Consider the following 57,671-nt stretch of genomic DNA (forward strand, 5'->3'; position numbering starts at 1 on the left):
CTCAAAGACTCATTAACGAGTATTAAAGACTCATCAGCCAGTAGAATGTGTTATATCATTTCACTTTAATAATGATACAAATACGCGGGGTAGGGGTTTAGCAGTGCTAAACCCCTACGAAAAATTTATGTCTACAGGATTTTCGTGAATTGGTATTAGCAACAGCGTAACGCACCATCTTTATTTGTGACAGTGCGTTAGACCTTCCTTAATTACGAATTATTATCAGTGTTGATGTACTCGCTCAAGTAGCCACAGTGAAGAGACAGTGCCTACAAAATGAGCTACGATTCCATTAAAGTTTGCTACCGCCACAAACACATCAAGCGCTCGAATAATTTTATAAGGGTCAGTGATTGCTACTCCTGGAGGTTGGGAGATAGATTTTGCTACCAGTACTCCTAATGTTGAACCACCACCCAAAATAGTTAATAATATACCCACCAAACCTACGATCACTCCTAGCCGAATAGCACTAACTGTATCTACCTTACTAGGATGAAGTGCCGGATTAGGATTTGCTAAACGCTTGCCTATCCGCGTGTAACGAAAATCCCAATAGACACTAAATAATAGCGCCACAATTCCACACGCGGCCCAAAATATACCTACCCCAAGACCTGCATTCTGTTGTTCGGTAAAACCACGACCAGTTGCAGCAAACAACAAAGCTATGCCACAAACTACGGCCAGTCCCAATTGTATCCAAAAGGCAATCCAGCCTGTGAAGTGAATAGTATTAGCAATTCCTTTAATTTCGGGTGCTGGCGATCGCACTTCTGATTCGGTTTGCATATTACTTTTTATCTAATTACCATATCCCTATTCACTAAGCATATTTCTACTACTACGCCTCATACCCCCATCTCCAGACAGAAACATCACAAAATCTGGGGGAATACAATCGCAACTAATAGGCCTGGGAACTCTCAAAGCGGCATTAATTTTTTATGGCTAAACAGCGGCAAAATATTAACCAAATTGCTCAACAAACCTTTGGCTACGATCACTTGCGTCCCGGACAGGAAGAAGTTATCAAAGCAATTCTTGAAGGATACGATACTTTAGCCGTAATGCCTACGGGTTCAGGTAAATCTGCAATCTACCAAATTGCTGCTTTGCTAATTCCCGGTGTCACAATAGTTATCTCCCCTCTACTGGCCCTGCAAAGTGACCAAGTAGAAAGTATTGCCGAACAGGATATCGCCGCAGCCGCAGCCGTCAACTCTACTATTTCCAATTCTCAACGCCAAGAAGTCTTTACTGATTTAGAACACCAACAGCTAGAATTTCTCTTTCTTTCTCCAGAACAATTCAATAATGAGGAAGTCCTAGCAAAACTGATAGATGCTAAACCTTCTTTATTTGTAGTTGATGAAGCTCACTGTATTAGTGAGTGGGGGCATGATTTCCGTCCCGACTACCTACGATTGGGTGCAGTCATTGCAGCACTTGGTCATCCCACTGTTTTAGCACTAACCGCCACCGCTTCTCCTTTAATTCGGGATGAGATTGTTGAACGCTTGGGGATGCGAGAAGCGCAGATATTTGTACGTGGTTTTGACAGACCAAATATTTGGCTGGGTGTTGAAAGATTCCACGAGGAAACCGAAAAACTTAAGGCTTTGCTCAAGTATGTTAGCGCCACCAAAAAACCAGGAATTATTTACGCAGCCACCCGAAAGCATACAGAAAAACTGGCGGCAATTTTGCGGAAGAAAGGTATAAAAGCTTTGCCCTACCATGCTGGCATGAAAACAGGAGAACGAGAGCAAGTACAAGCTGCATTCATGGCAGATCAAGCAGAAGTAATTGTAGCTACTTGCGCTTTTGGTATGGGTGTAGATAAACCAAATGTGCGCTTTGTTTTTCACTACGACATCAGCGATTCTCTGGACTCCTATTACCAAGAAATTGGGCGTTCTGGGCGAGATGGCGAGGAAGCACAAGCAATTTTGTTTTACCGTCCCGACGATTTGCAAATCCGCCGCTTTTTAGCTAGTGGCGGCAAAATAGATGTTGATGAAGTGTTGCAGGTAGTGGAAGCAGTACAACAAGCTGATGAACCAATTGATGTAGAAGATTTACAAGCAGCAACAGATTTATCCCAAAGCAAAGTCACAAAAGCTATCAGTCGCTTAGAAGAAGTAGACGCTGTGGAAGTTTTACCAACAGGTGAGGTAACAAAAAGCGAGGCAGAAGTTGACCAAACTACTTCAGTACAAGCAGCCACCTTAGCACATCAGCGCCGGCAACAATTCATGCGATCGCGTCTAGAAATGATGCGAAACTATGCAGAATTGCGTGATTGTCGTCGTGAGTATTTACTAAACTATTTTGGCGAACCCCTAGCTCAAAAATGCGGATTTTGTGACAACTGCCAAGCGGGAATCACCATTGAGGAAGATACATTTCAACCATTCCCCATCAATAGCTGTGTAATTCATACTCACTTTGGTAAAGGGCAAGTAATGCGCTATGAAGCAGACAAAATGGTGGTTTTATTTGAAAAAGTCGGCTACAAAACCCTCGCCATTGAACTAGTGCAGAGACTGTTAAAGCAGCTTTGAAAATAAAGGGGCTGGGGACTGGGGACAAGGGGACTGGGGACTGGGGACTAGGGACAAGGGGACTAGGGACAAGGGGACTGGGGACTGGGGACTGGGGAAGAAATGATGAGTGAGCATTAACTCTTAGCCTTTGGCTATTGCCCAATGCCCCTTACTGTAATATCCCCACCTGATAGCAAGTGATCAAACTCAGGGATGATGAGAAAACAGCGCCAAATTGCCAATATTGCAGTACATAGCTTGGTATTTAGATAATTGCTAGCGATCGCAAAGGATAAGGCGGCATGATTAAATCTTGGTTGGTAATTGGGGGTGTAGCTTTCGTAGTTGCCTTAGCAGCTAACTTAATTACACCCAGCGATCGTAAGTGGTTTGAGCGATTGCGAAGACCCAGATGGCTAATTTTTGAACCAGCAATTCCCATCATCTGGACTGTAATCTTTATTTGTGGTGCTTGGTCAGCTTATATTATTTGGGAAAGCAGCCCTGGAACTACTAATACTTGGTTGCTCATGGGTTTATACTTACTTCTAGAAATTGTGACTATTGCTTACACGCCTGTCATGTTCCGGCTTCGCAGTCTCAAGGTTGGTACGATTATTGGTGGCACAGGCTTTATTGTCGGTCTTTTACTAACACTTGCAGTCTTACGTACCTCTGCTTGGGCAGCATTATTATTAGTGCCTTATTTACTATGGAGTCCAATTGGTACTTATACCACTTGGGAGATGCTTAAGCTCAATCCTCAAGACGCTTAATTAACCAGAGATTCTCACCAGCGACTGATTAAACTTATACCTTAAATTGCCAAACTTGCATTGTACAAGCCTTCTTAAGGGTGAACAGCATGATTCAATCTTGGATGGTGATTGGGGCTGTAACATTCATAATCGCATTGGGAAGCTTTTTCATCACACCTCGTGATGTCAAATGGTTCGCATTGTTAAGCCGCCCCCGATGGCTAATTTTTGAGCCATTAATTCCCGTAATTTGGACTGTAATTTTTATTTGCGGTGCTGCTTCAGCTAATATTGTCTGGGAAAAAAACCCAGGAAGCATTATTACTTGGCTGCTAATGGGATTGTACATTTTAGTAGAAATTATCACCGTCGCCTACATACCTTTAATGCTGAGGTTACGCAGTCTCAAAGCAGGAGAGGTAGTTGGGCTAGTCGGGATAATTTTCGGTGCTATTCTCACTGTTTGTGTTGCACCAATTTCTGGTTGGGCAGCACTTTTGCTCGTTCCTTATTTAGTTTGGTATCCTGTTGGAACCTACACAACTGACGAGTTGAGACAACTAAATCCTGAAGATGCGTAGCATCGCACCTATAACAAACGTCCATAGCGGGCTGTGAAAGAATTATCTGGATGAGATTGATTATTCAACCAAGCCCACATTTGATCGCCATAGGAAAAATGCCACCATTCTCTGGGATTACGTTGAAATCCCGCTTTTAACATAACATCTTGTAATAACTGACGCTGGCTGTGATACTGTTTTGCCTCTGGGTACTCACTATTGGCATAGTAATCGGGAAGCGATCGCTCTGACAATTCATCAATCGGCGAACCCATATTTACGATTTGCCCTGTATCATCTACCAGCGTCACATCTACTGCTGCACCCGTACTATGGGGAGGGGGAGTTTTTTCATCCAAGCTGGGTACAGCCCAAATTTGATAAACCAACTCCCAAATTTCTTGGCGTTGGTTGGGTGATAACTCCGCCTCAATTAAACTCCTCTGCTGTAGCGCCTCTGCAAAGCTGTAATCTACCATAAACTGCTGCACAGCTACTGGGCGATAGGCATCAAAGATTTGAATGTACCAGTTAGGGTGCAATAGTTGCAGATAATTTTGTGCTGCGATCAAACGGTCAATCACACTTTGCCGCAGATAATAAGGAGAGTGTTCACCATAAGGCGCACCGAGTTTTTCATAAGGATGGGGAGATTCCACCGCAAATAGTTTTAAAGGAATCTCCACCAAGGGTTCACCACACTCGACAATCGGTATTTGATGATAAGGTCTCATCTTCTAGTTTTAAAATGGGAATTGGGAATTGGGAATTGGGAATTGGGCATCGGGCATTGGGCATTAAATATTGATTTTCATGCCTTAGTTGTGGGATTTTCCTGTGGGGGGCTGTCTTGAAAATAAGGCAGAGGCCAGAAGGAATAAAAATTTTAACGCGATCGTTTTGTAATTTATTACATGAGTTCTAACTTGAAAATACTACTTCGACCAATATTGATGTAGATAATTAAATGCCCCATGCCCATTTAATTTATGACTGCTACTTATCCGTTACTTTGTCTACAACCTCTGGTACTGGATCATAACCACCTGGATGAAATGGATGACAGCGCAAGATGCGTCGAATCCCCATCCAGCCACCACGCCAAGGGCCAAATCTTTCAACTGCTTGCAAGGTATACATCGAACAAGTTGGTTGAAAACGACAAGTTGGCGGAAACAACGGCGAAATAAACATTCGGTAGCCCCGAATCAGCCAAATCAATAATAATTTCATAGCAGTAACCCAAATCTAATAAAGTAGTAACAAAGACTCAAATTTCCTAGTGGCATCTTTATTAAGTAAATTTCCCGGTTTAGAGTCAATTCCCCCTTTATGGCTAAAAATTGCCATCGTTGCGATTTGGGTATTACTCATTCTGATCATCGCATGGGGGATTAATCGCTTTGCCAAGAATGACCCAGAAGTTGTACGAAAGGTAGTTCATATTGGCACTGGTAATGTAATATTGCTCGCCTGGTGGCTGGATATTCCTGCAAGCGTAGGCATTACAGCCTCAATTTTAGCGAGCGCTGTAACCTTATTGTCTTACCGCCTACCAATTCTCCCTGGAATTAATAGTGTTGGCCGTCAAAGTTTGGGAACCTTTTTTTACTCTGTCAGTTTCGGCATTTTAGTTGCCTACTTTTGGTATGTGCAACAACCCCAGTACGCAGCGCTAGGAATTTTAGTGATGACATGGGGAGATGGACTAGCCGCTTTGATTGGGCAACGCTTTGGTAAGCATAAGTATAAAGTCTTCGGGGGGCAAAAAAGCTGGGAAGGCTCCTTGACGATGGCCCTTGCTAGTTATCTCGCCAGTAGTTTAGTTTTACTCGGTGTGCAAGGGAATATTTGGCAAACTTGGGTAATATCATTGCTAGTTGCATTGGTGGCTACGGGTTTAGAAGCCTTTTCGTTTTTAGGAATTGATAATCTCACAGTTCCTTTAGGTAGCGCAGCCCTGGCATATACACTAATTCAGCTACTTTGATGTAACTCAATGAATTGACAATAGTAAAAATTAAAAATTAGCAATAATTACAATCTCAACTCCCAATAAATTTTAAGAACATTAATAGTTTATTAGTTAAGTTTTTTAAACACAAAGCTCAACTTCTACCAATCCAATATACATAGGCAAAATTAAAAGTTGCTTTTAAGCAATGCTGCCAACCTACTACCGAAACAGGCTTTAGCACAGCTTCAAAAATAAACGGTATTAGCCAATACTTTTAGCTAAAAATACTGCATTGGTAAGATAAGCATAATCTTTTTACCATCTCTTTAGATGAGTATTAGATAAGAGATAAAGCTAATCTCTAGTCTCAGTTAGCTGAAAAAAAGAAATCTGCACCTGTTATAGTGTTGCAATTTCAAAAAAAGTTGTGATTTTGGAATCTAAAATTAGCCCACGGAAGGAATCTTCTTCATTTGGGACTATTTATATTGATTGTACTTTTTCCGTAAAAATAACCACAGAATTACAACCAAATAGAGATTATAAAATAGCTAAGTTTAACACTAAAGAGAGAGTAGATAAAGGCGCAAATGAATTTATATATAAAACAAATACAATAATTTACTGTTAAAAAATTAAGTTTTTTAAATGACTTTTTTTAATTATTCAAATCCGCCTCTGCGTCGCAAGCAGCCATCTGTAGAAATTCAAGAACTAGAAGGAATTTGGTACATTAACTGGCAAGTTGGTAAACTTAAACTTTATTCAACTTTTTATACCTGTATAGATCAAGCTTGTATATTTTGGAGTTTGCTCCTAATTACAATATTTTGGACTGCTCAATTTTTCCCGATAAGTTGGAGTTTACAAGCTACTTGGTGGTCAATCCTTAGCTGTATTGGCATCATAGCAATGGTTAATTGGACTAGTTACTGGGTAAAGTCTAAACAAGTTAGCTGGGTCTTATATTGTTGGGTACTGCTGATGCTTTGCGGCCTAATATTAACTGACTTAGGCATTTTTCTTGGTTGGCCTTTGATACTGCTGAATTTATGTGCATTGTGGTTAGGATTAAGCACAATCGGATACATTTGTACTGGTTTAGCAGTGCGATCGCGTGCCCTAATCTTCGCTGGTATACTTCATCTACTGTTAATTTTCTTACTACCTTATATTGCAGCTTGGCAGTTTCTCACCACTGGCGCATTCATGGCTTTATGCTTATTAATGTTGGCTGAATTTCAGTGGGACGGCTTATAAATCTTATAAATATAGAATAGAAAATTTCCTACTCAAACCTTTATTTAATCTACTAAAAATTAAAATAATTAAATTTTCCGTCAATACTACTTGAGAGATAAATAAAACGCCTAAATCTTACAAAAATTATCCCCATAGGTAGAGGATACCATAAAAAAATTGTCCAACTGTTAACAGTATACTAACAGCCTATTTTTCAGTAAAATCAAGATACTAAGATTAATCTTACAAATTTTATAAGTATCAAAAAATGAGATTTAGGGACTGGGCGACTAGAGTAATGCTAATTTTTCTGATGTTCGCCGCTCTCATTTTGGCGCTGTTTGCAGGGAAAGCAAAAAACTTACAAAATAATACAACAGCATCAAATCCAGAGATGACAAATTGGATTCAATATCCAAACATGGAACTCCAATCAGTAGAAAAGCCGGAGAGCAAATCTCAGGATATGCTTAAATCTCAAACTAAAACGAATCGGGTTGCAGCAAAATACATTACCACTCAAGCTTTTGCAAGCTATAAGCCTAAATATGAAATTGCACAGATACACCCAAGCAATTATGGAGAGCGGTATCCCAAAGACATTAATGGCGTACCTGTAAATAATGAACCAATTATCGTACTCCATGAAACCGGCAATTCTGCATCAAGCGCACTCCATTTTTTTCAAACACCCCATGATAATGAAAATATTCAAGCAAGTTATCATTCCTTAATTAAGCTAGATGGAACTGTGGTCTATTTAATTCCGCCAGACAAGCGAGCCTTTGGTGCAGGTAACTCAGTGTTTGATGGCCCCAACGGGCTGGAAACCGTAAAAACTAATCCTAATTTGCCACCGTCTGTAAATAACTTTGCTTACCACGTTTCTTTAGAAACACCACCAGACGCTTGGGGCAATAATAATAATCAACAAACTCACAGCGGCTATACAGAAGCTCAATATGATTCTCTTGCTTGGTTAATTGCTCAAAGTCAAGTTCCAGAAGATAGAATTACTACTCATCAAGCAGTAGATCGCTCTGGTCAAAAAGTTGATCCAATAAATTTTGATTTTGACAAGTTTCTGAACTTACTTAATATTTATCGCCAATTAAGGCCAATCAGTTAGGTAAACATCAAAAAATCTCAGGTAAAGACTTAAACATTAAATAGACTTTAGGTCTTTACTTGAGATTTTAAAGAGAATTAGCTTGCCTTATTTACTAAAGCTATAGATTTTTTGAGTTTCTAAGCGATCGCATATAGAAGAAGGCAGTGTATCAGCTAAGAAAGTCTGGCGATCAAGTTGGACTTGTAAATTAGTTAGGGGGTCGCTACCAGAAGAAATCAAAAATTCTAACTTTTGGATGTAAGGCAAAGTAGCTAGCTTGTCCAAAATTTGGAAGATTGCTTCTAGGTAAGGATGACCGCTTTGTTGATACCAATCACAGGCAGCAATTTTTGCTTGATCAAAACCCAAGTGTACAGTCAAGGATGGCTTGTCAAATAAAGCGATCGCTAGCGGACGCGCTTCTTCTTGGAGCAATAAATGATGATCTTTCGCTAAATGGCGCAATTTCTCCAAGCGTTCATAGCGTTTTGTCACCAATTGCGGATCATCTTGCCAGTGAATCGCCACTGTCACCAGATAAGTCTGCAACAGCATATGGCCTAGCTTTTTCGCTTTCGTTTCCAGGTAATAGGAGTTGTGGTCATTAGCCTCAATCAATAGCGGTACGCGATCAACAACTTCCAAACCATAGCCTTTGACTCCGGCAATCTTGCGAGGATTATTAGTAATTAAGCGAATCTTTTTCATGCCCAAGTCCATGAGCATTTGCGCGCCCATACCATAATCTCGCAAGTCAGCGGGAAATCCCAAGCGCTCGTTTGCCTCGACGGTATCCAGTCCCATATCCTGCAACGAGTAAGCTTTGAGCTTATTAATCAATCCAATTCCCCGGCCTTCTTGCCGTAGGTAGACCACTACACCTTGACCAGCAGATTCAATCATTTTCAGTGCTGCTTCCAACTGCATTCGACAGTCACAGCGCAAAGAACCCAAAGCGTCGCCAGTTAAACATTCTGAATGCATCCGCACCATCACTGGCTCGTTTTTAAAACTTGCGGGATCGCCTTTGACAATGGCAACGTGTTCGGAATTATCTAAGGTGTGGCGGTAAGCGTAGATTTTGAAATGACCGAACTGGGTAGGCAGATCGGCAATAGTTTCGCGGGTAATTAAGCGATCATGTTGTAGGCGGTAACTGATTAAATCAGCAATACTAATAATTTTGAGATGGTGAAGGTGAGCATACTCAATTAGCTGAGGCAATCGCGCCATTGAACCATTGGAGTTTTGAATTTCACAAATTACCCCAGCTGGGTATAGTCCTGCTAACCGAGATAAGTCTACAGCCGCTTCTGTATGCCCTGCCCGTTTCAGTACGCCTCCCGCCTTCGCGCGAATCGGGAAAATGTGGCCAGGACGACGTAAATCTGTGGGTTTTGTAGCTGGGTTAAGAGCAACTTGGATAGTGCGAGCGCGGTCTTCTGCTGAGATCCCAGTAGTTACGCCCAAATCAGGGCCTGCGTCAATACTGACGGTGAAAGCAGTTTGGTTAGTATCTGTTATATTACTCACCATTAATGGCAAGTCTAGTTCATCTAGGCGATCGCCTGTCATCGCCAGACAAATTAGCCCTCTTGCCTCCACCGCCATGAAATTGATCATATCAGGCGTAGCAAATTGAGCAGCACAAATCAAGTCACCTTCATTCTCTCTATTTTCGTCATCTACTACTACGATGACACGACCAGCTTTCAACTCTGCTAAGGCAGCGTCAATAGAATCAAACTTAAAAGGTTGGTTTGAGACGTTAGTAACGTCTTGGGTCGATGCTGCGGGAACCTTTCCCGACCCAGACGATTTTTGAAAGGCTTTCCCTACTTGAGGAGCCACTCCAGTGCTCTGGTCGCCAGAGTTTAGGGGAGTGGCGTGCGGCTGCCGTCTAGTCTTAGGCTTTGACACAGAGAATTTCCAGCTTCCAAAAGTAAATTTTTTTAACAATTTCTTCTTTTAGATTGTAGCTCCTTTACAAGGCAGAGAAGTAGACTAGCAATGATTTGATAACATGGCGAAAATTTCTGCCTAAAATTGGGACTTAGTACTCAATTGCAGTAATAAGCCGTCAGCGAGGGTATACCGCGATCGCTCATTCCATCCCAAAGGATGAGGTATTTAGCGAAATTGGGATTTTCCCAATACCCTATTCCCAACGTTCTAAGCCGGTGGACAGCATTTTCTCCATATATTTGGAAGAAGCAAGCTCAAAAACCGACTTTTTCTGAAAGTGTAAAATCTATTTACTATTTAAGTGCGGAGTCACCTCCAGCTTAAGTTTGTGGTGATTGTGCGCTACGCGTCTGGTCGCTGATATTGTTGATAGCTAAGAACTGATTAAACAAAAGTGGATAAGGATCTCAAATCATGAGCGAATTTAGACGCGTACCCGTTGGGATTGTTGGCGCGTCAGGCTATGGCGGAGTGCAGCTAGTACGACTACTGATGGATCATCCAGAAGTCGAACTAGTTTATTTAGGCGGTGAGAGCAGTGCTGGCAAATCCTTTGGGGATCTCTACCCACATTTGGCTCATGCAGTTAAGCTGCCAATAGAGGCAGTAGAACCAGAACTCATTGCTCACCGTTGTGAAGTGGTGTTTCTCTCTTTACCAAATGGTCTGGCTTGCCAAATTACACCTAAACTCTTAGAAAAAGGATGTAAAGTACTAGATCTAAGTGCCGACTATCGATTTAGTGATTTGGCAACCTATACCACTTGGTATGGCACTGAAAGAAGCGATCAAACAACTGCTGCTACAGCAGTATACGGATTACCAGAACTTTACCGCGATCGCATTGCCGAATCACAGCTTGTTGGCTGTCCTGGTTGCTATCCTACCGCTAGCCTTCTGGCACTTTCACCACTCCTGAAGCAAGGCTTAATTGTGCCCGAAACTGCGATTATCGATGCTAAGTCTGGTACTTCCGGTGGTGGACGGCAAGCCAAAGTCAATTTTTTACTAGCTGAGGCAGATAACTCTCTGGCAGCATACGGTGTAGGACGTCACCGCCATACCCCGGAAATTGAGCAGGTTTGCAGCGATCTCGCAGGGCACGAAGTCACAATTCAATTTACACCACACTTAATCCCAATGGTGCGCGGAATTTTAGCCACTGTATATGCCACACTGCGAGATCCCGGTTTAGTGCGCGATGACCTGATCACAATTTTCACAGCCTTCTACCGTAACTCTCCTTGGGTGAAAATTTGCGATAGTGGTATTTACCCCCAAACCAAATGGGCTAGTGGCAGTAATCTTTGTTATATCGGTTTAGAAGTGGATCGGCGCACTGGTCGTGTGATTGCCATGTCAGCAATTGATAACTTAATCAAAGGACAGGCAGGCCAAGCAATTCAGTGTTTAAATCTTATGATGGGTTGGGATGAAACCTTGGGGTTGCCCAAGTTGGGATTTTATCCGTAGATCGGGATTGGGGATTAGGGATTGGGTATTGGGTATTGGGTATTGGATAAAGAAGACACGGAGCAAGAGTTAATCATGGTTCTTTCCCCTTGTCCCCTTGTCTCCCCTGCTCCCTGCACAAGCTGCTTTTTCCTAGTCCCCAGTCCCCAGTCCCTAGTCCCCAATTCCCAGTCCCTAGTCCCCAATTCCCAATCCCCAGCCTCTACTTCGGCCCTAAATTCACCGTACCAGCATAAAGGGCGCGATCGCCTAGTTCATCCTCAATTCGTAGCAAGCGATTGTATTTTGCTACTCTTTCACTACGACAGAGGGAACCTGTTTTGATTTGACCTGCACGGGTAGCTACAGCTAAATCGGCGATCGTTGTGTCCTCTGTTTCACCCGAACGATGGCTAATAACTGACCGGAAACCATTGCGAGTAGCCAAGTCAATTGTTTCCAAAGTTTCAGTCAAAGAACCAATTTGATTGAGCTTAATCAAAATGGCATTACCAGCTTTTTGCTCAATGCCTTTTTGCAAGCGGGTGGCGTTAGTGACAAACAAATCATCTCCTACCAACTGTACCCGCGAACCAATCTTCTGAGTTAGTAACTGCCAATTTTGCCAATCTTCCTCATGCAAGCCATCCTCAATTGATACAATGGGGTATTGGTCAACTAGTTGCGCTAAATAATCAATAAACTCTACAGGGGCATGGGGTTTCCCATCGTAGACGTATTGTCCATCTTTGTAAAACTCACTAGCTGCCACATCCAACGCCAAAGCCACTTGTTCCCCTGGCTTATAACCAGCCTTCTCAATGGCAGCAACCAGCAATTCCAAAGCTACCTGATTCGACTCTAGGTTAGGAGCAAAGCCGCCTTCATCGCCCACGCCAGTCAGTAAACCCTTGTCATCCAATACTTGGCTAAGGGTAGCAAACACCTCCGCACCCCAGCGCAATGCTTCTCGAAAAGAAGACGCCCCAACGGGAACAATCATAAACTCTTGAAAATCCACGTTGTTAGCTGCATGAGCACCGCCGTTAATTACGTTCATCAACGGTACTGGCAATAAATTCGCTAAAGGGCCACCCAAGTAGCGGTATAGGGGAATTCCCAAAGACTCAGCACCTGCTTTAGCTGCTGCTAGCGAAACCGCCAAAATCGCATTAGCACCCAAATTCGATTTGTTAGCAGAACCATCGAGGGCAATCATTGTGCGGTCTAGCAGTTCTTGGTTAAGGGCATCCAGGTTTAACAACTTTGGCGCTAATGCCTCTTTCACATTTTGCACCGCCTTCAGCACCCCTTTGCCCCCGTAACGGCTTTTATCCTGATCCCGAAGTTCATGCGCCTCAAAAGTGCCAGTAGACGCACCACTAGGAACCTGTGCCAGTCCCACAGCACCGTTGAGTAAATGCACTTCTGCTTCAATTGTTGGCCTGCCGCGGGAATCGAGAATTTCACGCGCAACAATTGCCTCAATAGCAGTATCTAGAATTGTACTCATGTGTTCTTTATCCTTTGTTTCCTTTGTATGAGTGCGTTCTTACGGTCGATCGCATCCAGACCAGTGGTTTAGCCCAATCGCTAGCATAGGCGTTTAGGGGACTTTGTTGGCTGAGATTAAAGAAGATTTTCAAAGATTTTAGAATTCAATTTTTAAATTCACTGTTTGATTAAACCTGTGGATAAATTTAGGATGCCTTCAATCTCCCTCCATCAGCCCCTTGTAAAATGTTGGCAGAAATAACTATTCAACAGAGCAAAAACAAAAGGTCATTATGCGCTTACTACACACGATGCTACGAGTGGGCAATCTTGAAGAGTCTCTGAAATTCTACGGTGATGTCCTGGGAATGAAATTGTTACGTCGAAAAGATTATCCAGAGGGAAAATTTACGCTAGCTTTTGTTGGCTATGGAGACGAAAGCGACAATACAGTTCTAGAACTAACCTACAACTGGGGGACAGAAAAGTATGAATTGGGTAATGCTTACGGTCACATTGCTATTGGTGTTGATGATATTTATGCAACCTGTGAAGAAATCCGAAATCGTGGCGGTAAAGTAGTGCGCGAACCAGGCCCAATGAAACACGGTTCAACGGTAATTGCTTTTGTGGAAGATCCAGATGGGTATAAAGTTGAACTTATTCAAGTAGGTACTCAAGGATCGGCTGTTAAACAGGAATCAGAAAAACTTGTGACGCAGTAAAGTTCAATAATCCCACAGGTGATCAAGTTAAGCGTGAAGCAATGCCTGCACTCCAAAATTTTTTTGAGCTATTTAATTTTAATTTCAAGCTAAGAGGCTGAGTTTGTCAGGCATTGCGATCGCTATCAAGGATCATGCTGGTGTAGTATTTGCTATTACTAGGCAAAAATCAACCAAATTCAATCATAGATAGTGGTTTATTTAGCCATATCCTTCCCAAACAAGTCTAAAAATAAAAGATTTATCAAGTAACAAATTCACCTGACATTTCCTAAGCTGGGCAATTGGTTTGATTCAATAACATTATCATCTGGCGAAGTAACCCCAGAATGCTGTTTTCGTTTTAGATTAGAAAATAGATGATGAGTCAAGCTATTAGCAATTACCGATTTTAAATTGCAACTACAGATACACGCGGATACATACCGAGAATGTTTGGATATTTATTGGGGGGGTGGAAACTAGCAACTTTGAAGTATGTAGCAGCATTTTCATTTTAGGCTAGAGCTATAAGAGTATCGCTACGCAACTTGTGCGTCTTGTGCCTTTATCCAGCCCCAATCGTCACTTCCTACAATAAAATCCCAAAATCTAAATTCCAAACTAAAAAATTCTAAAGATGCAACCTACAGATCCCAATAAATTTACTGATAAAGCCTGGGAAGCAATTGTAAAATCCCAAGATATAGTCCGTGCTTATCAACAACAGCAATTAGACGTTGAACATTTAATTATTGCTCTGTTAGAAGAACCAACTAGTCTAGCAATACGTATTCTCGCAAGAGCTGAGGTCGATCCGCTGCGCTTACAACAGCAACTAGAAGCATTTACCCAACGTCAGCCCAAAGTTGGCAAAAGCGATCAGCTCTACCTCGGTCGTAGTTTAGATGTGATGCTTGACCGCGCCGAGGAAATTAGAGTGCGGATGAAAGATTCCTACATTTCTGTAGAACATATACTCTTGGCTTTTGCCGATGATGAACGCATCGGGCGAAGGCTACTCAAGGGTTTTAACGCGGAACCCGCCAAACTAGAAGCTACGATTAAAAACGTTCGCGGTAGCCAAAAGGTTACAGATCAAAGTCCAGAGTCTCGTTATGAAGCCTTACAAAAATTTGGCAGAGACTTGACAGAACAGGCAAAAGCTGGAAAGCTCGACCCAGTAATTGGGCGTGATGACGAAATTCGTCGGGTAATCCAAGTATTATCCCGCCGTAGTAAAAATAATCCAGTATTAATTGGTGAACCTGGGGTAGGAAAAACAGCGATCGCTGAAGCTTTGGCACAACGTATGGTCAACGGGGACGTTCCTGAGTCCTTAAAAAACCGCCAGCTCATCTCTTTAGATATTGGGAGTTTAATTGCTGGAGCCAAATATCGAGGTGAATTTGAAGACCGCTTAAAAGCTGTCCTCCGGGAAGTTACGGAATCGAACGGTCAAATAGTTCTATTTATCGATGAACTGCACACCGTTGTTGGTACTGGTTCCAATCAGCAAGGGGCGATGGATGCGGGTAATTTACTTAAACCAATGCTGGCAAGAGGAGAATTGCGTTGTATTGGGGCTACTACCCTTGATGAATACCGCAAATATATCGAAAAAGATGCAGCCCTAGAACGTCGCTTTCAGCAAGTGTTTGTCGATCAGCCAAGTGTGGAAAATACTATTTCCATTCTTCGGGGATTGAAAGAACGTTATGAAGTTCATCACAACGTTAAAATTTCTGATTCCGCATTGGTAGCAGCAGCAACTCTATCAGCACGTTACATTTCTGACCGCTTCTTGCCAGATAAAGCCATTGACTTGGTGGATGAGGCAGCAGCACAGCTAAAAATGGAGATTACCTCCAAACCCGCAGAGTTGGAAACTATTGATCGCCGCCTGATGCAGCTAGAAATGGAAAAGCTGTCATTGGCGGGAGAAGACAAAGTGGCTGCGCCAACGAGAGAGCGTTTGCAGCGAATTGAAGATGAAATCGCCAATCTAACCGAAAAGCAGCAAGATTTAAATGGACAATGGCAAGGTGAAAAGCAGCTATTGGAAGCGATCAGTGCCTTAAAGAAAGAAGAAGATGCACTGCGAGTCCAAATTGAGCAAGCAGAACGAGCCTATGATTTAAATAAAGCTGCCCAGCTGAAGTATGGCAAATTGGAGGGAGTGCAGCGCGATCGCGAAGCCAAAGAAGCGGAACTTTTAGAAATTCAAAGCGCAGGTTCGACTCTACTTAGGGAACAAGTCACCGAAGCTGATATTGCCGAAATCGTCGCTAAGTGGACAGGAATCCCTGTCAATCGCCTACTAGAGTCAGAACGGCAAAAATTGCTGCAACTAGAAAGCCATTTGCATCAACGAGTCATTGGACAACAAGAAGCCGTAGCAGCCGTAGCAGCGGCAATTCGACGCGCCCGTGCTGGAATGAAAGACCCCGGCCGCCCGATTGGTTCATTTCTGTTTATGGGTCCCACAGGTGTAGGCAAAACCGAACTAGCCCGTGCTTTAGCTCAGTTTCTCTTTGATTCTGATGATGCACTAGTGCGCCTAGATATGTCCGAGTATATGGAAAAACACTCGGTTTCCCGCCTTGTAGGAGCGCCTCCAGGATATGTTGGTTATGAAGAAGGTGGTCAACTTTCCGAGGTGGTTCGCCGTCATCCCTATTCAGTCGTGCTATTGGATGAAGTAGAAAAGGCACATCCAGATGTGTTCAATATTTTATTACAAGTGTTAGATGATGGTAGAATTACTGACTCGCAAGGCAGAACAGTAGATTTCCGCAACACCGTCATAGTAATGACTAGTAACATCGGCAGTGAATATATCTTAGATGTGTCTGGCGATGATAGTAAGTATGAATTGATGCGGAGCCGGGTGACAGATGCCCTGCGATCGCACTTCCGCCCAGAATTTCTCAACCGTGTCGATGACATCATCCTCTTCCACACCCTCAGCCGTTCAGAAATGCGGCATATTATCCGCATTCAACTTAAGCGAGTAGAAAATCTTCTCAGAGAGCAAAAAATCTCTTTTGATATTTCTGCACCTGCCTGTGACTACCTTGTAGAGGCAGGCTATGATCCAGTTTATGGCGCACGCCCCTTGAAACGGGCTATACAGAGAGAAATCGAAAACCCCATTGCCACCAAGTTATTGGAGAATACCTTTATCTCTGGAGACACAATTTACATTGACAAGGGAGAAAACGGGCTGACTTTTAGCAAAAAAATGCTTGTTAAGGTATCAGCCGCGCAAAATACTGTTAAGTTGTTGGGGTCATCACCTGAGTCGTGAACTCAATACATCACCTAAACAGTGCTGAGTTAAAAGTGCTGAGTACGGAAGCACTTTTAACTCAGTACATATAGCATTTACTATATTTGGGTAATAAAGAATACAGTGAATAAAATAGCAAGAGCAAATTGACCGTCTTGGAGGCGTCAATTATGAAAATTATTCAAGCTCTTGCTCGTTATTTCCCTGATCAATGTGGCGGAATTCAAGTCAACCTGAACGAGTTAATCCCAGAACTGCGATCGCATGGCATAGAAATCAAGATAGCAGCGGCTAGTAATGGTTCACCACTCTTACCCAATCCCCAATCCCTAATCCCCATTACCCCTTATCCCCAGAGGGGGCCCCACCTTCCCCAGCCCGTTTTATTTTTTAAAGCATCTCTAAAAGTAACTGTTTAGCTGTACTACCAGCAACTTCCCAGTTAAGACGATATAAATACTCATTGAATGATGACATAGCTAATCGTTCATATTCGTGGTAGTGAGTTAAATAGTGAACTATATAATTACAATAGTCTTCAATTGGTGCATCAACAGCAAAAGTTTTCCCATTAATATCATCTTTAATTACAGTTGGTATCCCTGCTATTTTTGTTGTTAAACAAGGTACACCAAAAGCGTTTGCTTCTACCAAAACATGAGGATTAGTATCTGCTCTAGTAGGTAACATCAGAAAATGAGAATCACCTATCAATTTACGCATCCGAGATAACCCATCGGGTGTAGACTTATTAATATATCCCAATGGCTTCACAAAACTTGGTAATGGTTCTTCAGAAACAGGTTGGCATCCTATAATTGTTAATTCTGCTTCAAAACCTATTTTGTTTAATTGTTTAGTTACTGCGAGGGCAATATCTCCACCTTTTCTATGCCAAAATACACCAGAGAAAAGTAATTTGCATGTTGTTTTGACCCTTGATTTAACTAAATTTCTAATATCTGAAAATGTTCTTTCTGGCTTGATTTCTATATTGGCCCCTCTAGGTATTACACGAATTTTTGACCTATCTATTTCATAAGTTTTAACTACAGTTTCCACCGCCCATTCTGAGGTAACTATAAGTAATTTACATTTTTCCAATGCAGCTTTTTCTATTTTATAAATGTTATTTTTAGTTTCCTGGCAAAGATTACTCAGATAAGGAAAAAAATTAATTAACTCTGCTAAGGTTGTATCTATCCACAAAACTATTGGCTGCTGACATTCTAGGTAGGCAGTAGGGGTTGCTCCTTCTGGAGAAATAATAATATCGCTATCCAAATGAGCTAATTTTTGGGCTATCTGTTTGGCATAATTTTGACAAACAATTGGTTCAACCCAATTGTAGTAATCTGTTTTAAATAAGTGGTGATAAAATAACCATTTACTTCTGGTTAACCAAGTCAAATTATTTTGTAGTGGCCCTAAATAGTCAATAAAAATATCTTGATTTGTTAATGTTTTAGCAATAAAATTACTTGCGCCATAATTACCGCCATGATATCTGGGCCAACTAGCAGGATTTTGGACATCATAAGTCGTAACATAAGCAATTTTCATAAACTACATTTGCTGTGATTTTTTTTAGTACAAATATTTTCAAAGTATTGGATAGTTTTCTTGGCTAAAACTTGCCATTCTAAATTCTCTAGATTAGCTTGTAGCGATCGCTCTCCTTGAATAGCCCAATCTAAGGCTGTAGCCAAAACTTCTGTAGTCAACTCTCCAGAGTACAATTTCACCCACTCTACCCCCACCAGTTCTTGTAGTTCTTTCATTGAACCCTTATCAGGCACTAATATAGGAGAATCAAAAGACAAAGCAAGTATTGCACTACCTGAGTTCAAAATTTCTTGAAAAGGTAATACTACTAAATCAGCTGCATGGAAATATATTTGTAATTGTTCATCAGGAATAAAAGAGAAACGCAATTTTACCTTGGAATCATTACCTGCTAAGTTCGATATCTGAGTACCTAGCTCTGGAGCTTCAATTTTACCTGCTATCAACAATATCCAAGCAGCGGGATCTAACTCTCGAAAAACCTGCACTAAATGAGGAACGTTTTTGTAGTAGTCAATATATCCTAAGAATAAAAGTAAATGATAATTAGGAGGAATATCTAAATTTGATCTAGCTGCTTCACGAGTAATTTTATTAGGGTAAATCTGCCGATAATGACCATGAATAATAACGCTATGAGGAATATATTGCAAACTAGGAAAAGTTTTTTCTGCTAATTCTTTACCCATTTTGCTATGACTAATACAACCATCCACCTGCTTAATGAACTTCGACTGAAACCAATCCGCTAGTTGAGGATGTAATAGAGAATGAGGATACTCATCGTGAATAGTCCAAATAATTTTTGTCCCCCTAACCTTAGCCCAATTTATAGCTAATAATAGTGTAATTGCCCGCAAAAGAGCCACAACTGATTTAGGGTGACGCAATATAGTTTCAGTTGGCCAGTGCAAATGAAAAATATCATAGTGTTGGCGAAAAAGCTTACTAAAAGTAAATTCTTCAACTATCACGCCCTGTTCAAGTATATGTGAATACAATAGCCAGTTATAGGGATTTTTGTACTTAGTTTTAAATGCTGGCCAGGCAATAATTTTCATCAAAAATTACCTATTTAATTCAATCATTAATGATTGTGCGATACTTCTTTACGAGATACTTTACGAACTGTCGGCTTCGCTATCACTGTTTCCCCGCTACTATAAACGAGTAGGGAAATCCGCATCAGTAATATGGTGTAAACAAACCTTGATCGGGCAAACGATCGCCACTATTATGCTCTTAAAATTCCCAGTAGGCAAATTTTATTAAACTAGAGTTATGCTAGAACAAGGCACCATCAGTATTCATACCGAGAATATTTTCCCAATTATCAAGAAGTCTCTCTATTCCGATCACCAAATCTTCTTACGGGAACTGGTATCCAACGCTGTAGACGCCATCCAAAAGCTGAACATGGTATCCCGCGCAGGGGAATTTACGGGTGAGATTGGAGAACCAGAAATTCAAATTGCCATCGATAAAGATAAAAAAACCCTTTCCATTACTGACAATGGTATCGGGATGACCGCAGAGGAAGTGAAAAAATACATCAATCAGGTTGCTTTCTCTAGCGCTGAAGAATTTATTCACAAATATCAAGGCAAATCAGACCAACCAATTATCGGTCACTTTGGTCTAGGTTTCTACTCTTCCTTCATGGTGGCGCAAAAAGTCGAAATTGATACTCTCTCATATCAAGAAGGAGCGCAAGCTGTTCACTGGAGTTGTGATGGTTCTCCAGAATTCACCTTAGTAGATTCACCCCGCACAACTCGCGGTACTACCATTACCCTCACTCTGCAAGCTGAAGAAGAGGAATTTTTAGAATCAGCACGCATTAAGAATCTTGTCAAGACCTACTGCGACTTCATGCCAGTCCCCATCAAACTGGAAGGTGAAGTATTAAATAAACAAAAAGCACCTTGGCGAGAGTCTCCCAGTAACCTGAGTAAGGAAGAGTATTTAGAGTTTTATCGCTACCTGTACCCTTTTCAGGAAGAGCCGCTATTGTGGGTACATCTAAATACTGATTATCCCTTTATTATCAACGGGATTTTATATTTTCCCAAAATGAAGCCCGATGTTGATGTGACAAAAGGGCAAATCAAGCTCTTTTGCAATCAAGTTTTTGTTAGCGATAACTGCGAAGAAATTATCCCGCAATTTCTCATGCCAATGCGGGGGGTAATTGATAGCACCGATATTCCTTTGAACGTATCGCGTAGCGCATTGCAAGGCGATCGCACTGTGCGGAAAATAGGCGACTACATTGCCAAAAAAGTAGGCGATCGCCTCAAAGAACTTTACCGCGACAACCGCGAACAATACATTAGCGCCTGGAAAGACCTCGGCACTTTTATTAAATTTGGTGTTCTCAACGACGAGAAATTTAAAAAGCAAGTCGAAGATATTATCATCTTCCGCACCACTGCGAAACTTACCGAAAAACCTGCTGAGACTCCAACCGTTGAAGTACAGTCTTCAGAAGGGGATGTTTGGCAAGATGTTACTCCACCTTCACCCAGCGCTGAGGGTTCAGCACTCAGCACTCTTTACACCACGCTGAAGGAGTATTTAGAACGCAATAAAGAACGCCACGAAAACAAGGTGTTTTACTGCACCGATGAAGCAACACAAGCAACCTATGTAGAATTACATAAAAGTCAAGGCCTAGAAGTCCTATTTATGGACTCCTTCATCGATACCCATTTCATTAACTTCCTAGAGCGGGAATATAATGATGTCAAATTCACACGGGTAGATTCCGACTTGGATAATACCCTACTGGATAAAGATAAGGCTGGGGAAATTGTTGATCCTAAAACCAACAAAACCAGAAGTGAGGTTATTAAAGAGCTATTTGAGAAAGCCCTCAATAAACCTAGACTCAATATCCGCACTGAAGCTTTAAAATCTGACAATCCCCAAGGAACACCGCCAGCAATGGTGTTACTACCAGAGATTCTCCGCCGCTTGCGAGACATGAACGCCATGATGCAACAGCAGACAGCAGAGTTTCCCGAAGACCACATTTTGCTGGTAAATACTGCTCACCCCCTGATTCAAAATCTCGCCAACCTTAACCAAGGTAGTATTATTCAGGGTGATGGTCAGTCATCTACAGATCATTTAGCGACGATGATTTGCCAACACGTCTACGATTTAGCCTTAATGTCCCAAAAAGGATTTGACGCTGAAGGGATGAAATCCTTTGTTGAACGCTCAAACGAAGTACTTACTAAACTCACAGAACAAGCCAGCAAGTAAAAACATTCTGTGTACCTTTGTGCCTTCCTGCCTTCGGGTGGCGTTCGCAAGGCTCGCAAGGCTCGCAAAGCTCGCTAACGCTGCGCTAACACCAGTCGCCTGCGGAGGGAAACCCTCCCGCAGCGCCGGTTCACCGTGTGCCTCTGCGTTTAAGCAAAGCTGTACTAAGGGACTAAAATAGAAAGGTTGTATTCAAATAGTCATCTGGAGCTACTTGTTATGTCTCGTCGCTGTGAACTAACTGGTAAAAAGGCAAATAACGCCTTTGCAATTTCTCACTCTCACCGCCGTACCAAACGCCTTCAACATGCAAATCTGCAAGACAAGCGTGTTTGGTGGCCAACTGGCAATCGCTGGGTAAGACTCAAGCTGTCTACCAAAGCAATCAAAACCTTAGAAACCAAAGGTATAGAAGCAATGGCAAAAGAAGCAGGAATTAATTTGAATCATTACTAAACTAGAACTTACGCACTCAGATCCCCCAACCCCCTTCAAAAGGGGGCTTTAGACGTTCCCCCCTTTTGAAGGGGGGTTAGGGGGGATCAAGGTTTCAGGCTTGAGTGCGTAAGTCCTATAAACTTTTGAACAAGGTATAGACTAGCAAACTTAATTCCTCAGTATTAACCTGTAAGAAAATATTTGCTCCAGCAACCTCCTCATTCCGGGGAGGTTTTTAATTGTTGATGTTATTTTGTACCTAGATAGAAGGTTGGGCTGAACGAAGTGAAACCTAACAAACCCCGAAAATTTTAGGTTTCGTTCCTTAATTGAACCGTATTCATTTTTAGCCTGCGTAGGCAGGCTTTGTTTGTTGATCCTGACCCTTCTAGGGTGTAAGTGCAAAATATAAGCAAATGAAAGAAGCACATTTTTCCTTATTAGTTAATTCTATTGAGAATCTATCTAGGCGCAAAGTAACATTATTCTAAATAAGATTACTGGAGATATAAAAACTTTTTTTCTTTATTAAGTTAAAACTTTACACAATTTCAGTATTTTCCAGTTTAAAGGTAAGGTTTCAATAATGCTATAAACGAACAGTACCTATATCAATTGTTTTTCGTTGTGTAACTACTTAATTTGCCATTGAGCAAACATACAGCTGTTACATAAACATCAACCTGGACTTTGGCATTGATAGTTTGATAATTTCAGGCTATTAAGAAAACTCCAACACAAAATATATTTACATCACTTCACTGGACAGGGGAGCAGCTATGTCTAGAAGAAAACATCCAGCCAAGAAAATAACCAGAATTTCACAAAAAATCGCTCATAAATTATTACAAACCAGCGAAAAAAAGATTGTTTGGTTACTACGATCCATTTCTGGTCTCAATAGAAGACGAGAAACAACTAATGCAGGGTTTGTATTACCAACAGTAGCAATGGTATCAATAGTGGTTGTTCTCCTAACCACAGCCATTATGTTCCGGTCATTTGACCGTGCTAAAAATGCCAGCAATGTCCGTGTCAATGAAGCTGTTTTAAGTGCTGCAACTCCAGCAATTGATAGAGGTAGAGCTAAATTAAATAAGCTATTTCAAGATAAAGGATTACCACGGGCTACACCAACGGATGAAGCCTTATACAATGTTTTGACAGATAAGTTAACAGAATATACCTTTGGTGACGAAACCCCATTGGAACTAGGTTTTGATATTAATGGTAATAACAAAATTGATCCACCAGGAGAAAATACACCAATATATGAAAATGAAACTCTCAAAACTGCTTGGAAGTTTCCTGTTGATACCGATAACAACGGTAAATTTGATAGCTACACCTTGTATGGAATTTACTTTAGAACTCCTGAAGTAAGTAGTGATAATAAATATGAGCGTGCCAGAAATGCTTTAGAAGCCAGAACTCCACCAATGGTAGAAGGTACTCTAGATACAAGTTGTGGTGCAAATACGAGTGCCGTTTTAGTAGGTAATACGGGATGGGTTAAACAAAATAATGAGTTAAAGAAATCCTTTTTTGTTTATACTGCCACAGTACCAATTACATCCAAACCGCAAGATGATACCACTATAGCTACGGAAGATAAAGATAAATATGAGCAGTACAAAGGCAACAAAGGTTTTGCATCTGTAGAATATCAACAAGATCGGTTACAACTACCACCGAATAACTACGCTGTTGTTTACGAAGATGACGTAGAAATTACTCCAGGTGCAGCATTAAATCTAAATGGGGCAATTTTTACTAATAGTAACTTTCTCACTACCAATACTATCAGGTTATACCAAGTTAGTGCCTTAAAATCCTGTTTTTATGAACCTAGCAATGCAAAAATTGTAGTTGGTGGCAATTTAGCTATTGATAAATTTACATCTGGTTCTAGCAGCAATACTTCAAGCACTGAAGTCGATTTATTCCAAGGAAAGTCTACTAATCCGACTAAGACAACATGGATAAGATCAGTTACTGCAACTCCTCAAAATACAGCCTATAACAATCAAGCCTATGTGAGTCGCATAAATCGATTAGTTGCTGCTCAAATAAGCAATTCAGATACTACTGATCCATCAGAAGTAAAAGACGGTATTGAAAAGAAAAAGAAAAGTTTAGGTTTATCCAGTTTCACGACACTAGAACTTGAGAAAATTCGCCGTCAACAGCTGGAACTGTATTTTAAAAGACGCACCCGTCGTGTACCTTTTGCAGAAGTGGCTTTTAATGCTACAGATGCAAGTCCTAGCCCACTATTGCAAGGAAGTGCTGATACATTACGTGCTAATGATAAATGGATTTATCCTACAAAACCAGAAGACGGTAAAACAGATACTGATACATACACCAAACTAGCGCTCAATATCAGTAGTACATCCTTAGAGCCAAAGGCCACAGAGCCAAAAGAACTCAAAAAAAATAGTGGAAAAGAAGCAGAATTAGGTGACAGAGTTGTAGTTGGTAACAACTTGCCTGAACTTTGGTGGGATAAAACTAAAGAGCAGTTTGTAGGGTCAGGTGTTGAGGATACGCAACAAATTGATGGTATTAAATGGGACAAGCCGGACAATACCACAGAAATTCGTACCCGACGTTCTTTAGTGCAGACATTGGCTGATGTCGGATCTACAGAAAGAGATGGAGACTGGGAACTAGACGCAGCTAAAAATCCAGCAGACCCCACAGTACCTGTAGGTGGTTTGCGAGTAATCACTGGTGCGGGTATTTATTTTAATCAAGGTGGTACTCCTAGTACTTTTGATAACACTATCAAAACTATTTGGCCGGATACAATGCCAGTGCCGGGTACAGCACCAACTCAAAAGACTATCCAGCCCTATTGGATGTATGCTTACATAACAGGCGCTTCTAACGATATAGCCTCCCTGAAATATACATGGCCTGAGATTACTGATAACCCAAGCACTACAACAGTAGATGAATCTAAAACTCCATATCTGCAAATGCGGGCTACGGCAGTTTATCACTACAAATCTGCTAGCTACAATGCACAAACGCCAAAACCCATAGCCTGTGTAAGTAGCTATTATGTTCCGACTAACAGCACTACAGCTAAGAATAAAACAACATTTGCAGGTAAAACAATACCTGGGAGTACTGATGCAAATGGTTTATCCAACAACGGTATAGTTTACCCCGCGCCTACCAAGACTGTCACCGATTATTCAACAGCGCTGACTTACCAATCTCAATTAAGGTATCCAAATGGACGTTTAATAGACGATGGACTACTGGCAAGAGCGTTAGCTAAAACAGCGAATCGTACTTTATCAGAGCAGTCTGCTATTGATGCTCAGATATGCGCCCTGCAAATTCTATATGACTCAAGTTTTTTGCCTGTAACTAGCAGTCTTGCCATTCCTCACGGTGCAATTAGAGAGATATCCTTTTTAGATCCAAGAGAAGTTCAAGGTAATAGTGGGGCTAGTAATAATGTTGTGCCAACTGATACCTATAATCGTGATGTCATAGATAGACAACCACTAGAAATTCGTGCCACTGTCCTGAACCTTGACCTCCTGCGTCAACAAACTATTGGTGGAGCCACCCCATCCCAAGAATACTTACTACCCAATAGCGGTATTATTTATGCGACTCGTGATGATGCTCTGTTAGACATGAGTGCAGATATCACAGCACTTCCTTTGCTTTCAAGTAATTCAACTCCAACAGAGGCAAACAAGCTAGTCAGTCCTGTGGACTTTAAACTTGATCCTACCCGTCGCCCTAACGCCATTATGCTAGAAAAAGGTGACAAACTGGGGCGCACATCAACTTACCGAGATGTAGAAAAAGGATTGATTTTAGCTACCAATTTGCCTGTGTATATTAAAGGTAACTTTAATCGCCATCAAGACTCTGCTTCTCCAAGTAACGAACAACAAGAGTTTACACAAAAACTCGTGGGGGATTGGACTACTAAAACGTTCTATGAAGATCGCATTACACTCAATTCCAACTTTGCCTGTCGTAAGAGCGACCCCAGGTTACCCAGTTGTACTACTGGTGACGAATGGCGGCCTGCCACTGTATTAGCAGATACCGTTACCTTACTTTCTGACAGTTTTATATTTGGATTCCGTGATCAAGGTGATTATGACTGGAGCCAAAGTCCCCTAGCTTCAGTACCAAGTGGTTTCTCAAAATACAATAACTTTGTTACCCAAGCTCAATGGTATGACAGTACGGGTAAACCCAACTATTTCAGTTCCTATTTAAATAACTTTGTTACACCCATTGTTCGTAGGGCAATACCAGGTGCATATTTGACAGAAGTTTGTCCTGTAACCAATGGAAAAGGAACAATAGGAAAAGGAAAAGATGCAATAGAAGTAGATGCAGAAACATTCTGTAGCGATCCTAAAAACTGGACTATTCAGACATCCTGTAGTGATAACGGTGGAGGTAATACCTATCTCAATGACAAAATTGTAGATAAAAATGGAGATCCTGGTAACAGTAGGATTAAAACCGGATATATTTTCGATGATCCAGAAAGCTTTGGAAGTGAAAATAACAAAGGGCCAAAATGTTTTGATGATAATGCTCCCCGCAGGATAGCCTTTGTTAGAGATTTAAATACGGGAAACATAGTCGAACCACTTAAAGTTTTAGGTGTTAATAAAAGCGGGAACGTCAAAATATTCGATTTTGGAGATCCTGGTTCAGATCTCATGTCCCCACCAAACGGTGTATCTATGCCTTGGTTAAATCCAACTATAAGCGGTGGTAATATCACAGCATTTACACCAATCTTGCAAATTAAGTATCCTTTTGCTACATCTTCTAACCCAACTAATTCCAACAAGATCGGTGGTGCAGGTGGTAATCAAGATACAAATAAATGGCTACAACCAGTAGTTGCTGATACTACTTTCAACTTAATTGTTGCTGCCGGAGATAGTCCAGCCCGTCCTACAGAAGATAACGGTGGTTTGCACAACTTTGTTCGCTTTATGGAAAACTGGCAACCTCCTAGCGTTACGAGAACAGCTACAATTAGCGGTTCTTTTATGCAGGTGAAAAAGAGCGCTTACGCCACAGGCCCATATAACGGAGCATCTAACAATGGTTACGCGATTGATATTGATAACGGTAGAGGTACTGGCTTTATTCCTCCTAAAAGACAGTGGGGTTATGATGTAGCCCTGCTGTCTCAAGCGCCTGACTTATTTGCCAGCAAACTGGTACTGACCCCACCTGATTTACCAGATGAATACTTCCGTGAAGTTGGCCGAGATGACAAATGGGTAGAGACATTGTTATGCGCTAGAAATGGCACTGACAATACTAAATTTGCCATAGATACAAATCAGCATCCTTCTAACTGCCCATCATATAACTAGAAGCTGGTGAGAAGTCATGATTAAACGCAAACTACAGCAAAAAACTTCATCTTCCAGTGATTCTGGTTTTACGATTATTGAGTCACTTATAGGCATAGTTGTAGTTGCCATTTTATTGGCAGCTATATCCCCTGTCCTTGTCATGTCAACAGCTATTCGTGTCCAATCTCGGCGAATAGAAAAAGCAACTCAAGCTGCAAGTACATTCATTGATGGAGTTAGAACCAATTCAATTAAAACACCTGGAGAATACAGTAACGACAACAAAATTCCATTAGACCCAGCAACCGCAGCTGATCCGAGACTCCTGGAAGATAATTTAATTAGTCTCACCCAAATGCCTGTTCCTGATACTAAAGATGATAATGATTTGTATCTCTTTAAAAAAGATGGCATTATTTGCCATACCAGTGAGATAGGTTGTACAAAAAACTCAGACAGCCCATTTGAAGAGTTTTACATTCAAGCACGTCAAATTATAGTCACAGGAAGTGGAGCAAATGACGGTTATCGTCTAGCACTTAGGGTTTATCGAGCAGATGTTGATTTTGAGAAACCTCTCCTAGCTAGTTCAAAAGACGATTCAGGCAATACCACTAAACAAACAGCATCAGTTGTGACTGAAGGGCTGGGTAACCAGCAAGCACCAGCAATAGAAAGAACAGTGGATATTGGCAATGTTAGCACTACATTTCAGGCTTTATGTAATCGTCTTGGCCTAGCACCAGACAAGGATGGAAACAACCAAGACTGTCAATAATTAGCCAAATATTATTCCAAGTCAATTAAAAAATTTGTTTGTAGTGAGGGATAAATCCCTACTGGAAATTATTTTTAGGACTAAAATCCTTACTACAAACTTTTTCCTCGTTAGAAATTGGAAAACCTGACAATGTACAAACGGTGCATCTTCAATAAAAAGATAAACCCATGATGAAGACAATCCAAATTATACTTAGGAGCCATATCAAAAGCTCCAAAGTCATTCAGAAACATGGCGGTTTTACTCTCATTGAATTGTTAGTAGCTTTATTGCTCGCATTTTTAATCATTACACCATTATTAGGCTTCATGATTAATGTGTTGAGTACAGACCGACAAGAGCAAGCTAAAGCAAATTCTGAGCAAGAAATCCAAACTGCACTCAATTACATTTCCCGCGATTTACAGCAGGCGGTGTATATCTATGACACTGCTGGTATTGAGGCAATAAAATCTCAATTGCGTTATCCAGATGATGCAGAAAAGTTGCCTTTACTAGTTTTTTGGAAACGAGAATTAGTTAGTGATGTAATAGCAGCCGCCACTGGTTCAAAAAAAGATGATACTTTTGTTTACTCATTAGTTGCTTACTATTTAATCAAAGATAGTAATACTACTAATGCTACTTGGTCAAAAGCTGCTCGTATCGCTAGATGGCAAATTAAAGATGGTGTGAAAGCTATAAGTGGTGGTGTAACTTGTACAGGATATACTGCCAATTATATCAATGCTGATAACTGCCCCAGCCCAGGTTTTGCTCCCTTTGAAGACCAGTTTGATGAGGCTGACAGTTTAGAGCAAGGGATGAACAAATGGAAAAAATCATCTGTAGCTTATAGTTCTAATAATACTGCTACAGTGCTGATTGACTATGTTGATCAAAGTACAGATTCACCACGACCAGCTGCAACTTGCCCTCCTAACTCCACAACGCCTCCAATTACATGGTCAACAATAGCACCATCAAATAGTATTACAGGCTTTTATGTTTGTGTGGATAGAGCTAACACAACAGCACAGGTATTCATCCGAGGTAATGCACTGGCTCGTATCGAAAGCGATACAAATAGAATCAAATACAATGCTGGTAATAAAACTTATTTCCCCACAACAAGTGTAAGAATTCAAGGACGGGGATACTTATTTAGGTAAATATTGCAAATTCAAGGGGCAACCAATGGCTGCTGATTACATAATAGAAAAGATGAATGTCAAACTATTACAGCTTCACAGCAAAAATGCAAAAAATAAACTACGAAGTTTAGTATGTGAACATAATCAGCAAGATGCTGGTTTCACTTTGCTAGAAGTATTAGTAGTGGTACTAATCATAGGAATTTTATCAGCTATAGCAGCTCCTAGCTGGCTGGGGTTTGTCAACCGTCAGCGATTAAGTAAAGCTAATGATGCTGTTTTAGCCGCACTACAGGAAGCACATCGAGAAGCTAAAAGGACAAAAACTAGTTACAGTGTCAGTTTTAAAGTAGAAAATAAAATTCCTAAAATAGCCGTTTATCCTTCTTCTTCTAGTCCTGAATGGCAGACTTTGGGAGGTGACTTAGAATTTAAGTCTGGACAAATCGCACTTTTGACAAATCTGACTGATCAAAATAAAACTAATGACAATGGTACTTTAGATTTAAGCTACAACTTTTTAGCTACTGCTAAGACCATTACTTTTGATTACATGGCAAGTCTACCAAATGCTTATTTTGGTATAAAAAATGAAAGTTCTCAAGAAACCCCAGGCTTAAAAATTGCTGTAGTTATACCGACTTCTGCTACTTCTGCATCCACTAATGACATGAAGCGATGTGTAATAGTCAAAACTCTTATAGGTGCAATGATTACAGAGAAAGATACTAAATGTAATTAAATCCATTGCTCACCTTTTTATATAGAGCTATCAACTTATATCAATGAAAAATTGCTTGGATTTAACAGTAGCTATTCCCACTTACAACGGTGAACATCGTTTACCTGAACTACTAGAAGGACTAAAAAATCAAATTAATACCGAAAATTTATCTTGGGAAATTATTGTTGTAGACAATAACAGTACTGATAAGACATCTCAAGTTATTAAAACTTATCAAGAAAATTGGCAGTGTTCTTATTCCTTAAAGTATTGTTTTGAAAGAAAACAAGGAGCAGCGTATGCACGAAAACGGGCAGTTACAGAAGCTAGAGGTAGATTTATAGGTTTTTTAGATGATGATAATTACCCTACACCCACCTGGGTATCAGCTGCTTATGCTTTTGGTGAACAATATCCCAAAGTGGGAGCTTATGGTAGCCAAATTCATCCTGATTGGGAAGTAGAACCACCCAAAAATTTTGAGAGAATTGCCCCATTTCTAGCAATTACAGAACGAGGAAACTTACCTTTGTTATATAAAGCTAGTAACAAATTACTGCCTCCTTCTGCTGGACTTGTCGTGCGTCGTCAAGCTTGGCTAGATAGTGTACCTGAGCAACCTATTTTAACTGGTAGAGTAGCAGGTAATATGCTTACTAGCGAAGACTTAGAAATGTTATCTTATATCCAAAAATCCGGGTGGCAAATTTGGTATAACCCTGCAATGGAAATTTACCATAAAATTCCTAGTTTTCGTTTAACTAAAGAATATTTAATACCCTTTTTTCGTGGGATTGGACTTAGCCGCTATGTAATTCGTATGCTGAATGTAAGCCCTCAAATAAAACCATTTTTATTTATAGCTTATATGCTTAATGATTTACGTAAAATAACTTTTTATTTGCTCAAGTATGGATATCATTTGCAAACTGATTTAGTAAAAACTTGTGAATTTCAACTATTCTTAAGTAGTTTAATCAGTCCTTTTTATCTTTGGAAAAATGGGTATTTTAAGCAAAACAAAACTAACCTGATTTAATTCCTGATTTAATTTAAAATTATATAAATGTTCACAAAATATAAATAATAAATACTTTATATAAGATTTAAAAAGCGAATATATAAAAATGAATGTATACAGAAATTTATATAATTACTTACAAATAATAAAATATTCCAATATCAACTTTAGTAGTGGTTTTACTCTGCTAGAAACCTTAACAGTTATTTTGATGATTGGCATATTATCTGCTATAGCAGCACCCAGTTGGCTAACTGTTGTAGACACTCAACGTCTTAAGACTGCTCAAAGTGAAGTTTACAGTGCTATGCGACAAGCCCAAAGCCAAGCCAAAAAAGAAAAATTGGCCTGGCAAACCAGTTTTCGTAACAATAACGGTATTGTGCAATGGGCGGTTCACCCTGCAAGTGTTAATCCTGCCAATGCTAACTGGAATAATTTAGATGCCAATGTTCGCTTAGACGAGGAAACAACCTTACAACAGTCAGGCGGGGTAAGGCGAATCCAATTTGATTACATGGGTAATGTTGATAAACCTCCTCTAGGGAGGATTACTCTATCTAGTAAACATGGTGGCAGAGCTAAACGCTGCGTTTTTGTCTCTACAATTTTAGGCGCAATGCGGACAAGTAAAGAGCGTACTACAGCCCAAGATGGCAAGTATTGCTATTAAGATATTCTTTGTTGAATCGAATAACCTATGGCGTGCTAAATTCACCAGAAATCGCAAAACAGCATCTGATTATTTTTACTCGTTATCCAGAACCAGGGAAAACAAAAACTCGGTTGATACCTGCTTTGGGAAGTGAAGGCGCTGCTCATCTTCAAAGGCAGATGACTGAATATACTGTATTTCAGGCTCAAGAATTGCAAAAGTTAACTCCCCTTACTTTTGAAGTGCGGTTTGCAGGTGGCAATTTACAGCTAATGCAAGATTGGCTAGGGTTCGCTTTAAATTACCAGTCTCAAGGCGAAGGGGATTTGGGCGAACGAATGACGCGATCGCTTTTTGATGCTTTTCAAAGAAGTGCAGAACAAGTTATCATCATCGGCACAGATTGTCCTGGAGTGAATTCCCAGCTTTTAGCAACGGCATTTGAACAACTGCATAGTTTTGATCTAGTCGTTGGCCCAGCGATTGATGGTGGCTATTATTTAATTGGTTTGCGTCGTTTGATTGCCCAACTATTTACTAACATCAGCTGGGGAACTTCTCAAGTATTGCAACAGACTATAAACATTGTTCAAAAGCTTAATTTATCACATATTTACTTACCTCCTTTAGGTGATGTTGACCGTCCAGAGGATTTACCAATTTGGCAACAAACTCTTGATAGAGAAGTTGGTAATTGGAAAGATTACAAAGCAGAAACTTGAAAGAAGATAGGTTAGCTGGAGAGTTCAAAAGAAAAACTTAAAATTTTTTCGTGTTTTACTCCTGCGCTCACGCAAACCTCAGTATATTGAATCACCAAGTATTTCCTGAAGACACCATAGATTACAGATGCTAGCGTGGTGTAGTTTCAAACCAATAAATAGAAAATCTGCACTAGTACTGTATCCATCTTTGGTAGCTACGCAACAGATAGGTCATGGTAACAATATTCAAGTAACTTTAAATAGGACAATCACTCTGATTTACAACAAGACCGAAAAAATATGGTTAACCGTTCTGCTTCCGTAAATACTGCCCTCATCCTAAAAGTGGTCGGCATAATTTTAATTTTGTCCTTTTTGGTTGACTTTTTAATTTTCTTGTTACCCTTTCAACCAACTGACCGAGGATGGCAAATCAACTTGGCAACAGCCGTAGTTGATAGAGGAATTGTGCCGTTGGTAGGCTTGGGGATGTTGTTCGCTGCATATTGGTTTGAGAATGTAGAGGATGGCGATCGCCCACAAGGTATAGATTTAAGATTTCCAGCCTTGATATTAGCAAGTATCTTAGGGTTGCTATTCTTGCTAATTTTTCCTCTGCATCTTAATAATGTTCGTCAAGCTAGCACACAAACAGTAACTCAAATTAACCAGGATGCTGAACAAGCAGAAAACCAACTAAAAAATCAACTAGCGCAATTCCAAGCTCAACTAAACAACGAACAAGGAAAAGCTCAGTTAGAACAATTGCGAAACCAAGCTAGATCCCAGTTTGCTGAACTGCTTAAAGATGAGCAGAAATATAAACAAGCACTTGAAAATCCGCAACTTCCCGCTGCTCAAAAAGAGTTACTCAGGAAGTTTAAAGCAAATCCCCAAGAACTTGATAAATTTATCGCCCAACAAACAGATCCTCAAGGGCTTGCAAATCAAAGGCTCAACCAAATTCGTCAGCGCAGGGAAGAAGCTGAAAAGCAAGCTAGAGACAATGCTTGGAAGTCTGGGCTACGGATTGGTATTAGTAGTTTGCTACTGTCCATTGGTTACATAATCATCGGCTGGACAGGATTAAAAAGTATGGGTGCTGCCAAGGGTGGTGGACGAAAAGCCTCTGTACGCTAGATAACTATTCACGGGCAGTAGAACGGTTCAAATATTTTTTAACTATTTTTGAAAGTTCATACTGCCAGTTATCTAAATAAGAAAAATAAGAAGTCAATCAAGCAATTAAAAATTTAAAGTTATCAAGATAGCTGAATATATACAAGTTAAGTATTATGCGGCTTAGTAATTAGTCAAATATCTATAATACAAAAAAATGTTTTCAATTTACATACTTACATATAACGAAGAGTTAGATATTGCTGCTTGTATAGAGTCGGCGATGCTATCGGATGACATTATTGTTGTAGATTCATGCAGTAGCGATCGCACTGTAGAAATCGCCAAAGGCTATCCTATTCGCGTTTTTCAACATCCTTTTGAAAGTCATGGACGGCAACGTACTTGGATGCTAGAGTCCATTACACCGAAGCATGAATGGGTTTACATTCTAGAAGCCGATGAACGCATAACGCCAGAACTGTTTGCAGAATGCGAAAAGGCAATTCAAAATCCAGACTATACCGGCTACTACGTTGCGGAACGTGTCATGTTCATGAATCGTTGGATTCGCCATAGCACCCAATATCCCCGTTACCAACTGCGCCTATTGCGTCACGGTCAAGTTTGGTTTACAGACTACGGTCATACTGAAAGAGAAGTTTGTAGCGGTGCAACTAGCTTTTTAAAGGAAACTTACCCCCACTACACTTGTAGCAAAGGCTTGAGCCGTTGGATTGAAAAGCACAACCGTTACTCTACAGATGAAGCCGCAGAGACTTTATATCAATTACAACAAGGTAGTGTTAACTGGCGAGATTTGTTTTTTGGCAAATCAGAAGTAGAAAGACGTCGCGCCCTGAAAGATTTATCCTTACGCTTACCCGCCAGACCCTTATTACGTTTTTTTTATATGTATTTTTTATTAGGTGGTTGCCTAGATGGACGCGCTGGGATAGCTTGGTGTACATTACAGGCATTCTACGAATATTTAATTTTGCTCAAAGTTTGGGAAATGAAGCACCTGCCCGTACCCAGAATAGATGCAACAGTACCTCTGACAGATCAAAGCACACAACAGTTGCAGCACGTGGCTTCAGAAAGCACACAGGCTGATGTGGCTTGAGTCAAGGATAGTCTTAAAAACTATGTTAATTAGCTTGCTTTAAGTTTTGTAACCACTAACAAGGTTTCTCAAGCAAATAGGGCTTACGCATTCGCAATCAGGACATACGCAAAAAGGTAGTGTCTTTAGGCTGGGTGTAAGCGTGTCTCACCGCGTCTTCCTTTCTTCGCGTCCCAGCCCAGCGTCTATTTTCAGGACAGCTTAGGTCTTATTCGCGGTTATGATAAGTTTATATTTTTCATCTAAATTTTTCAGAAAAGTTCCTCCCGCCTAACTGAGACTATTCACTGGATAAAACGTCCCTTTTGTTTACCTGATAATAGTTTCAAAAGTATGAGCAGCTTTTGATTACGCTCAGTAGGATGAGTACTATTTAGTAGACTTGCAACAATACTTTACAAGTCTTATAAAGAAAAGTAACAGCCTTTGAGAATAACCAGCCCCGATCCTAGGTGGTAAACATCTCATCTAAGTTTATGCACAAAAGCGCTGGATTTCCAGCAACAAGTGCGTGCCTTTAGGAAAGTTGCTTGCGGTATTGTGTGCCTTAAGTCATGTCTTCACAGTTTGACGAATCTGTTGGTATGAATACCGATAACAAAAGTTCCACTAGCCTAAAAAAGGAGAATAGGGATTTGGCAATTGATCGCTTAAAGCAGGATTTAAAAAATGACTTGATTGCCGGATTGTTAGTAGTAATTCCGCTAGCAACTACTATCTGGCTTACGATTACCATCGCTAGTTGGGTAATCAACTTTCTCACCCAAATTCCGAAACAACTGAATCCCTTTGAAGGGCTGCATCCTATACTAGTAAATATACTGAATCTCGTAGTTGGACTAGCTGTACCACTATTGAGTATTCTCTTGATTGGCTTGATGGCGCGGAATATAGCCGGGCGGTGGTTGCTGGATTTTGGTGAGCGCTTGTTGCAGGCGATTCCTTTGGCTGGGCAAGTATACAAAACCCTGAAGCAGCTTTTAGAAACACTTCTTAAAGATGCTAATGGTAAATTTCGCCGTGTAGTTTTACTAGAGTATCCCCGTCCAGGGGTGTGGGCGATCGCCTTCGTTACAGGAGTCATTAGCAGCGATATCCAAGCCCAGATGACTCGACCAATGCTGAGTGTTTTTATCCCCACTACCCCAAATCCTACTACAGGCTGGTATGCAATAGTACCTGAGGAAGAGGTATTAAACCTGCCAATATCGATAGAAGATGCTTTTAAAATAGTAGTCTCTGGTGGCATTGTCGCCCCTAATACAGCACTTCCTACACTAGTTATCTCTCAAGAGTGCAACCTGGAAGTACCACACTTAGAAACTACCTCACAGGTTATCCCCGTCGAAGAAACTTAAAATTACTCGGTAAATTTACAAGCAATATAGATAATATGGTTGTCTGGCTATGCCAAAATTTACCGTTTCTTAACTTCATTCTCTCTACCTAAATCACTTAACACTCATTCCAACTCACTTTTATGCAAGATCGTAAACCTCAGCAACTCGCTCGTGAACTGGCGCTTTTAAGCCTTAGCCAGTTGCCAGTAAATCCCAAGAAGCTCACAGAAGAACAACTACCCAAGTTAGTACTCGCAGCTGTACGCACCCTGAGATCGGAAGTACAAGATAATCTAGATCAGGCTGCTGGCGAACTCCAACGCAGTCAAGATCGCGTTTTAACTAGCCAAACTCGTGCTTCAGACCTTAATACTGCTCGCACAATGCTCCAAGAGGCAATTTCATATACCCAAACAGCAATCAATCAACTTGGTGCAGCTGTGGAGTTCCCAGAATTAATTCAGCTTGCAACTCAAGATAAGACAGTTAGCAAATATGCTATCCAAATTGTCAAGACAGTCAACGAGGAGCGAAATACTGTAGATGAACAAATTGCCTCTGCCTTGGTAGATTGGCAAGTTACTCGCTTGGCTCAAATCGACCGGGATATCCTCCGAATCGCTGTGGCAGAAATGCTGTTTTTAAACTTACCTGACAGTGTGGCTATCAACGAAGCTGTGGAATTAGCCAAACGCTACAGTGGAGATGAAGGGCATAGGTTTATTAATGGTGTTCTACGTCGATTTACAGAGCAAAAAAAGTCTGCCTAAAATTTTAGCGGAACGAAATAACCTTGATGAGTGCTAAGTTTTGAGTTGAACGTGAGAAGTGAGGATATCCTGGCGGTTTTCACACCAGAAAAGACTCAGGAGTTAAATTAAACTCATAACTTATAACTCATACTCACATAACAACTAATATCACTAGCTGCAATGGTTTTTAATTGGTTCCGTCGTCAACATAGCGATTCTTCTGATACTCCCTCAGAACAAAAACAGGGAGAAACTCCTCCTGCAAAAGAACCCCAACCAGAACCAGCCGAAACGTCAACGCCAACAGTAGAAACTACACCCGAAACAGCGGCAGACTTGTTGGCTTTTGCTAAAGCAGCTTACAAAAATATCCAGCAAAAACAGCAATCGCAGGCAGTAGAAAATCCGCCTGCCGCAGTAGATGCCCCAGAACAAATAACAGAAACTGAAGTAGTAGAAACATCTACTCCTGAAATTGAAACTACACAATCAGCCGCCGCCACAGAAACGGCATCACCAGAACCAGAATTAGATCCAAATCTTACACAAACAATTACTAAGCAACCTGCGGAAGTCGCAGAAACTACACCAATCCCAGAATTAAATGTAACTGCTGCCCAAACGACTCTTGAGGAATTATCTGGTACAGATGAAGAAAGTACAGCTAGCTCCTCAATAGCAGCCATTACTGAGACACCCGATGTCTCTAGTGCAGAATTAACGGTAAGTCAGGCAGAGTCAGCACAGCCAACAGCACCAACCACTTTATCTTTCTTAGAACGGGCAGCAGCTGAACAGCAAGCAAAGCAAGAAAGACTGCTAGCCAACGCGATTGAAGTCCCAGAACCTGAGACAATACAGCCAACAGCCGCCACTACAGTCTCAACCACCGCTACGCCACAGACAGCAGAGGAAACTCTGGGATTAACCTTTGATGAAGGGTTTGTATGGTCAGCAGAAGTTTTAGCAGCCCAAGGTAGACGTCCAGAAGACGTTTCGATTGAAGAAATTACTTGGCTCAAAAAGCTACGCCAAGGGTTAGACAAAACCCGTCGTAATATCCTGAACCAACTGAAGGCAATTGTTGGTCAAGGACCACTCAACCAAGCTGCTGTAGCGGAAATCGAAGCTTTGCTTCTACAAGCTGATGTGGGTGTAGAGGCTACAGATTTGATTATTAATTCGCTGCAGAAAAAATTGCGAGAAGAAGTTACCCCTCCAGATGAAGCGATCGCCTACCTCAAAAAAATTCTGCGGGATATGCTGGATGGCCCGGTGAGTAAAAACCATAAACCTAGCTTTGCCCCAGAAAAAGAAACACTGAACATTTGGTTGATCACTGGGGTGAATGGTGCAGGTAAAACAACAACCATTGGCAAAATCGCCCACTTAGCACAAAAATCCGGTTATAAATGCTTGATTGGTGCAGCAGACACCTTTCGTGCTGCTGCTGTCGAACAAGTAAAAGTTTGGGGTTCTAGAAGCGGTGTAGAAGTCATTTCTAACCCTGGCAAGAATACAGATCCGGCAGCAGTAGTATTTGATGCGATCGCAGCGGCCCAAGCCAGGGAAACTGAACTACTTTTAGTAGATACTGCGGGACGATTGCAAAACAAGAAAAACTTAATGGACGAACTTAGTAAAATTCGTCGGATTATCGACAAAAAAGCCCCTAATGCCAATGTAGAATCACTATTGGTTCTAGACTCCACTTTAGGCCAAAATGGATTGCGGCAAGCTGAGGTTTTCTCCCAAGCTGCCCAACTCAGTGGTGTAGTATTAACCAAGTTGGATGGTACTGCCAAAGGAGGTGTTGCTCTTGCTGTCGTACAGCAGCTAGGATTACCAATTCGCTTTATCGGTGCTGGTGAAGGAATTGAAGATTTGCGTCCTTTTTCCAGCTACGAGTTTGTCGAAGCGCTATTAAGTGGCTAGTTTAAAATTTTTTAGTTAAGATTTCTCTTTGAAAACTAATAAGTTTGGGACTTACTCCTCTGGTGTTGTCATTGCAAATTAATAGCAACAAAGTACTAGAAAAACGTAAGTCCTAAAATCGTTAGTTTGTCACAAATAAAGTATAGCTTTGCTAAAAACTTACTCTAATGCTGCATTTTTAGCCTTTAATGATGGGGTTATCAGATATCGCAGCACAGAGGACTTCTAAGATACAGCTTTCAATCTTGTTGTAGAGTGGTTAATTTTTAAACAACCGCACTTTCAAGTACCGTCTTCATCAGTATCCTGTTGACAAACAGGAAATTAGTGTAAACGAGACATAGAAGCACTCCTAGTTGATTGCAAGTTTTTGTTGTTTTAGAATTGTCAAATATTACTGCCAAAAATTTAGAAATGTAAAATATATTTGATAAGCTACAAAACTGTGTTTCACTTTTTGGTGTAAAAGTATTAGGAATGGATATTTTAACTTTAAATCAGATCAAAGTAATGTGTTTACGTGTTTTCCAGCTTAAAGATGAACTCTCTTGACTTGATACTCATCCCTACTCTAGAAACCCATACTCTGAAAGAGCTAGACCCACCAGCCCCAATAGTAAATATTTTGACAATGTAATATATTATTTTTTTTCAAAAGGATTTTATGTCTAAAGACATATGGAAGATCTGTAACTAAGTAATAAATTTATGAAAAAATCAAATTCTTGATGATGTCTGTCGGAAATTGCTGATTGTACTGAGTAGTTTCGGATGAAGAATACATTAGTTTAAATTTATATATTTAGTTAGAAATTTAAGCAGCAAATGCAATACTTATATAATTTAAGTCTTACGTCTTTATACTCTTGCTAAAATGACAAATCTTGTCCCAATATGGTTTAGCAATCGCAAAACCAAAATATTGATAAGTTACTAAGATTTACCTATCTTTTATCTTAAAGTGCAATAATACCCGTGCCTGTGTCTCAATTGCCCTCTCAACCCACTGACAGTAATAGTAGTGCCGCGACAGATGTTACTCCCGTCGTAGCGCTCAAAGAACTCGTGTCAAGGCTGCACCGGGAACAGAACAAAATTCAGGATTTGTTAAGTTCATTAGGATTTGCCCTCAGAAGCTTCAATAATTTAAATCAATTTTTGGAGCTAATCCCGCTGATGGCAACCAGAGTCACAGATGGGGACGGCAGCGCCCTATTTCTTTACAAACCTAACGGTCAAGTTAGATTAGAACAATTACACTGGCAAGACAGTCGCCAGCGCAAGAACATCCGCAAAGCGCTAGAAACAGCTACTAGTCAAATCACACTTGTGCCCAGTAGTGCTCCTCTAGCAACTGCTACGGGGATGTTGGATGATCAGATGCATCGTTACTTGGGGCCAGATGTACAAATTTTTGGCACGGCTATTTTAGTAAAGCATACAGAACGAGGCTGGCTATATGTCTTGAGCCGCGATCCAGAATATAGCTGGACAGAAACCAGACAAAAGTTAGTCAGGTTGGTGGCAGATCAAACAGCAGTAGCGATCGAAAACGATGAACTAGCAGTAGAATTACGGAAAAAAGAACGCCTAGATCAAGAACTAGAAATTGGCGCAGAAATTCAACGGCGACTACTACCACGCCAATGTCCCTACATCCCGGGTGCAGTGCTGGCTGCACGCTGTAAACCAGCTAATCGTGTGGGTGGGGACTACTACGACTTTATTGCCACTAATAAAAATCAGATTCAGCTACATACTACAAACGGTTTGGAAGCTGGTTCTTGGGGCTTGGTAATTGGAGATGTCATGGGCAAAGGCGTTCCCGCAGGGCTAATTATGACAATGATGCGGGGAATGCTACGGGGAGAGGTATTACATGGTAATTCCCCATCCAAAATCTTGCAAAACTTAAATCGAGTCATGTATGCGGATTTGGAAAATTCCCACCGCTTTGTGACGTTATTTTACTCAGAATATAATCCCCAAACCCGAATTTTGTCTTATAGCAATGCTGCACATAATCCTCCTTTGTGGTGGCATGCAGCAACCAAAACTGTAACCCGATTAGATACCTTGGGAATGCTTATTGGTTTAGATGCCAATAGCCAATATGAAGATGCCCACGCACAACTAGAGCCTGGGGATACAATTATTTACTATACAGATGGCTTGACTGATGCCGCAGCTGCGGGTGGCGATCGCTTCGATGAAGAAAACTTCGTCGCTTCCTTCAGTGCTGCTTGTAGGTATTGCGACGGGCCGGAAGAAATTGTAGATTATTTGTTTGACCAAGTTCAGCAATTCGTTGGTGATGAAAAACAAAACACCGATGACATGACATTAGTTGTTCTACAAATCGAATAGTTCTTAGCCATTAGTTCTTCAAAACACAATTGACCAACCCTGCTTTTGAGAATCTTGCTTGGTATAAGAGACACCATCAATCTTGATTCCATTGTTATCAAGTAGGGTAATAATGCCGCCATTATTATCTAGTTGGATGCCGTTTTTGTCTAAAGGTACTTTGACAACTTCGCCCGCATTGATAGTACCACTGAGGCGTTGTTTGCGTTTAAGGCGATCGGCAATTGCCCAACCACTCAAATCAACTTGATCGGGTGAGGTATTGATTAAAGTCACAGTCTCCTTACCGACGTCATCGCCATAAGGATTTACCAAAGCAGCAATAATACGGACTGCCGCAGTTGCCGCGATCGGTGTAATATCATCTATTCTGTTACCAGTAATATCGTCAGTATGGAAAGATTGGGACTGAAAAGCTAAAAAGATGCCTACCCACTGATTCCGAGCCGGATAGTGTATTAACAGTCCACCATCTTGCCAAACACCATTGTCTTTTTGAAATTGACCGACACTACCCTGGTTAAAGTGGATGTCGTGAATACCGTTACCAGGAAGAAAACCAAAATACTTGTCCTTCAAATCTTCTTCCGGGCCCCACCTTTCACCAAAGGGATATAAAACGGCTTCTGGTGAAGCGATCGCTCTGGCAATATATAATTCTAGCAACTCGTTAAGGTCATTGTCCGGCCCTGGAACGTTGTATGGCAAAGCCTTCATCAGCTTCGGGTCAAACAAGTTTCCTCGAATGTAATCTAAAGCTACTCCCCCAGGTTTGCTTTCTAATTCGTTGAAACCGAAATCTAACTCTTGCAATTCCTTAGTAATGGGATGCGAAAAGTTTTCGTCGATAAAGTAAAGCAATTCTGAAGGACTTTGCTTGGATTTGACATTGATGGCGATGCGATACTTATTTTTCTTGTCGTCAGTCACCAGAACTTGGTAATGAGGAGTCGGGCCTTCACCAAGCTTGCGATCTACAGCCTGGGATTTTAGAACACCGTAATTTTTTAAGGGCATCTATGTTCTCCAAAATTGTTTGCTGCTACGAACAACATTTCTAGGACTTACGCACTGATGAGTTTGTCTGTTGAGGCTGGGGGTTAAGGGTATGAAATATAAAGCTTTTGAACACTTTTGTCTTTAAATCCTCATATCTTACCTACCAAAGCCTTTTATGTAATTTAAGTACAAGTTAAATTACTAGGACTTACGCACTGAAGTCTGAAACCCTGATCCCCCCTAACCCCCCTTCAAAAAGGGGGAACGTCTAAAGCCCCCCTTTTTAAGGGGGTTGGGGGATCTGAGTGCGTAAGTTCTGATTACTTAGATTAATACGCATATTTTCAATTTATTAATCATGTAACATCACAATCTTGCCTAAGTATGATTAGATACGGTAGTACCCTGGAGGGTGATTTGTTGAGTCTGTAAGCACTTACCGATAAACCAACCCTAACCAATGGGGGTAAGCATAAGAATCTATAATTAGCAATCTTGTCCCTTGATAAGTATTGAATACCCAGCTGGCTGTGGCTTGAAGATTTTCCATCAGATAGTTATTTTCGCCAAAAGCTTCAAAGGCAAGACTCCACCAAGCATTCTCTTGAATCACCAAATTAGTAATTTCTACACGGCAACCATTAGCGATACGTTCCTGATCTGAAACAGGTTGTGCTGTCAAATCAGCTAAAACTTGAAAAAGTTGCGAATAGCGAACTTTCTGCACACTCACCCACAAAGGGTTCCCCAAAACCATTGCAGGCTGAAAACTTTCTTGTGTCGAGTCCTCACACAACCATTTTCCCCATTTCTCTGGCTGACCTGCAACTGATTCCCCAAAACGCACAACGCTGAATTCTGCTTGCCGCCATTTGACTTCCAGCCTTCCTTGCCGCAGTTTTATACCGAGATAATCACATCCTGGCGAGTAAAGATAAATGTCTTCCCGTGCTTCTGGTGATTGTAACGGATCAATCAAACAATTTTGCTGAAACCAAAGTTTAATATCTTCGGGAAGCTTGCCAGGATAAAACCAGCGCAATTCGTTACTGATCAACATAGATTAGGTTTTAGATTTTTGTGCATCTGTCTTGATGCATCTTCTCATTTCCCCAGGTAGGGTATCATCCGAAGCGTACCTGTTGATGGGACAATGAGAAATTGTGCTTGCCTTGTTTTGCTTCCAGGCCAAAGGAATCTATAAAAAATGTGGAAACGAATTGCATTAATGTTGCTATTAGTATTGAGCTTCAGTCTGAGTAATTCTGGTGTAGCGGCTGCGGCTGGACTCAAAAGCTTTGTAAACACTAGTAATGGCTATGAGTTCTCATATCCTAATGGCTGGGTGCAAGTTAAAGTTGCTAACGGCCCTGATGTGGTGTTCCACGATTTAATAGAGATCAGTGAAAATGTCTCAGTAGTGATTAGTCCTGTTCCTGAAGGCGAAACTTTAGCACAACTGGGAACACCAACAGAAGTAGGGTATAAGCTGGGTAAAGCTGCTCTCGCTCCTGCTGACTCTGGACGTACAGCTGAGTTAGTCAATGCCTTTGAGCGGGAATCTAACGGTAAGACATACTATATTTTAGAGTACGCAGTTAAACTGCCCAATCAACAGCAACGGCACAACATTGCTAGCGTCGCTGTTAGCCGTGGTAAACTTTTTACTTTTAATGCCTCAATTCCTGAAAAACGTTGGCAGAAACTTAAACCAGCTATAGAAGAAGTTGTCAGTTCTTTTTTGGTTTATTAATTGATAATGGGGAATGGGTCAAGGTTAATAGGTAATTTTTAATTCGTCTTTTCCCCTTTTCTTTCTAGTTTAGATATGGGCATTCCATCTTTTGTACTTGCCTCTGCTTCGCCGGCGCGACGCCGTTTACTGCAAACTGTTGGTATTGAACCGATAGTTTGTCCTAGTGACTTTGATGAGTCACAAATCCAATTAGATGATCCTGGCCAATTGGTGCAAACTTTATCCCAGCGCAAGGCGGAAACTGTGGTTCCGCAGTTTGAAGCAGCTTTGATCATGGGTTGTGATTCGGTTTTGGCTGTCAATGGCGAGATTCATGGTAAACCCGCAAACTCTACCGAAGCGATCGCCCGTTGGCAGATAATGCAAGGTAACTTTGGCGACCTCTACACTGGTCATACCTTGATTGACCTTGCTAAAAACCGCACGGTGGTCAAATGTCAGGTTACCAGAGTTTATTTTGCTCAAATGAGCGATCGCGACATTCAAGCTTATGTTGCTACAGGCGAACCCCTCAAATGTGCTGGGGCCTTTGCCTTAGAAGGTTTCGGTAGTCTATTCGTGGAAAAAATAGAAGGTTGTCACAGCAACGTCATTGGCTTAAGTCTACCGTTGCTGCGGCACATGCTAGCCGAACTAGGATACAACGTGATTGATTTTTGGCAATAAGTTATTTGTCTACAACTAATAACAAAACTGCCTAGTATGCAGTATTGCTTCTCCATGATCTGGAATCCAAGCTAGCCACTCATCTTGTGAAACCGGACACAATAATAGTGCTTCCTCAAAACTAAAGGGATTGGGAAGTTGCAACAGTTTCACCCAGGTAGAAGCTGCAAACTTCTGTGGTGACTCGTTGGAGTAAAACTTGTTGGTAACATCCAGATTCTGCCTTCTGAGTTGCACTGCAAAATCTGGTTTCTCAGAATCTAGTTTCATAGCTGATGGACTAATTTCAAATTATTTCTGTAACTCAGGATACAAAATAAATAATCCTGTTGAAAAGCAACCGTTTTATAACTTTACAGAAAGTCGGCGATTCATCCCATCCTTAGAAGAAGTGGGATTTCGCGGGCATGGCGAATGGGGCATAGGAAAGAATGCCAATGCCCAATCACGCCAGTTGCCTCAAGTCGGGAAACCCGCCTAGGGCAGTGGCTCCCCAATGCCCCAAGTCAAGGGGAAGATTCATCTCACCCCTAGAAGAAGTGGGTCTTTCCCGCGCCGACTTTCTGTAAGTGTTTGCTTATGTTGCAAGCCAGAATAGGTATGACGCGGCTAGTTGTAGACTGGCAAATAGACCACATTCCCCAGCTAGAATATGTCATTTACTTCTACTCCCTCGCTGCGCGAGCAACAACATCCCTTAATTCGCCAGCTGGCTGATTGCATTGAGGCGGCTTGGCATAAACATTTAGATTTGTCGCCTTACAACTTGCCGGCTGAATTGGGATATGTGGAAGGTAGACTGGAGGGTGAGAAATTGACGATTGAAAATCGCTGCTATCAAACACCCCAGTTTCGGAAAATGCACTTGGAACTGGCAAAGGTGGGAAATATGCTGGATATTTTGCACTGCGTCATGTTTCCCCGCCCAGAATACAACCTACCGATGTTTGGTTGCGATTTAGTAGGTGGGAGGGGTCAAATTAGCGCGGCGATCGCAGACCTTTCTCCTGTGAGTTTAGATCGCACCTTACCAGAATCTTATACATCTGCACTGACACCCTTAAAAGTGCTAAACTTCTCCCAACCGCGTGAATTGCCGGAATGGGGACACATCTTTTCTGATTTTTGCATCTTTGTTCGCCCCAGCTCCCCAGAAGAAGAAACGCTATTTCTCTCACGTGTACAGGAATTTTTAGACATTCATTGCACCCAGGCGATCGCCTCTATTCCAGTTTCACCCGAAAAGACGGCACAAATCCTTGCAGGACAACGCAACTACTGCACCCAGCAGCAACAAAACGACAAAACCCGTCGTGTACTCGAAAAAGCCTTTGGCCCAGTTTGGGCAGAAAATTACATGACTACGGTTTTATTTGATCTTCCAGATTAAGCATTTCTTTATCTTTCCTGAAGTTCCGATGGCTATCTGTCGGACTTCTCTCTATATCTTCATCTGTAGGCTCTGTTACGTTTTCCAGCAACTGATAAATGTAGAATTCATTTAACTAAAGTTTGATGGAGTTAGAAAACAACAGCAGAGAGAGCAGTTAAGTTTTTGGTATAGATATCCAGAGATAGTTGGTTGTCTTGGTAGAGATTAGCAACAAACTCTGCTCTCGGTTTAACCAGAAAGTTAAGGAAAATGTGATGTTAGGAATACTTTATTGATCGATATTTTTTAGTTAGTCGTTAACTGACTCAATAAAAACTTACTTTAGACAGTTTAAAAGATTTCGGTGATCGAGATTTGCTGCTGTCTACTTATAAGGTAATCAACTTTACCAGTTTATCCATAATTGGGTGCAGTTTCAAACATTAAGTCAAATTAACGCAGTTCTTTCGCCACCCATCATCAACATCAAAGACTTTATGAGAGTTAGGGCGACAGTTGTAAGGGGCTTTAATCAAAGTCACATTTATTAAACTGATAACAGTAATTGTGCCTTTGCTTTAATGAATACATAGTATAGATCCATCAAACTCTACAGCATCGTCTCAATCAGCCAGACGTATTTCAATCGATTAGCCAAAGCATCTATCCCGTAGGCTAAAACTTTTAAATTGTAGAAGTCTTTGAAGCTACGAGCATCTTTGACCATCACAGGCTATGTCAAAGACATCTGCCATAAAAGCCTCTACGCAATTGTCATCATTTCATCCTAAGCAGCGGTCTCAAGCCAAATACCTTAATTCTAAGGAATTGGTAATTTTTCCTAACTAATAGTCAATTGTAAGTTACCTATTATCAGCCTAATTAATGTGTATTGATTAGCAAATTTACACTTGCGGCTGCAACTTGGTATAGGGATCTGGCTGTCTACTAAAAATCCTTCTTAAATAGTCCAACTGCGCGTAACTCGCTTTTTACTTGCATCAGCACATTCAGATAAACGGGCAATATACTATGTCAAGGGTGACTGAGAAGCCAAAATTAAGGGAGCAGCCACTTGAACAACCTAAAGTTTGGTGGAGCATTGCTGTAGCCCTGCCAATAGTAATTGCAGCTGGGGTACTAGGCACAGCCAAAGTCGAACAATTAAAAAAACTAGCTTCATCCGTACCCATTAGACCAATTGCCAACAGTATTACTGCTGTAGGGCGTTTGGAGCCACGAAGTGAAGTAATAAAGTTATCTGCTCCCACTACAGGAATGCAAGGGGGGTCACGAATTCAGCAACTCCTTATTAGAGAAGGAGAGCAGGTAAAGCAAGGTCAAATAGTTGCAATTTTGGATAGCCACGATACTCAAGTAGCAGCAGTGGAAGAGGCAAAAGCAAAATTGCAAGAAGCCCGCGCCAATCTAGCGCAAATCAGAGCTGGGTCACCTAGAGATATTCAAGCCCAAACGTCTGTGATTGCTCGTTTACAGGCCCAGTTACGCGGAGAAAGGGATGCTCAACAAGCAATGATTACTCGAATTGCAGCTCAGTTAAGCGGGGAAAAACTTGCCCAACAAGCAACGGTTAATCGCCTAGAAGCTGAACTGCTAGGACAAAAAGATACTTTAAGAGCAACACTCACACGTATACAAGCTGAACAACGTAATGCCCAAGTCGATGCTCAACGCTATGAGATGTTATATAGAGAAGGTGCAATTTCTCAACAAGAACGAGATAGAAGACGCCTAAGTGCCGTAAGTAGTAATCAACAGGTCGTTGAAGGTCAAGCTACTCTCCGCCAGACTATTGCAACTATACGCCAACAAATTGCTGAGGCCAGAGCTAACCAAATCAAAACTTTATCGACTTTGCAACAGCAGTTGATCGAAGCTAAAGTTAACCGCGACAAAACTATAGCAACTTTACAAAGGCAAATCGACGAAGAAAAAGCCAGACTCAACAGGCTTCTAGAAGTTCGTCCTACTGATATGCAAATGGCACAAGCTCAAATCAGCAATGCGATCGCACTAGTCAGAAAGGCGGAAGCAGAACTGAAGTTGAGCTACGTCAAAGCACCAATTAATGGTGAGATTCTCAAAATTCATACTAAGTCCGGTGAAGCCATAAATCAAATGGGCATTGCTGAGATTGGACAAACTAATCAAATGATTGCGATCGCTGAAGTAGCCGAAGATAGTATTGGTAAAGTGCGTCTCGGTCAAAACACTACAATCACTAGTGATAACGGAGCATTTTCTGGCGAATTAAAGGGAACAGTCACTGAGATTGGTAGAAAAATTGGCAAAAAAGATGTGCTGAATACAGATCCAGCAGCAGATGTAGATGCCAGAGTTGTAGAAGTAAAAATTGCCCTCGCTCCAGAAGATAGCCAAAAAGTTGCAGGTTTAACCTACGCTAAAGTTGTTGCTGAAATTAATAACTAATACCGCTTCAAGAAATTCAAAAAACTAGAGCAAAATGCTTTTGATTTTAAAACTTAATGTATTTACTGAAATTACCAAAGTATGCTTTGGTCACCAATTTAGCCTAAATACAAAATTGATATGAATAATGATTAATGAACTAATTACTAACATTTTTCATTCTAAAAACAATAGAAAAATACCTCTATCATGGCTACAATTGACAAGAGAAAAAACACGTTTAGCTGTGGCTATAGCAGGAATTGGCTTTGCAGATATATTGATGTTTATGCAGATCGGTTTCCGGGATGCTTTATATTATAGTAACGTTCGATTCCACACTAGCTTGCAAGGCGAGATTATTTTAATTAATAGTCAATCTAACGCTGTACTGTCGATGAAAAGTTTTTCTCAAAGGCGTTTGTATAAAGCTTTAGATTTACCAGCAGTACAATCAGTACATCCTATATATTTAGACTATACAAGTTGGAAAAATCCTGTAACAGGTCGCCCTCGAAGTATTCTTGTATTTGGCTTTAATCCAGAAGTTAACTTATTTAACTTACCTGGAGTTCCGGAAAATTTAGAGCAACTTAAACTGCCTGATGTAGTTTTATACGACCGTTCTTCTAGGGTAGAGTATGGGCCAATTGCTACCAATTTCGAGGAAGGAAAAACTGTGACGGCGGAAGTACGTAGAAGGCGCATCAAAGTAGGGGGGCTATTTACCCTAGGCGCATCATTTGGGGCTGACGGTAATTTAATTACTAGTGATGTTAACTTTTTGCGGATATTTAACAACCGTCAACGAGGCTTAATTGATATTGGAGTAATTAGATTAAAACCAGGAGCCGATATAATTGCTGTAACCCAGAGTTTAAGAAGTTATTTGCCAGAAGAAATCAATGTTTTAACTAAAGAAGAATTTATAGAATTTGAGCGCAATTACTGGGCTAGTAGCACAGCTATTGGGTTTATTTTTACTTTAGGTACAATTATGGGTTTCATTGTAGGGACAGTGATTGTTTATCAAATTCTTTATACTGAAGTTGCTGATCATCTGGCTGAATATGCTACCCTCAAAGCAATAGGATATACACAAAACTATTTATTAACTGTTATTTTACAAGAAGCTTTCATTCTAGCAGTCATTGGATATTTACCCGGATTTACTTTTGCTTTATTTATGTATAAAGCTGCTAGAGATGCCACACTTTTGCCAGTTTTTATGAGTGTTGGACGTGCAGTTACAGTATTAATTCTAACTATGGTAATGTGCTTTATTTCTGGAGCTATTGCTGTACGTAAATTACGCTCTGCCGATCCAGCAGATATATTTTAAGTGTGATTTATTAACTAATACGTAATTACTGCTAATTCATAAATAGTAAAATCAATATAAATGAACAGTAATTATCAAATTATATATTTTATAATTAATAAATCATAACTCTTTATGGGCACTACAGTTCCGTCTCGGAACTGCTAACTTATAGCTATTCACTTTATGATGAGACAAGAACCTGTAATTGCCATTAAAAATCTCAATCACTACTATGGCAGAGGCGCGCTGAAAAGACAGATTTTATTTGATATAAACCTGGAAATATATCCTGGTGAAATTGTCATTATGACTGGCCCATCGGGTTCAGGAAAAACAACATTACTGAGCTTGATTGGCGGTTTACGGTCTGTACAAGAGGGTAGTTTAAAATTTTTAGGTACAGAACTAATTGGTGCTAGCCAAAACCAATTAGTGCAGGCCAGGCGCAAAATCGGTTATATTTTTCAAGCTCACAATTTGCTGGGATTTTTAACTGCTAGACAAAATGTGCAAATGGCAGTGGAGTTAAATGACGAGATTGCTCAAAGTGAAGCAATTGCTAAATCAGAAACTATGCTTGGGGCAGTTGGTTTAGAGGAGAAAATCAATTATTATCCAGATAATCTTTCTGGTGGACAAAAACAAAGGATTGCGATCGCTCGTGCATTGGTCAATCGTCCCCCACTAGTACTCGCAGACGAACCAACCGCCGCTTTAGACAAACAATCTGGACGTGATGTTGTGGAAATCATGCAGAGTCTTGCCAAAGACCAAGGAACTTCTATCTTGTTGGTGACCCATGATAACCGTATTCTAGATATAGCCGATCGCATCGTCGAAATGGAAGATGGTCTTTTGGCGCGTGATTCTCAAAGTATGGTTAGCCGTTATGATTCTGGAGTTAAGAATCATAACTCATAACTATGATAGAACTGCACCCTAAAACCGGATGATTAATTAGCAGAGCCTGATTGTTTGGTTCTAGGCAAATGCTACTATTTTAAGCTATTAGGTTGACGACTAGTGCGGAAAGTAACATTGACACCTTCATTTGATTGTTCCAGCACTAGTAGAGGTGTAGGTTTAGCCTTTTGATCCCAATGCATATGGGCAACACGACCTTGAATTGTTGGTTGCCAATTATCTTCATCTTGTATAGGACTAAGGTAAGTTTCAATACAATCAATGATTTGGCTAATAGTAGCAGAAGTTGTTTGTGTTGGTAACTTCATTAACCGAATTTGAATACGAAACAGCACTCGTTTAGCAGTGTTTGGTGGAGTGCCAGTCTCATACTCTACATCAAAAATTTCATCTACCTGCCGTCCAGTACTAGCAATCCCTAGTGTCCCTTGTTGGGCTTGATTTGGACGCAGAGCTTGAGAAATTTTATCTTTAGCCATGATTTTAATTTGATTAACGATCGCATAATGGAATACCTCCTCTGACATCCTCATTCGGAGATAATCTAGGTTAAAGTCCCGTGAGTTAACCAAGTCGGGGTTGGTTTCCATGTTGCGAATTGTTTCCAGGGCTAGCTTAAACTTTTTCTCTAGTTCTCGGGCCCGGAATTGTTCAAATTTAAGTTTTTTCTCCAGCCGATTCATCAAAATTTTGATATAGACAATCAAAGCAATTACCATCAAAGCCAGTCCTCCAGAGGTTACCACCAAGAATGGCGGTGTTTGAGGATCGTTTAGTGGCACTTCCTGGGATGCTTTTTTAATCTTTGTCCCGGAGGATTGGGCAAGAAACAACGAAGAGGGCATAGTTGGCAAACTAAAAAACTTGACTCCTGATTTTTAGGATGCCCAAATTCATGATGTCATCTTGCTGTATCATTATTATTTTTTACAGCTTTTCCTCAACAGCCTATGTATAGACACCTAAACGTCCCTGCTGGGCGTTCCCTAAACCTGGGGCAACTGTCAGAGGTTTCATCCACCTGCTTGAGCAATATTCGTCTGGTTGCCACAGATATGGACGGTACTCTGACTAGGCAAGGCAAATTTACAACTCCACTGCTGCAAGCTTTAGAAGATTTGGCAGCAGCCAACATCAAAGTATTGATTGTCACAGGACGTTCAGCTGGGTGGGTGAGTGGACTGAGTAGCTTGATGCCAGTCGTGGGTGCTATTGCAGAAAACGGCGGTTTATTCTATTTATCTGGGAGTGATAAACCAGCAACTTTAACGCCAATACCCGACTTAACTAGCCATCGCCAGCAATTGGCAGCTGCTTTTTTGCAATTACAGACTCAATTTCCCCAAATCCAAGAATCTGCCGATAACCGCTTTCGGATTACTGACTGGACTTTTGATGTAGCTTCTTTAAGTCCAAGTGAACTACAAACTTTAGGCCATTTCTGTCAGGAAATGAGTTGGGGATTTACCTACAGCAATGTGCAGTGCCATATTAAACCCCAAAGACAAGATAAGGCTGTTGGTTTGCTGCGGGTATTGCAGGAACACTTCCAACCATACTCTCCAGAACAGATTGTCACAGTTGGTGATAGCCCTAATGATGAAAGTTTATTTGATCGGCGTTATTTTCCGATTTCTGTAGGTGTGGCGAATGTATTGGAGTATGCCAATCAGTTACAGCATCAGCCCGCTTATATTACCAATGCTGCGGAAGTGGAAGGATTTTGTGAGTTGACGCGAATGATTTTACAAAGCACTACAGTTAATCTAGTGGATTAGAGTTGAGATAAATATTGGACTATGAGGGAAAGCGATCGCGCTTTGCAAAGTTAAGAGAATTATTGTTCTAAAATGAGTTAGTAGCACTGAATTTATAATCATGACAGCTATTGTACCTGTCAGCATCGAATCTGAAATCTTCTACCCCAGTGCTGATGGTCAACCAGTGGCGGAAACCTATGACCACCTTTATGTCTTGCTAACCACCTTAGCAGTACTCAAACAATATCTGGCGGGTCGTCAGGCGACAGTGTTGGGTAATCAATTTCTTTACTATGCACAAGGCTTTCCCAAGTTACGGGTTGCTCCAGATGTGATGGTAATTTTTGATGTGACACCTGGCGGTCGAGACAATTATAAAATCTGGGAAGAAGGTCAAGTACCCACAGTAATTTTTGAAATGACATCTGTAGGTACTAAGGATCAAGACCAAATCTTTAAAAAAACCCTCTACGAACAGCTAGGAGTCAAGGAATACTGGCTATTTGACCCCAAAGGCGAATGGGTAGAACAGCAATTACACGGTTATCGCCTGCGGGGAGAAACTTACGAACCGATCTCAGATAGTCGCAGTGAACAGTTACAACTGCGTTTACAGGTTGAAGGACGGCTGATAGGGTTTTATCGAGAGGATACAGGAGAAAAGCTGCTGATCCCCGATGAACTGGCAGAAGCTTTACGGCAAGAAGTTTTAGCCAGACAACAGGCAGAAGAACGGGCAGAACAAGAACACCAACGAGCAGAACAGGAACGCCAACGAGCAGAACAGGAACGCCAACGAGCAGAACAAGCACAATTACAAGTAGAACAATTAAAGGCAAGGTTGCGATCGCTCGGTGTTGATCCTGATACTCTGCAATCAGGAGCAACTTAACTACTTTGCAGAGTCAGAAATCGCGGCAGTTTTCAGAATCGGTTATACAGTGGTTTATGCATTAAGATTTTTTGGTTGAGCAGATCGGCTTAACCTACTGGCGTATGTTGCTAATTCCACGTCAGTTCGATGAACCTCTGCCTTGAAAAGTTCTAATTAATCTTTATTTTTTGATACAAAAAAGTTGCCTTACATTCAGGTTGTTTAGCGCCTACTAAACTTTGATGAAATATTTGAAACGTTGTATTAGCTTGCACTTATCAAAATATGTGTTGTTAACCGTATGAATTTTAATTAGATAAACTTATGTAATCTATGTAACTATATTACTAGATAATTATTACCTGAAAATTCTTAGGTATTATACAATAAAATTGGCGAAATCTGGCTGTAGTAAGAGCAAAACTGGATTTTCCTTCCTAAAAGTACATCTTAGGATACTATGCAGTTTTATAGCTATGCATTTAAATTCAATATATAAGATTGCTATGTGCAATATCAGTAATCAGTAACTTTGAAAGATACCATTTTTATATTTTCTTTGGTATTTTGTATTTAAGTCGACAGTTCTTCAGCATGTGGTGCGTTTAAATATCAATTAGTTGCACCATTTGCTTGCAACTTTCATGCAAATTAACTTATTGTGCTTATCTTAATTGTATTGCACTTAGCAAGACAATTGCAGATATAAGAGCATAGTAATACTACATATTGGTAAATAGTTCATATACACCAAAATACCTTAATCCCAATTATGAACAACACAACAACTAAGCATATTATTCTCCCTGCTTTTGTTAACGCTGTTGAGGAAAAGAAACAAGCAGGTAATGACAAACAATTTGCTCAACTTAAATTTGATTTACTGCAACCGCTACGTGAATGGCTTGATCAACTAGAAATACAAAATCGTAAATTAGCTAAATTTATTGCTAAACTAGTACCGGCACAGTGCCCCTTTGAGCGCGATATTATGCTTTTTGGACGCAAAATCGCCCATATTCCTCCTATGTGTAAGCTTAATCCGCTTTACGAGCAATTAGTAGGCTTGCGTTTTCGCGCTCTATGCTATTTAGTAGATCAATGTGGAGAGGATATCCAATCTTATTGCTAACTAAATTTGAGAAATCCCAGCATGGAAATAAAAATTGAGCATCAACCCAGTCAAGAACGCCTCAATTTTGATTAGTCAAAATGTAAAGTGGTTCCCCGTGCCTCCTCCATTATCTAAAAAACCAACAACTTATAAATCAATTTTGATGTCGATTATATAGGGGTTCGCAACGAGTGTTGTAGGATAAAGTGGCAGAATCTGTAAATTGCTTATATCCGTATCTATCAAAAGTCGTTGCAACTCCATCTCCCAGACAATACTCATAAAAACATACAGTTTCATTACCACCAAATTTGGCAGAAATCTCTTACCAAATTGGTGGTTGATATCCAAATATATAGTTTTAGAATTTTATTGCTTCAGCTTTATCATAATTAAAGCTGCCTGAATATTTATAAAAATCTCCGTTAAAATTTAAAGTAATATATTTTGCTTGGTTGTTGATAAAAGTGATCGAAAAATTACTTTTAGGGAACTGGGGAAATAGCCGTCGGAAGCTTTTTGGAGCATAAGTATACGTGATAACCTTACCATTAGATTTTTTGGTATTATAACGCCCAAAATAGCGTTCAATTGTTTGGGGGGTTTGGTTGAAAACATAGCGTCCCGCCCAAGCAGGAGAAGGGATAACACTGTTAAGCAAAAGAAATTCTAACGCTAATCCGGTAAAGTTTTGCCAAATACGAGAGTATTTCATAGCGATTACCTCCACCTGAAACAAAGAGGTTCATAATCTTGTTATGGGTGGTTATTTATAGAATGATGCTACCTAGCAGAAAAAGGTTGCTACCTACTGCAATTTTAAAAAGGAATTAAGCAAAAATGCTACTACATTTAAGTACCTGGCACGAAGTCGAAGCTTATTTACAGCAGTCTGGAGGTATTATTCTACCTATTGGTTCCACAGAGCAACATGGGCCAACCGGACTAATTGGCACTGATGCTATTTGTGCAGAAGCGATCGCCCGTGGTGTGGGCGAAGCAACCCAAGCAATGGTTGGCCCGACAATTAATGTTGGCATGGCACTGCACCATACCGCCTTTCCTGGAACAATAAGTCTGCGTCCCACTACTTTGATTCAGCTGGTGCGAGACTATGTAACTTGTTTAGCCAAAGCTGGTTTTACCAAGTTCTACTTTATCAACGGACATGGTGGCAATATCGCTACCCTCAAAGCAGCTTTCTCCGAGACTTATGCTCATTTAGAAGATTTGCAGATTGCCAATGCACATCGGGTACAATGCCAAGTAGCGAACTGGTTTATGTGCAGTTCTGTATACAAACTTGCTAAAGAATTATACGGTGATCAAGAAGGCTCCCATGCAACGCCAAGTGAAGTAGCCGTCACCCAGTATGTTTATCCAGAGGTGATAAAGCAAGCACCTCTCTCACCAGAAGTCGCAACTGGACACAATATTTATAGTGCGGCTGACTTTAGAGTACGTTACCCAGATGGACGCATGGGTTCAAATCCCGCTTTGGCTACTCCAGAACACGGTAAGCAGTTTTATGACTCGGCTGTGAAAGAACTCAGCAATGGCTATTTAGAATTTTTGAATGCAGAATAAAACCTATGCAAAGACGCTAATTTTGTTTGTAAATTAACGTCTTTGCGTGAGATAAAAAAGCTTAATTTCGCCAAGGAATTATAAATGGTTGTCCAAAAGCAAGAATCTGTTAAATTACCTCCTTTAGAAAATGGCGATCGCTTAACACGCGATGAATTTGAGCGACGTTATCAAGCAATGCCAAGCGTCAAAAAAGCTGAACTAATTGAAGGAAAAGTGTATATGCCATCGCCAGTGCGTGCAGCCAAGCATGGTAGACCCCACGCTCAAATTATCACTTGGTTAGGTTTCTACTGTGTGGCAACACCTGGTACTGATTTAATCGACAATGGTACTACTCGTATAGATTTGGATAACGAACCCCAGCCAGATGCGCTACTACGAATCGATAACGTGGGTACATCATATATTAGCGATGATGATTATGTTGAAGGCGCACCAGAATTAATTGTGGAAATTGCAGCCAGCAGTGCTTCCTACGATTTGCATGAAAAGCTGAATGTTTATCGCCGCAATGGAGTACAAGAGTATATTGTTTGGCAAACTTTTGATAAAAAACTTAATTGGTTCAAGTTGAGGGGACAAGAGTATGTCACCCTAGAACCTGATGCAGATGGTGCAATTAAAAGCGAAGTTTTTCCTGGTTTATGGTTAGCAGCAGATGCCTTAATTGAAGGAAATTTGGCAGAGGTTCTGGCTGTATTGCAGAAAGGACTAAACACCACAGAACACACTGCTTTTATTAATCAATTATCACAACAAAAATAACCTTTGTTTGTGGAGTCGGCATCTGGTTTGTGCCAATATTTTGGATTCATCACTATCTAAAATTACCCTTGACTTACCTGGGACAGGTAAGATACCCATCCCAGAATTTAATCAACTCCGAGCAATACCTTCTTGCCGTGCTGCTTGTTGTACAGCAGCAGCAACAGCAGTGACAACACGCGGATCGAAGACCGAAGGAATAATATGTTCCCGATCCAAATCTGAAGGTTTGACTAAGGACGCGATCGCACTTGCTGCTTCCAGATACATTGTGGCGGTAATTGTCTGGGCCCGACAATCTAAAGCACCGCGAAATACTCCCGGAAAAGCTAAGACGTTATTAATTTGATTTGGGTAATCACTGCGACCAGTGGCGATGACAGCGACATTGTTGTGAATTAATTCTGGCTGAATTTCTGGAATGGGATTTGCCATTGCAAACACAATTGGGTCTTTCGCCATTGATTGCACCATTTCTGGTGTCAAAACTCCTGGTGCGCTGACACCAATAAATACATCTGCGCCTTGCATCGCACCTGCTAGAGTACCTTGGGCTTTTACAGCAAACTCCCGCTTTTCCTCCGTCAGATCGGTGCGACTAGTAGAAATAATTCCTTTAGAGTCACACATCCAGATTTTTTCTGCTCCCGCTTTGCCCAGCAACCGAGCGATCGCTACCCCAGCAGCCCCAGCACCGTTAATTACGA

Annotated in this window: 49 protein-coding genes (1 of these 49 cut by a window edge); 36 read left to right on the top strand and 13 right to left on the bottom strand. The window is 40.9% G+C overall.

Features of this window, described 5'->3' with window-relative positions; all coding sequences use genetic code 11:
• Nucleotides 1-225: 225 nt before the first annotated feature.
• Nucleotides 226-795 carry a DUF3611 family protein gene (locus AC5JL8_RS15540; RefSeq protein ID WP_495880063.1) on the bottom strand — a complete coding sequence of 190 codons (570 nt, stop codon included), beginning with the start codon at nucleotides 793-795 and terminating at the stop codon, nucleotides 226-228.
• A 155-nt stretch (nucleotides 796-950) separates the two neighbouring features.
• Between AC5JL8_RS15540 and AC5JL8_RS15545 the strand changes: the two genes are divergently transcribed.
• From AC5JL8_RS15545 to AC5JL8_RS15555, 3 genes are all read left to right on the top strand, one after another.
• Complete coding sequence (locus tag AC5JL8_RS15545; protein WP_495880064.1) at nucleotides 951-2,570, top strand: RecQ family ATP-dependent DNA helicase; 1,620 nt, start codon at nucleotides 951-953, stop codon at nucleotides 2,568-2,570.
• A gap of 284 nt (nucleotides 2,571-2,854) precedes the next feature.
• On the top strand, nucleotides 2,855-3,328 hold the full coding sequence (locus tag AC5JL8_RS15550; RefSeq protein WP_495880065.1) for a TspO/MBR family protein: 474 nt from the start codon (nucleotides 2,855-2,857) through the stop codon (nucleotides 3,326-3,328).
• Between the two features lie 89 nt (nucleotides 3,329-3,417).
• On the top strand, nucleotides 3,418-3,891 hold the full coding sequence (locus AC5JL8_RS15555; protein WP_495880066.1) for a TspO/MBR family protein: 474 nt from the start codon (nucleotides 3,418-3,420) through the stop codon (nucleotides 3,889-3,891).
• 8 nt (nucleotides 3,892-3,899) lie between these two features.
• On the opposite strand, the gene AC5JL8_RS15560 is transcribed toward AC5JL8_RS15555, so the two are convergent.
• Entirely contained in the window at nucleotides 3,900-4,607 is a 708-nt protein-coding gene (locus AC5JL8_RS15560; RefSeq protein WP_495880067.1) for a M15 family metallopeptidase, read from the bottom strand.
• A 262-nt stretch (nucleotides 4,608-4,869) separates the two neighbouring features.
• Nucleotides 4,870-5,106: a membrane protein insertion efficiency factor YidD gene (yidD, locus tag AC5JL8_RS15565; RefSeq protein WP_495880068.1), complete on the bottom strand. Its 237-nt coding sequence runs from the start codon at nucleotides 5,104-5,106 to the stop codon at nucleotides 4,870-4,872.
• 49 nt (nucleotides 5,107-5,155) lie between these two features.
• Between yidD and AC5JL8_RS15570 the strand changes: the two genes are divergently transcribed.
• The 3 genes from AC5JL8_RS15570 to AC5JL8_RS15580 all read left to right on the top strand — a co-directional run bounded on the left by AC5JL8_RS15570 (nucleotide 5,156) and on the right by AC5JL8_RS15580 (nucleotide 8,201).
• Nucleotides 5,156-5,863 (top strand): diacylglycerol/polyprenol kinase family protein, encoded by a 708-nt coding sequence (locus AC5JL8_RS15570; protein ID WP_495880069.1) that lies wholly within the window; start codon nucleotides 5,156-5,158, stop codon nucleotides 5,861-5,863.
• Between the two features lie 615 nt (nucleotides 5,864-6,478).
• The gene (locus AC5JL8_RS15575; RefSeq protein WP_495880070.1) at nucleotides 6,479-7,090 is read left to right on the top strand and encodes a hypothetical protein; all 612 of its coding nucleotides are present in this window, start codon (nucleotides 6,479-6,481) and stop codon (nucleotides 7,088-7,090) included.
• 250 nt (nucleotides 7,091-7,340) lie between these two features.
• Nucleotides 7,341-8,201 carry an N-acetylmuramoyl-L-alanine amidase gene (locus AC5JL8_RS15580; protein ID WP_495880071.1) on the top strand — a complete coding sequence of 287 codons (861 nt, stop codon included), beginning with the start codon at nucleotides 7,341-7,343 and terminating at the stop codon, nucleotides 8,199-8,201.
• A gap of 87 nt (nucleotides 8,202-8,288) precedes the next feature.
• Here the strand turns inward: AC5JL8_RS15580 and ribBA are convergent, their stop codons facing one another.
• Nucleotides 8,289-10,103: a bifunctional 3,4-dihydroxy-2-butanone-4-phosphate synthase/GTP cyclohydrolase II gene (gene ribBA / locus AC5JL8_RS15585; protein WP_495880072.1), complete on the bottom strand. Its 1,815-nt coding sequence runs from the start codon at nucleotides 10,101-10,103 to the stop codon at nucleotides 8,289-8,291.
• Between the two features lie 459 nt (nucleotides 10,104-10,562).
• Between ribBA and argC the strand changes: the two genes are divergently transcribed.
• Nucleotides 10,563-11,621 (top strand): N-acetyl-gamma-glutamyl-phosphate reductase, encoded by a 1,059-nt coding sequence (gene argC, locus AC5JL8_RS15590; RefSeq protein WP_495880073.1) that lies wholly within the window; start codon nucleotides 10,563-10,565, stop codon nucleotides 11,619-11,621.
• Between the two features lie 202 nt (nucleotides 11,622-11,823).
• Here the strand turns inward: argC and eno are convergent, their stop codons facing one another.
• Nucleotides 11,824-13,113 (bottom strand): phosphopyruvate hydratase, encoded by a 1,290-nt coding sequence (gene eno / locus AC5JL8_RS15595; RefSeq protein WP_495880074.1) that lies wholly within the window; start codon nucleotides 13,111-13,113, stop codon nucleotides 11,824-11,826.
• A 274-nt stretch (nucleotides 13,114-13,387) separates the two neighbouring features.
• Between eno and gloA the strand changes: the two genes are divergently transcribed.
• The 3 genes from gloA (at nucleotide 13,388) to AC5JL8_RS15610 (ending at nucleotide 17,509) form a co-directional block, all read left to right on the top strand.
• Entirely contained in the window at nucleotides 13,388-13,819 is a 432-nt protein-coding gene (gloA, locus tag AC5JL8_RS15600; RefSeq protein ID WP_495880075.1) for a lactoylglutathione lyase, read from the top strand.
• Between the two features lie 619 nt (nucleotides 13,820-14,438).
• Nucleotides 14,439-17,108, top strand: a complete 2,670-nt coding sequence (clpB, locus tag AC5JL8_RS15605; protein ID WP_495880076.1) for an ATP-dependent chaperone ClpB — start codon at nucleotides 14,439-14,441, stop codon at nucleotides 17,106-17,108.
• A gap of 152 nt (nucleotides 17,109-17,260) precedes the next feature.
• Nucleotides 17,261-17,509: a hypothetical protein gene (locus tag AC5JL8_RS15610; RefSeq protein WP_495880077.1), complete on the top strand. Its 249-nt coding sequence runs from the start codon at nucleotides 17,261-17,263 to the stop codon at nucleotides 17,507-17,509.
• Here the strand turns inward: AC5JL8_RS15610 and AC5JL8_RS15615 are convergent.
• Together AC5JL8_RS15615 and AC5JL8_RS15620 are read right to left on the bottom strand one after the other, a co-directional pair.
• Nucleotides 17,481-18,653: a glycosyltransferase family 4 protein gene (locus tag AC5JL8_RS15615; protein WP_495880078.1), complete on the bottom strand. Its 1,173-nt coding sequence runs from the start codon at nucleotides 18,651-18,653 to the stop codon at nucleotides 17,481-17,483. The genes AC5JL8_RS15610 and AC5JL8_RS15615 overlap by 29 nt on opposite strands.
• The gene (locus AC5JL8_RS15620) at nucleotides 18,650-19,717 is read right to left on the bottom strand and encodes a glycosyltransferase (RefSeq protein ID WP_495880079.1); all 1,068 of its coding nucleotides are present in this window, start codon (nucleotides 19,715-19,717) and stop codon (nucleotides 18,650-18,652) included. The genes AC5JL8_RS15615 and AC5JL8_RS15620 overlap by 4 nt, the downstream gene beginning before the upstream one ends.
• 220 nt (nucleotides 19,718-19,937) lie before the next feature.
• On the opposite strand from AC5JL8_RS15620, the gene htpG reads away from it, so the two are divergent.
• The 15 genes from htpG to AC5JL8_RS15695 all read left to right on the top strand — a co-directional run bounded on the left by htpG (nucleotide 19,938) and on the right by AC5JL8_RS15695 (nucleotide 41,390).
• Nucleotides 19,938-21,926 (top strand): molecular chaperone HtpG, encoded by a 1,989-nt coding sequence (htpG, locus tag AC5JL8_RS15625; RefSeq protein WP_495880080.1) that lies wholly within the window; start codon nucleotides 19,938-19,940, stop codon nucleotides 21,924-21,926.
• A 219-nt stretch (nucleotides 21,927-22,145) separates the two neighbouring features.
• On the top strand, nucleotides 22,146-22,382 hold the full coding sequence (rpmB, locus tag AC5JL8_RS15630) for a 50S ribosomal protein L28 (RefSeq protein ID WP_495880081.1): 237 nt from the start codon (nucleotides 22,146-22,148) through the stop codon (nucleotides 22,380-22,382).
• A 761-nt stretch (nucleotides 22,383-23,143) separates the two neighbouring features.
• Nucleotides 23,144-27,751, top strand: a complete 4,608-nt coding sequence (hpsA, locus tag AC5JL8_RS15635) for a hormogonium polysaccharide biosynthesis protein HpsA (RefSeq protein ID WP_495880082.1) — start codon at nucleotides 23,144-23,146, stop codon at nucleotides 27,749-27,751.
• Nucleotides 27,752-27,767: 16 nt separating this feature from the next.
• Nucleotides 27,768-28,511 carry a hormogonium polysaccharide secretion pseudopilin HpsB gene (hpsB, locus tag AC5JL8_RS15640; RefSeq protein ID WP_495880083.1) on the top strand — a complete coding sequence of 248 codons (744 nt, stop codon included), beginning with the start codon at nucleotides 27,768-27,770 and terminating at the stop codon, nucleotides 28,509-28,511.
• Between the two features lie 173 nt (nucleotides 28,512-28,684).
• Nucleotides 28,685-29,665 (top strand): hormogonium polysaccharide secretion pseudopilin HpsC, encoded by a 981-nt coding sequence (hpsC, locus tag AC5JL8_RS15645; RefSeq protein ID WP_495880484.1) that lies wholly within the window; start codon nucleotides 28,685-28,687, stop codon nucleotides 29,663-29,665.
• Between the two features lie 25 nt (nucleotides 29,666-29,690).
• Nucleotides 29,691-30,389 carry a pilus assembly FimT family protein gene (locus AC5JL8_RS15650; protein WP_495880084.1) on the top strand — a complete coding sequence of 233 codons (699 nt, stop codon included), beginning with the start codon at nucleotides 29,691-29,693 and terminating at the stop codon, nucleotides 30,387-30,389.
• 43 nt (nucleotides 30,390-30,432) lie between these two features.
• Nucleotides 30,433-31,410, top strand: a complete 978-nt coding sequence (gene hpsE / locus AC5JL8_RS15655) for a hormogonium polysaccharide biosynthesis glycosyltransferase HpsE (RefSeq protein WP_495880085.1) — start codon at nucleotides 30,433-30,435, stop codon at nucleotides 31,408-31,410.
• A gap of 88 nt (nucleotides 31,411-31,498) precedes the next feature.
• Nucleotides 31,499-32,065, top strand: a complete 567-nt coding sequence (locus tag AC5JL8_RS15660; protein ID WP_495880086.1) for a GspH/FimT family pseudopilin — start codon at nucleotides 31,499-31,501, stop codon at nucleotides 32,063-32,065.
• Between the two features lie 32 nt (nucleotides 32,066-32,097).
• A complete protein-coding gene (locus tag AC5JL8_RS15665; RefSeq protein WP_495880485.1) occupies nucleotides 32,098-32,769 on the top strand; it encodes a TIGR04282 family arsenosugar biosynthesis glycosyltransferase in 672 nt (223 codons plus the stop codon).
• 282 nt (nucleotides 32,770-33,051) lie between these two features.
• Nucleotides 33,052-33,891 carry a hormogonium polysaccharide biosynthesis protein HpsJ gene (gene hpsJ-B / locus AC5JL8_RS15670; protein ID WP_495880087.1) on the top strand — a complete coding sequence of 280 codons (840 nt, stop codon included), beginning with the start codon at nucleotides 33,052-33,054 and terminating at the stop codon, nucleotides 33,889-33,891.
• A 196-nt stretch (nucleotides 33,892-34,087) separates the two neighbouring features.
• Nucleotides 34,088-34,996, top strand: a complete 909-nt coding sequence (locus AC5JL8_RS15675; RefSeq protein ID WP_495880088.1) for a glycosyltransferase family 2 protein — start codon at nucleotides 34,088-34,090, stop codon at nucleotides 34,994-34,996.
• Nucleotides 34,997-35,580: 584 nt separating this feature from the next.
• Nucleotides 35,581-36,354, top strand: coding sequence for a DUF502 domain-containing protein (locus tag AC5JL8_RS15680; RefSeq protein WP_495880486.1), 774 nt, complete (start codon nucleotides 35,581-35,583; stop codon nucleotides 36,352-36,354).
• Nucleotides 36,355-36,476: 122 nt separating this feature from the next.
• The gene (nusB, locus tag AC5JL8_RS15685) at nucleotides 36,477-37,106 is read left to right on the top strand and encodes a transcription antitermination factor NusB (protein ID WP_495880089.1); all 630 of its coding nucleotides are present in this window, start codon (nucleotides 36,477-36,479) and stop codon (nucleotides 37,104-37,106) included.
• A 162-nt stretch (nucleotides 37,107-37,268) separates the two neighbouring features.
• Nucleotides 37,269-39,023: a signal recognition particle-docking protein FtsY gene (gene ftsY / locus AC5JL8_RS15690; RefSeq protein ID WP_495880090.1), complete on the top strand. Its 1,755-nt coding sequence runs from the start codon at nucleotides 37,269-37,271 to the stop codon at nucleotides 39,021-39,023.
• Nucleotides 39,024-39,998: 975 nt separating this feature from the next.
• Nucleotides 39,999-41,390, top strand: coding sequence for a PP2C family protein-serine/threonine phosphatase (locus AC5JL8_RS15695; RefSeq protein WP_495880091.1), 1,392 nt, complete (start codon nucleotides 39,999-40,001; stop codon nucleotides 41,388-41,390).
• An 18-nt stretch (nucleotides 41,391-41,408) separates the two neighbouring features.
• On the opposite strand, the gene AC5JL8_RS15700 is transcribed toward AC5JL8_RS15695, so the two are convergent.
• Together AC5JL8_RS15700 and AC5JL8_RS15705 are read right to left on the bottom strand one after the other, a co-directional pair.
• Entirely contained in the window at nucleotides 41,409-42,407 is a 999-nt protein-coding gene (locus AC5JL8_RS15700) for a DUF2278 family protein (RefSeq protein WP_495880092.1), read from the bottom strand.
• Nucleotides 42,408-42,825: 418 nt separating this feature from the next.
• On the bottom strand, nucleotides 42,826-43,449 hold the full coding sequence (locus AC5JL8_RS15705) for a hypothetical protein (RefSeq protein ID WP_495880093.1): 624 nt from the start codon (nucleotides 43,447-43,449) through the stop codon (nucleotides 42,826-42,828).
• A gap of 147 nt (nucleotides 43,450-43,596) precedes the next feature.
• Between AC5JL8_RS15705 and psbP the strand changes: the two genes are divergently transcribed.
• Together psbP and AC5JL8_RS15715 are read left to right on the top strand one after the other, a co-directional pair.
• A complete protein-coding gene (psbP, locus tag AC5JL8_RS15710; RefSeq protein WP_495880094.1) occupies nucleotides 43,597-44,142 on the top strand; it encodes a photosystem II reaction center PsbP in 546 nt (181 codons plus the stop codon).
• Between the two features lie 75 nt (nucleotides 44,143-44,217).
• Nucleotides 44,218-44,811: a Maf family protein gene (locus AC5JL8_RS15715; protein ID WP_495880095.1), complete on the top strand. Its 594-nt coding sequence runs from the start codon at nucleotides 44,218-44,220 to the stop codon at nucleotides 44,809-44,811.
• A 15-nt stretch (nucleotides 44,812-44,826) separates the two neighbouring features.
• On the opposite strand, the gene AC5JL8_RS15720 is transcribed toward AC5JL8_RS15715, so the two are convergent.
• Nucleotides 44,827-45,081 carry a hypothetical protein gene (locus tag AC5JL8_RS15720; RefSeq protein WP_495880096.1) on the bottom strand — a complete coding sequence of 85 codons (255 nt, stop codon included), beginning with the start codon at nucleotides 45,079-45,081 and terminating at the stop codon, nucleotides 44,827-44,829.
• Between the two features lie 382 nt (nucleotides 45,082-45,463).
• On the opposite strand from AC5JL8_RS15720, the gene AC5JL8_RS15725 reads away from it, so the two are divergent.
• The 4 genes from AC5JL8_RS15725 to AC5JL8_RS15740 all read left to right on the top strand — a co-directional run bounded on the left by AC5JL8_RS15725 (nucleotide 45,464) and on the right by AC5JL8_RS15740 (nucleotide 50,858).
• Nucleotides 45,464-46,201 carry a phycocyanobilin:ferredoxin oxidoreductase gene (locus tag AC5JL8_RS15725; RefSeq protein ID WP_495880097.1) on the top strand — a complete coding sequence of 246 codons (738 nt, stop codon included), beginning with the start codon at nucleotides 45,464-45,466 and terminating at the stop codon, nucleotides 46,199-46,201.
• A 1,014-nt stretch (nucleotides 46,202-47,215) separates the two neighbouring features.
• Nucleotides 47,216-48,634 carry an HlyD family secretion protein gene (locus AC5JL8_RS15730; RefSeq protein WP_495880098.1) on the top strand — a complete coding sequence of 473 codons (1,419 nt, stop codon included), beginning with the start codon at nucleotides 47,216-47,218 and terminating at the stop codon, nucleotides 48,632-48,634.
• 127 nt (nucleotides 48,635-48,761) lie between these two features.
• Nucleotides 48,762-49,955 (top strand): ABC transporter permease DevC, encoded by a 1,194-nt coding sequence (gene devC, locus AC5JL8_RS15735; RefSeq protein ID WP_495880099.1) that lies wholly within the window; start codon nucleotides 48,762-48,764, stop codon nucleotides 49,953-49,955.
• 168 nt (nucleotides 49,956-50,123) lie between these two features.
• Entirely contained in the window at nucleotides 50,124-50,858 is a 735-nt protein-coding gene (locus AC5JL8_RS15740) for a DevA family ABC transporter ATP-binding protein (RefSeq protein WP_495880487.1), read from the top strand.
• Nucleotides 50,859-50,932: 74 nt separating this feature from the next.
• On the opposite strand, the gene AC5JL8_RS15745 is transcribed toward AC5JL8_RS15740, so the two are convergent.
• Nucleotides 50,933-51,706, bottom strand: a complete 774-nt coding sequence (locus tag AC5JL8_RS15745; RefSeq protein WP_495880100.1) for a hypothetical protein — start codon at nucleotides 51,704-51,706, stop codon at nucleotides 50,933-50,935.
• Between the two features lie 105 nt (nucleotides 51,707-51,811).
• Between AC5JL8_RS15745 and AC5JL8_RS15750 the strand changes: the two genes are divergently transcribed.
• The 3 genes from AC5JL8_RS15750 (at nucleotide 51,812) to AC5JL8_RS15760 (ending at nucleotide 54,627) form a co-directional block, all read left to right on the top strand.
• A complete protein-coding gene (locus tag AC5JL8_RS15750; protein WP_495880101.1) occupies nucleotides 51,812-52,639 on the top strand; it encodes an HAD family hydrolase in 828 nt (275 codons plus the stop codon).
• 100 nt (nucleotides 52,640-52,739) lie between these two features.
• Complete coding sequence (locus AC5JL8_RS15755; protein WP_495880102.1) at nucleotides 52,740-53,513, top strand: Uma2 family endonuclease; 774 nt, start codon at nucleotides 52,740-52,742, stop codon at nucleotides 53,511-53,513.
• Nucleotides 53,514-54,267: 754 nt separating this feature from the next.
• A complete protein-coding gene (locus AC5JL8_RS15760) occupies nucleotides 54,268-54,627 on the top strand; it encodes a Mo-dependent nitrogenase C-terminal domain-containing protein (protein WP_495880103.1) in 360 nt (119 codons plus the stop codon).
• A gap of 343 nt (nucleotides 54,628-54,970) precedes the next feature.
• On the opposite strand, the gene AC5JL8_RS15765 is transcribed toward AC5JL8_RS15760, so the two are convergent.
• Nucleotides 54,971-55,324, bottom strand: a complete 354-nt coding sequence (locus AC5JL8_RS15765; protein ID WP_495880104.1) for a hypothetical protein — start codon at nucleotides 55,322-55,324, stop codon at nucleotides 54,971-54,973.
• Nucleotides 55,325-55,449: 125 nt separating this feature from the next.
• On the opposite strand from AC5JL8_RS15765, the gene AC5JL8_RS15770 reads away from it, so the two are divergent.
• On the top strand, nucleotides 55,450-56,196 hold the full coding sequence (locus AC5JL8_RS15770) for a creatininase family protein (RefSeq protein ID WP_495880105.1): 747 nt from the start codon (nucleotides 55,450-55,452) through the stop codon (nucleotides 56,194-56,196).
• Nucleotides 56,197-56,280: 84 nt separating this feature from the next.
• Entirely contained in the window at nucleotides 56,281-56,964 is a 684-nt protein-coding gene (locus AC5JL8_RS15775) for a Uma2 family endonuclease (protein ID WP_495880106.1), read from the top strand.
• Between the two features lie 111 nt (nucleotides 56,965-57,075).
• On the opposite strand, the gene AC5JL8_RS15780 is transcribed toward AC5JL8_RS15775, so the two are convergent.
• On the bottom strand, nucleotides 57,076-57,671 hold the end of the coding sequence (locus AC5JL8_RS15780; RefSeq protein WP_495880107.1) for a malic enzyme-like NAD(P)-binding protein. 796 nt of this gene lie beyond the right edge of the window; 596 of the gene's 1,392 nt are visible here — the last part of the coding sequence; the start codon falls outside the window, past its right edge; it ends in the stop codon at nucleotides 57,076-57,078.

The sequence above is a fragment of the Mojavia sp. genome, from assembly GCF_059505145.1.

Bases quoted from the DNA above. Each gene is read 5' to 3' on its own strand.
- AC5JL8_RS15540 (WP_495880063.1), bottom strand. From the start codon at position 795: ATGCAAACCGAATCAGAAGTGCGATCGCCAGCACCCGAAATTAAAGGA.
- AC5JL8_RS15545 (WP_495880064.1), top strand. From the start codon at position 951: ATGGCTAAACAGCGGCAAAATATTAACCAAATTGCTCAACAAACCTTT.
- AC5JL8_RS15550 (WP_495880065.1), top strand. From the start codon at position 2,855: ATGATTAAATCTTGGTTGGTAATTGGGGGTGTAGCTTTCGTAGTTGCC.
- AC5JL8_RS15555 (WP_495880066.1), top strand. From the start codon at position 3,418: ATGATTCAATCTTGGATGGTGATTGGGGCTGTAACATTCATAATCGCA.
- AC5JL8_RS15560 (WP_495880067.1), bottom strand. From the start codon at position 4,607: ATGAGACCTTATCATCAAATACCGATTGTCGAGTGTGGTGAACCCTTG.
- yidD (WP_495880068.1), bottom strand. From the start codon at position 5,106: ATGAAATTATTATTGATTTGGCTGATTCGGGGCTACCGAATGTTTATT.
- AC5JL8_RS15575 (WP_495880070.1), top strand. From the start codon at position 6,479: ATGACTTTTTTTAATTATTCAAATCCGCCTCTGCGTCGCAAGCAGCCA.
- AC5JL8_RS15580 (WP_495880071.1), top strand. From the start codon at position 7,341: ATGAGATTTAGGGACTGGGCGACTAGAGTAATGCTAATTTTTCTGATG.
- argC (WP_495880073.1), top strand. From the start codon at position 10,563: ATGAGCGAATTTAGACGCGTACCCGTTGGGATTGTTGGCGCGTCAGGC.
- eno (WP_495880074.1), bottom strand. From the start codon at position 13,113: ATGAGTACAATTCTAGATACTGCTATTGAGGCAATTGTTGCGCGTGAA.
- gloA (WP_495880075.1), top strand. From the start codon at position 13,388: ATGCGCTTACTACACACGATGCTACGAGTGGGCAATCTTGAAGAGTCT.
- clpB (WP_495880076.1), top strand. From the start codon at position 14,439: ATGCAACCTACAGATCCCAATAAATTTACTGATAAAGCCTGGGAAGCA.
- AC5JL8_RS15610 (WP_495880077.1), top strand. From the start codon at position 17,261: ATGAAAATTATTCAAGCTCTTGCTCGTTATTTCCCTGATCAATGTGGC.
- AC5JL8_RS15615 (WP_495880078.1), bottom strand. From the start codon at position 18,653: ATGAAAATTGCTTATGTTACGACTTATGATGTCCAAAATCCTGCTAGT.
- AC5JL8_RS15620 (WP_495880079.1), bottom strand. From the start codon at position 19,717: ATGAAAATTATTGCCTGGCCAGCATTTAAAACTAAGTACAAAAATCCC.
- htpG (WP_495880080.1), top strand. From the start codon at position 19,938: ATGCTAGAACAAGGCACCATCAGTATTCATACCGAGAATATTTTCCCA.
- rpmB (WP_495880081.1), top strand. From the start codon at position 22,146: ATGTCTCGTCGCTGTGAACTAACTGGTAAAAAGGCAAATAACGCCTTT.
- hpsA (WP_495880082.1), top strand. From the start codon at position 23,144: ATGTCTAGAAGAAAACATCCAGCCAAGAAAATAACCAGAATTTCACAA.
- hpsB (WP_495880083.1), top strand. From the start codon at position 27,768: ATGATTAAACGCAAACTACAGCAAAAAACTTCATCTTCCAGTGATTCT.
- hpsC (WP_495880484.1), top strand. From the start codon at position 28,685: ATGAAGACAATCCAAATTATACTTAGGAGCCATATCAAAAGCTCCAAA.
- AC5JL8_RS15650 (WP_495880084.1), top strand. From the start codon at position 29,691: ATGGCTGCTGATTACATAATAGAAAAGATGAATGTCAAACTATTACAG.
- hpsE (WP_495880085.1), top strand. From the start codon at position 30,433: ATGAAAAATTGCTTGGATTTAACAGTAGCTATTCCCACTTACAACGGT.
- AC5JL8_RS15660 (WP_495880086.1), top strand. From the start codon at position 31,499: ATGAATGTATACAGAAATTTATATAATTACTTACAAATAATAAAATAT.
- hpsJ-B (WP_495880087.1), top strand. From the start codon at position 33,052: ATGGTTAACCGTTCTGCTTCCGTAAATACTGCCCTCATCCTAAAAGTG.
- AC5JL8_RS15675 (WP_495880088.1), top strand. From the start codon at position 34,088: ATGTTTTCAATTTACATACTTACATATAACGAAGAGTTAGATATTGCT.
- AC5JL8_RS15680 (WP_495880486.1), top strand. From the start codon at position 35,581: ATGAATACCGATAACAAAAGTTCCACTAGCCTAAAAAAGGAGAATAGG.
- nusB (WP_495880089.1), top strand. From the start codon at position 36,477: ATGCAAGATCGTAAACCTCAGCAACTCGCTCGTGAACTGGCGCTTTTA.
- ftsY (WP_495880090.1), top strand. From the start codon at position 37,269: ATGGTTTTTAATTGGTTCCGTCGTCAACATAGCGATTCTTCTGATACT.
- AC5JL8_RS15700 (WP_495880092.1), bottom strand. From the start codon at position 42,407: ATGCCCTTAAAAAATTACGGTGTTCTAAAATCCCAGGCTGTAGATCGC.
- AC5JL8_RS15705 (WP_495880093.1), bottom strand. From the start codon at position 43,449: ATGTTGATCAGTAACGAATTGCGCTGGTTTTATCCTGGCAAGCTTCCC.
- psbP (WP_495880094.1), top strand. From the start codon at position 43,597: ATGTGGAAACGAATTGCATTAATGTTGCTATTAGTATTGAGCTTCAGT.
- AC5JL8_RS15715 (WP_495880095.1), top strand. From the start codon at position 44,218: ATGGGCATTCCATCTTTTGTACTTGCCTCTGCTTCGCCGGCGCGACGC.
- AC5JL8_RS15720 (WP_495880096.1), bottom strand. From the start codon at position 45,081: ATGAAACTAGATTCTGAGAAACCAGATTTTGCAGTGCAACTCAGAAGG.
- AC5JL8_RS15725 (WP_495880097.1), top strand. From the start codon at position 45,464: ATGTCATTTACTTCTACTCCCTCGCTGCGCGAGCAACAACATCCCTTA.
- AC5JL8_RS15730 (WP_495880098.1), top strand. From the start codon at position 47,216: ATGTCAAGGGTGACTGAGAAGCCAAAATTAAGGGAGCAGCCACTTGAA.
- devC (WP_495880099.1), top strand. From the start codon at position 48,762: ATGATTAATGAACTAATTACTAACATTTTTCATTCTAAAAACAATAGA.
- AC5JL8_RS15740 (WP_495880487.1), top strand. From the start codon at position 50,124: ATGAGACAAGAACCTGTAATTGCCATTAAAAATCTCAATCACTACTAT.
- AC5JL8_RS15745 (WP_495880100.1), bottom strand. From the start codon at position 51,706: ATGCCCTCTTCGTTGTTTCTTGCCCAATCCTCCGGGACAAAGATTAAA.
- AC5JL8_RS15750 (WP_495880101.1), top strand. From the start codon at position 51,812: ATGTATAGACACCTAAACGTCCCTGCTGGGCGTTCCCTAAACCTGGGG.
- AC5JL8_RS15755 (WP_495880102.1), top strand. From the start codon at position 52,740: ATGACAGCTATTGTACCTGTCAGCATCGAATCTGAAATCTTCTACCCC.
- AC5JL8_RS15760 (WP_495880103.1), top strand. From the start codon at position 54,268: ATGAACAACACAACAACTAAGCATATTATTCTCCCTGCTTTTGTTAAC.
- AC5JL8_RS15765 (WP_495880104.1), bottom strand. From the start codon at position 55,324: ATGAAATACTCTCGTATTTGGCAAAACTTTACCGGATTAGCGTTAGAA.
- AC5JL8_RS15770 (WP_495880105.1), top strand. From the start codon at position 55,450: ATGCTACTACATTTAAGTACCTGGCACGAAGTCGAAGCTTATTTACAG.
- AC5JL8_RS15775 (WP_495880106.1), top strand. From the start codon at position 56,281: ATGGTTGTCCAAAAGCAAGAATCTGTTAAATTACCTCCTTTAGAAAAT.